The organism is Roseateles sp. L2-2 (genome assembly GCF_050613215.1).
GTDB classification, from domain to species: domain Bacteria; phylum Pseudomonadota; class Gammaproteobacteria; order Burkholderiales; family Burkholderiaceae_C; genus Roseateles; species Roseateles noduli.
This window is the reverse complement of sequence record NZ_CP192509.1, coordinates 890,997-946,256: the sequence shown is the minus strand read 5'-3', so window position 1 is coordinate 946,256 and position 55,260 is coordinate 890,997. Positions and strand designations below refer to the sequence as shown.

At 66.6% G+C, this 55,260-nt stretch carries 53 protein-coding genes (1 of these 53 cut by a window edge); 20 read left to right on the top strand and 33 right to left on the bottom strand.

Annotated elements, in window-relative coordinates; genetic code table 11:
• Positions 1 to 33: 33 nt before the first annotated feature.
• Positions 34 to 858 carry a cysteine hydrolase gene (locus ACQZ13_RS04410; protein ID WP_431050014.1) on the top strand — a complete coding sequence of 275 codons (825 nt, stop codon included), beginning with the start codon at positions 34 to 36 and terminating at the stop codon, positions 856 to 858.
• Positions 859 to 916: 58 nt separating this feature from the next.
• On the opposite strand, the gene mmsB is transcribed toward ACQZ13_RS04410, so the two are convergent.
• From mmsB to ACQZ13_RS04385, 5 genes are all read right to left on the bottom strand, one after another.
• Entirely contained in the window at positions 917 to 1,831 is a 915-nt protein-coding gene (gene mmsB, locus ACQZ13_RS04405; RefSeq protein WP_431050013.1) for a 3-hydroxyisobutyrate dehydrogenase, read from the bottom strand.
• Positions 1,832 to 1,866: 35 nt separating this feature from the next.
• Complete coding sequence (locus ACQZ13_RS04400; protein WP_431050011.1) at positions 1,867 to 3,051, bottom strand: enoyl-CoA hydratase/isomerase family protein; 1,185 nt, start codon at positions 3,049 to 3,051, stop codon at positions 1,867 to 1,869.
• Between the two features lie 9 nt (positions 3,052 to 3,060).
• A complete protein-coding gene (locus ACQZ13_RS04395) occupies positions 3,061 to 3,864 on the bottom strand; it encodes an enoyl-CoA hydratase (RefSeq protein WP_431050010.1) in 804 nt (267 codons plus the stop codon).
• Positions 3,865 to 4,299: 435 nt separating this feature from the next.
• Positions 4,300 to 5,460 carry an acyl-CoA dehydrogenase family protein gene (locus ACQZ13_RS04390; protein ID WP_431050009.1) on the bottom strand — a complete coding sequence of 387 codons (1,161 nt, stop codon included), beginning with the start codon at positions 5,458 to 5,460 and terminating at the stop codon, positions 4,300 to 4,302.
• Between the two features lie 28 nt (positions 5,461 to 5,488).
• Entirely contained in the window at positions 5,489 to 6,997 is a 1,509-nt protein-coding gene (locus tag ACQZ13_RS04385) for a CoA-acylating methylmalonate-semialdehyde dehydrogenase (RefSeq protein ID WP_431050008.1), read from the bottom strand.
• 187 nt (positions 6,998 to 7,184) lie between these two features.
• On the opposite strand from ACQZ13_RS04385, the gene ACQZ13_RS04380 reads away from it, so the two are divergent.
• From ACQZ13_RS04380 to ACQZ13_RS04370, 3 genes are all read left to right on the top strand, one after another.
• The gene (locus ACQZ13_RS04380; protein ID WP_431050007.1) at positions 7,185 to 8,699 is read left to right on the top strand and encodes a helix-turn-helix domain-containing protein; all 1,515 of its coding nucleotides are present in this window, start codon (positions 7,185 to 7,187) and stop codon (positions 8,697 to 8,699) included.
• 5 nt (positions 8,700 to 8,704) lie between these two features.
• Positions 8,705 to 9,337 (top strand): DUF3885 domain-containing protein, encoded by a 633-nt coding sequence (locus tag ACQZ13_RS04375; protein WP_431050006.1) that lies wholly within the window; start codon positions 8,705 to 8,707, stop codon positions 9,335 to 9,337.
• 95 nt (positions 9,338 to 9,432) lie between these two features.
• Positions 9,433 to 10,125, top strand: a complete 693-nt coding sequence (locus ACQZ13_RS04370) for a GNAT family N-acetyltransferase (protein WP_431050005.1) — start codon at positions 9,433 to 9,435, stop codon at positions 10,123 to 10,125.
• Here ACQZ13_RS04370 and ACQZ13_RS04365 read toward each other — a convergent pair.
• Entirely contained in the window at positions 10,085 to 10,348 is a 264-nt protein-coding gene (locus tag ACQZ13_RS04365) for a VF530 family DNA-binding protein (RefSeq protein WP_088404789.1), read from the bottom strand. The genes ACQZ13_RS04370 and ACQZ13_RS04365 overlap by 41 nt on opposite strands.
• 87 nt (positions 10,349 to 10,435) lie before the next feature.
• Here ACQZ13_RS04365 and ACQZ13_RS04360 point away from each other — a divergent pair, with 87 nt between their 5' ends.
• Positions 10,436 to 10,921 (top strand): hypothetical protein, encoded by a 486-nt coding sequence (locus ACQZ13_RS04360; RefSeq protein WP_088404788.1) that lies wholly within the window; start codon positions 10,436 to 10,438, stop codon positions 10,919 to 10,921.
• Positions 10,922 to 10,988: 67 nt separating this feature from the next.
• Here the strand turns inward: ACQZ13_RS04360 and ACQZ13_RS04355 are convergent, their stop codons facing one another.
• Positions 10,989 to 11,432 (bottom strand): hypothetical protein, encoded by a 444-nt coding sequence (locus tag ACQZ13_RS04355; RefSeq protein WP_431050004.1) that lies wholly within the window; start codon positions 11,430 to 11,432, stop codon positions 10,989 to 10,991.
• Positions 11,433 to 11,475: 43 nt separating this feature from the next.
• Between ACQZ13_RS04355 and ACQZ13_RS04350 the strand changes: the two genes are divergently transcribed.
• Entirely contained in the window at positions 11,476 to 11,667 is a 192-nt protein-coding gene (locus tag ACQZ13_RS04350) for a hypothetical protein (protein WP_431050003.1), read from the top strand.
• Positions 11,668 to 11,967: 300 nt separating this feature from the next.
• On the opposite strand, the gene ACQZ13_RS04345 is transcribed toward ACQZ13_RS04350, so the two are convergent.
• The 7 genes from ACQZ13_RS04345 to ACQZ13_RS04315 all read right to left on the bottom strand — a co-directional run bounded on the left by ACQZ13_RS04345 (position 11,968) and on the right by ACQZ13_RS04315 (position 21,532).
• Complete coding sequence (locus ACQZ13_RS04345; RefSeq protein WP_431050002.1) at positions 11,968 to 12,831, bottom strand: isocitrate lyase/PEP mutase family protein; 864 nt, start codon at positions 12,829 to 12,831, stop codon at positions 11,968 to 11,970.
• Between the two features lie 69 nt (positions 12,832 to 12,900).
• Positions 12,901 to 14,112: a 2-methylaconitate cis-trans isomerase PrpF gene (gene prpF, locus ACQZ13_RS04340; RefSeq protein WP_431050001.1), complete on the bottom strand. Its 1,212-nt coding sequence runs from the start codon at positions 14,110 to 14,112 to the stop codon at positions 12,901 to 12,903.
• A gap of 75 nt (positions 14,113 to 14,187) precedes the next feature.
• Positions 14,188 to 16,836 (bottom strand): Fe/S-dependent 2-methylisocitrate dehydratase AcnD, encoded by a 2,649-nt coding sequence (gene acnD / locus ACQZ13_RS04335; protein WP_431050000.1) that lies wholly within the window; start codon positions 16,834 to 16,836, stop codon positions 14,188 to 14,190.
• 42 nt (positions 16,837 to 16,878) lie between these two features.
• Positions 16,879 to 18,051, bottom strand: coding sequence for a bifunctional 2-methylcitrate synthase/citrate synthase (gene prpC, locus ACQZ13_RS04330; RefSeq protein ID WP_431049999.1), 1,173 nt, complete (start codon positions 18,049 to 18,051; stop codon positions 16,879 to 16,881).
• Positions 18,052 to 18,110: 59 nt separating this feature from the next.
• On the bottom strand, positions 18,111 to 18,551 hold the full coding sequence (locus ACQZ13_RS04325; protein ID WP_431049998.1) for an acyl-CoA thioesterase: 441 nt from the start codon (positions 18,549 to 18,551) through the stop codon (positions 18,111 to 18,113).
• Positions 18,552 to 18,687: 136 nt separating this feature from the next.
• Positions 18,688 to 20,847 carry a sensor histidine kinase gene (locus ACQZ13_RS04320; RefSeq protein WP_431049997.1) on the bottom strand — a complete coding sequence of 720 codons (2,160 nt, stop codon included), beginning with the start codon at positions 20,845 to 20,847 and terminating at the stop codon, positions 18,688 to 18,690.
• Positions 20,837 to 21,532 (bottom strand): response regulator transcription factor, encoded by a 696-nt coding sequence (locus tag ACQZ13_RS04315; RefSeq protein WP_431049996.1) that lies wholly within the window; start codon positions 21,530 to 21,532, stop codon positions 20,837 to 20,839. Before ACQZ13_RS04315 ends, ACQZ13_RS04320 begins: the two co-directional genes overlap by 11 nt.
• Before the next feature lie 219 nt (positions 21,533 to 21,751).
• Between ACQZ13_RS04315 and ACQZ13_RS04310 the strand changes: the two genes are divergently transcribed.
• The 5 genes from ACQZ13_RS04310 to ACQZ13_RS04290 all read left to right on the top strand — a co-directional run bounded on the left by ACQZ13_RS04310 (position 21,752) and on the right by ACQZ13_RS04290 (position 25,901).
• The gene (locus ACQZ13_RS04310) at positions 21,752 to 21,916 is read left to right on the top strand and encodes a hypothetical protein (protein ID WP_431049995.1); all 165 of its coding nucleotides are present in this window, start codon (positions 21,752 to 21,754) and stop codon (positions 21,914 to 21,916) included.
• Between the two features lie 21 nt (positions 21,917 to 21,937).
• Entirely contained in the window at positions 21,938 to 22,903 is a 966-nt protein-coding gene (locus tag ACQZ13_RS04305; protein WP_431049994.1) for a CBASS oligonucleotide cyclase, read from the top strand.
• A 5-nt stretch (positions 22,904 to 22,908) separates the two neighbouring features.
• Positions 22,909 to 23,424, top strand: coding sequence for a hypothetical protein (locus ACQZ13_RS04300; RefSeq protein ID WP_431049993.1), 516 nt, complete (start codon positions 22,909 to 22,911; stop codon positions 23,422 to 23,424).
• Positions 23,425 to 23,513: 89 nt separating this feature from the next.
• The gene (locus ACQZ13_RS04295; protein WP_431049992.1) at positions 23,514 to 24,353 is read left to right on the top strand and encodes an AAA family ATPase; all 840 of its coding nucleotides are present in this window, start codon (positions 23,514 to 23,516) and stop codon (positions 24,351 to 24,353) included.
• 15 nt (positions 24,354 to 24,368) lie between these two features.
• Positions 24,369 to 25,901 carry an SAVED domain-containing protein gene (locus tag ACQZ13_RS04290; protein WP_431049991.1) on the top strand — a complete coding sequence of 511 codons (1,533 nt, stop codon included), beginning with the start codon at positions 24,369 to 24,371 and terminating at the stop codon, positions 25,899 to 25,901.
• A 224-nt stretch (positions 25,902 to 26,125) separates the two neighbouring features.
• Here the strand turns inward: ACQZ13_RS04290 and ACQZ13_RS04285 are convergent, their stop codons facing one another.
• From ACQZ13_RS04285 to ACQZ13_RS04255, 7 genes are all read right to left on the bottom strand, one after another.
• A complete protein-coding gene (locus tag ACQZ13_RS04285; RefSeq protein WP_431049990.1) occupies positions 26,126 to 27,487 on the bottom strand; it encodes a TRAP transporter large permease in 1,362 nt (453 codons plus the stop codon).
• Positions 27,484 to 28,059, bottom strand: a complete 576-nt coding sequence (locus ACQZ13_RS04280; protein ID WP_067278420.1) for a TRAP transporter small permease — start codon at positions 28,057 to 28,059, stop codon at positions 27,484 to 27,486. The genes ACQZ13_RS04285 and ACQZ13_RS04280 overlap by 4 nt, the downstream gene beginning before the upstream one ends.
• A 7-nt stretch (positions 28,060 to 28,066) precedes the next feature.
• Positions 28,067 to 29,086 (bottom strand): TRAP transporter substrate-binding protein DctP, encoded by a 1,020-nt coding sequence (gene dctP, locus ACQZ13_RS04275; protein ID WP_431049989.1) that lies wholly within the window; start codon positions 29,084 to 29,086, stop codon positions 28,067 to 28,069.
• Positions 29,087 to 29,325: 239 nt separating this feature from the next.
• Positions 29,326 to 30,126 carry a DNA-binding domain-containing protein gene (locus ACQZ13_RS04270; protein WP_431049988.1) on the bottom strand — a complete coding sequence of 267 codons (801 nt, stop codon included), beginning with the start codon at positions 30,124 to 30,126 and terminating at the stop codon, positions 29,326 to 29,328.
• The gene (bufB, locus tag ACQZ13_RS04265) at positions 30,123 to 30,995 is read right to left on the bottom strand and encodes an MNIO family bufferin maturase (protein WP_431049987.1); all 873 of its coding nucleotides are present in this window, start codon (positions 30,993 to 30,995) and stop codon (positions 30,123 to 30,125) included. Before bufB ends, ACQZ13_RS04270 begins: the two co-directional genes overlap by 4 nt.
• 4 nt (positions 30,996 to 30,999) lie before the next feature.
• Positions 31,000 to 31,287, bottom strand: coding sequence for a BufA2 family periplasmic bufferin-type metallophore (bufA2, locus tag ACQZ13_RS04260; protein WP_431049986.1), 288 nt, complete (start codon positions 31,285 to 31,287; stop codon positions 31,000 to 31,002).
• Positions 31,288 to 31,523: 236 nt separating this feature from the next.
• Entirely contained in the window at positions 31,524 to 33,305 is a 1,782-nt protein-coding gene (locus ACQZ13_RS04255; RefSeq protein WP_431049985.1) for a glycoside hydrolase family 16 protein, read from the bottom strand.
• Between the two features lie 306 nt (positions 33,306 to 33,611).
• On the opposite strand from ACQZ13_RS04255, the gene ACQZ13_RS04250 reads away from it, so the two are divergent.
• Positions 33,612 to 34,127 (top strand): hypothetical protein, encoded by a 516-nt coding sequence (locus ACQZ13_RS04250; protein WP_431049984.1) that lies wholly within the window; start codon positions 33,612 to 33,614, stop codon positions 34,125 to 34,127.
• A 15-nt stretch (positions 34,128 to 34,142) separates the two neighbouring features.
• On the opposite strand, the gene ACQZ13_RS04245 is transcribed toward ACQZ13_RS04250, so the two are convergent.
• The gene (locus ACQZ13_RS04245) at positions 34,143 to 35,075 is read right to left on the bottom strand and encodes a DUF6216 family protein (protein ID WP_431049983.1); all 933 of its coding nucleotides are present in this window, start codon (positions 35,073 to 35,075) and stop codon (positions 34,143 to 34,145) included.
• Positions 35,076 to 35,165: 90 nt separating this feature from the next.
• Complete coding sequence (locus ACQZ13_RS04240) at positions 35,166 to 35,477, bottom strand: ArsR/SmtB family transcription factor (RefSeq protein ID WP_088404765.1); 312 nt, start codon at positions 35,475 to 35,477, stop codon at positions 35,166 to 35,168.
• 191 nt (positions 35,478 to 35,668) lie between these two features.
• Between ACQZ13_RS04240 and ACQZ13_RS04235 the strand changes: the two genes are divergently transcribed.
• Complete coding sequence (locus tag ACQZ13_RS04235; protein ID WP_431049982.1) at positions 35,669 to 36,640, top strand: zinc-dependent alcohol dehydrogenase family protein; 972 nt, start codon at positions 35,669 to 35,671, stop codon at positions 36,638 to 36,640.
• A 42-nt stretch (positions 36,641 to 36,682) separates the two neighbouring features.
• On the opposite strand, the gene glmS is transcribed toward ACQZ13_RS04235, so the two are convergent.
• Positions 36,683 to 38,557: a glutamine--fructose-6-phosphate transaminase (isomerizing) gene (gene glmS / locus ACQZ13_RS04230; RefSeq protein ID WP_431049981.1), complete on the bottom strand. Its 1,875-nt coding sequence runs from the start codon at positions 38,555 to 38,557 to the stop codon at positions 36,683 to 36,685.
• 161 nt (positions 38,558 to 38,718) lie between these two features.
• On the opposite strand from glmS, the gene ACQZ13_RS04225 reads away from it, so the two are divergent.
• On the top strand, positions 38,719 to 39,204 hold the full coding sequence (locus ACQZ13_RS04225) for an Lrp/AsnC family transcriptional regulator (protein ID WP_431049980.1): 486 nt from the start codon (positions 38,719 to 38,721) through the stop codon (positions 39,202 to 39,204).
• Positions 39,205 to 39,385: 181 nt separating this feature from the next.
• Here ACQZ13_RS04225 and ACQZ13_RS04220 read toward each other — a convergent pair whose 3' ends face one another.
• The 7 genes from ACQZ13_RS04220 to ACQZ13_RS04190 all read right to left on the bottom strand — a co-directional run bounded on the left by ACQZ13_RS04220 (position 39,386) and on the right by ACQZ13_RS04190 (position 46,898).
• Positions 39,386 to 40,567, bottom strand: a complete 1,182-nt coding sequence (locus ACQZ13_RS04220) for a class I SAM-dependent rRNA methyltransferase (RefSeq protein WP_431049979.1) — start codon at positions 40,565 to 40,567, stop codon at positions 39,386 to 39,388.
• Between the two features lie 28 nt (positions 40,568 to 40,595).
• The gene (locus ACQZ13_RS04215; RefSeq protein WP_431049978.1) at positions 40,596 to 41,783 is read right to left on the bottom strand and encodes an AAA family ATPase; all 1,188 of its coding nucleotides are present in this window, start codon (positions 41,781 to 41,783) and stop codon (positions 40,596 to 40,598) included.
• A 103-nt stretch (positions 41,784 to 41,886) separates the two neighbouring features.
• Positions 41,887 to 43,470: a hypothetical protein gene (locus tag ACQZ13_RS04210; protein WP_431049977.1), complete on the bottom strand. Its 1,584-nt coding sequence runs from the start codon at positions 43,468 to 43,470 to the stop codon at positions 41,887 to 41,889.
• A 14-nt stretch (positions 43,471 to 43,484) separates the two neighbouring features.
• On the bottom strand, positions 43,485 to 44,414 hold the full coding sequence (locus ACQZ13_RS04205; RefSeq protein ID WP_431049976.1) for a tyrosine recombinase XerC: 930 nt from the start codon (positions 44,412 to 44,414) through the stop codon (positions 43,485 to 43,487).
• Positions 44,392 to 45,126 (bottom strand): DUF484 family protein, encoded by a 735-nt coding sequence (locus tag ACQZ13_RS04200; RefSeq protein ID WP_431049975.1) that lies wholly within the window; start codon positions 45,124 to 45,126, stop codon positions 44,392 to 44,394. The genes ACQZ13_RS04205 and ACQZ13_RS04200 overlap by 23 nt, the downstream gene beginning before the upstream one ends.
• Positions 45,123 to 45,998 carry a diaminopimelate epimerase gene (gene dapF / locus ACQZ13_RS04195; RefSeq protein WP_431049974.1) on the bottom strand — a complete coding sequence of 292 codons (876 nt, stop codon included), beginning with the start codon at positions 45,996 to 45,998 and terminating at the stop codon, positions 45,123 to 45,125. The genes ACQZ13_RS04200 and dapF overlap by 4 nt, the downstream gene beginning before the upstream one ends.
• Before the next feature lie 9 nt (positions 45,999 to 46,007).
• Entirely contained in the window at positions 46,008 to 46,898 is an 891-nt protein-coding gene (locus ACQZ13_RS04190) for a lipid A biosynthesis acyltransferase (RefSeq protein ID WP_431049973.1), read from the bottom strand.
• A 171-nt stretch (positions 46,899 to 47,069) separates the two neighbouring features.
• Here ACQZ13_RS04190 and metK point away from each other — a divergent pair, with 171 nt between their 5' ends.
• The 4 genes from metK (at position 47,070) to ACQZ13_RS04170 (ending at position 51,689) form a co-directional block, all read left to right on the top strand.
• Entirely contained in the window at positions 47,070 to 48,248 is a 1,179-nt protein-coding gene (metK, locus tag ACQZ13_RS04185) for a methionine adenosyltransferase (RefSeq protein WP_431049972.1), read from the top strand.
• Between the two features lie 119 nt (positions 48,249 to 48,367).
• Entirely contained in the window at positions 48,368 to 49,408 is a 1,041-nt protein-coding gene (locus tag ACQZ13_RS04180) for a GGDEF domain-containing response regulator (protein ID WP_431049971.1), read from the top strand.
• 86 nt (positions 49,409 to 49,494) lie between these two features.
• Entirely contained in the window at positions 49,495 to 50,517 is a 1,023-nt protein-coding gene (locus ACQZ13_RS04175; RefSeq protein WP_431049970.1) for a GGDEF domain-containing response regulator, read from the top strand.
• A gap of 71 nt (positions 50,518 to 50,588) precedes the next feature.
• Positions 50,589 to 51,689 (top strand): DNA glycosylase AlkZ-like family protein, encoded by a 1,101-nt coding sequence (locus ACQZ13_RS04170; RefSeq protein WP_431049969.1) that lies wholly within the window; start codon positions 50,589 to 50,591, stop codon positions 51,687 to 51,689.
• Between the two features lie 26 nt (positions 51,690 to 51,715).
• On the opposite strand, the gene ACQZ13_RS04165 is transcribed toward ACQZ13_RS04170, so the two are convergent.
• Positions 51,716 to 52,744 carry an aldo/keto reductase gene (locus ACQZ13_RS04165; protein ID WP_431049968.1) on the bottom strand — a complete coding sequence of 343 codons (1,029 nt, stop codon included), beginning with the start codon at positions 52,742 to 52,744 and terminating at the stop codon, positions 51,716 to 51,718.
• Positions 52,745 to 52,933: 189 nt separating this feature from the next.
• Between ACQZ13_RS04165 and ACQZ13_RS04160 the strand changes: the two genes are divergently transcribed.
• Together ACQZ13_RS04160 and ACQZ13_RS04155 are read left to right on the top strand one after the other, a co-directional pair.
• A complete protein-coding gene (locus ACQZ13_RS04160; RefSeq protein ID WP_431049967.1) occupies positions 52,934 to 53,875 on the top strand; it encodes an AraC family transcriptional regulator N-terminal domain-containing protein in 942 nt (313 codons plus the stop codon).
• A 10-nt stretch (positions 53,876 to 53,885) separates the two neighbouring features.
• Positions 53,886 to 54,818: an AraC family transcriptional regulator N-terminal domain-containing protein gene (locus ACQZ13_RS04155; RefSeq protein WP_431049966.1), complete on the top strand. Its 933-nt coding sequence runs from the start codon at positions 53,886 to 53,888 to the stop codon at positions 54,816 to 54,818.
• 44 nt (positions 54,819 to 54,862) lie between these two features.
• Here the strand turns inward: ACQZ13_RS04155 and ACQZ13_RS04150 are convergent, their stop codons facing one another.
• Positions 54,863 to 55,260 carry the 3' portion of a hypothetical protein gene (locus tag ACQZ13_RS04150; RefSeq protein ID WP_431049965.1) on the bottom strand. It continues 289 nt past the right edge of the window, so the window shows 398 of its 687 coding nt (coding positions 290-687); its start codon lies beyond the right edge, outside the window; it ends in the stop codon at positions 54,863 to 54,865.

Sequence of the window (55,260 nt, the reverse complement as noted above, 5' to 3'; positions counted from 1 at the left end):
TCGTTCATCCACGAGCCGCACAGGAGCCCCCCCATGATCCCCGTTTCCTCCTTCGGTCGCGTCGCGACCTTCCCTGCCGCGCGCGCGTTGGCGCTAGTCGCCACGCTCGCGCTGTCGATGGTCGCGGGCACCGCGATGGCGCAGACCGCGCCGCCGCTTCCGGCGACGTATGCCGATCCCGCAAAGCCTGCGCTGCCGCCCTCCTCGTTCCAATGGGACAACGCGCGCACGGCGCTCGTCATCATCGATCCGCAGATCGACTTCATGAGCCCCAAGGGCAAGGGCTGGTCCATCGTCGGCGAAAGCGTTACCGAGCAGCGCCTGGTCCCGCATCTGCAGCAGCTGATGGCCGGCTTCAAGCGGGCCGGCCTGCCGGTCGCGATCTCGCCGCACTACTACTATCCCCACGACCATCGCTGGTTGCATGAAGCGCCGGCCGAGACGGTGCAGCACAAGCTCGGGATGTTCGACCGCGAAGGCGCGTTGACGCTGGAAGGCTTCCGCGACTCGGGCGCCGACTTCATTCCGGAACTGAAGGCCGCCATCGAGGACGGCAAGACCATCGTCGCGGCGCCGCACAAGCTCTACGGCCCGCAGAGCAACGACGTGATGCTGCAGCTGCGCAAGCAGCGCATCGACAAGATCGTGCTCGCGGGCATGGCGTCCAACCTCTGCGTCGAGTCCCACCTGCGGGAGTTCCTGGAACGCGGCTTCGAGGTCGTCGTGGTCCGCGACGCCGTCGCGGGTCCGAAGCTGCCCGACGGCGACGGCTATCTGAGCGCGCTGGTCAACTTCCGCTACATCGCCAACGCGGTCATGACCACGGATCAGGTCGTGGCGAAGCTCGACGGACGCTGACGTCCGCAGCGCCCGAGCCCTGGCTCAGGGTTCAGGGCCGGGGTGGAGGGCCCAGAGTTCAGGACTTCGTGAGCAGCTGCTGCACGCTCGAGAAGTCCAGGCCGCCACGTCCCGCCCGGCCGTTGAGCGCGTAGAGATTGCGCGCGAGCTCGCCGAGCGGCACGGCCGCGCCGACCTGCAGCGCGGCCTCGACCGCCAGGCCGAGGTCCTTGAGCATCAGGTCGCTGCCGAAGCCGCCGGTGTAGCCGCGCGAAGCGGGCGCTTCCGGCTTCACGCCGGGCCAGGGGTTGCAGACCTCGGTGGCCCAACTGCGGCCGGTGCTGACGGCCATCATCGCGGACAGCGCCTGCGGATCGAGGCCGTGCGACACGCCGAGCGCCAGCGCCTCGCCGGTCACGGCCATGATCACGCCGAGCGCCATGTTGTTGCACAGCTTGGCGACCTGCCCGGCGCCGGACGCGCCCATGTGGAAGATGTTCTTCCCCATCGCGGCGAGCACGGGGCGGGCGCGTTCCAGCGCGGCCGCCTCGCCGCCGACGATGAAGGTCAGCGTTCCCGCGGCTGCGCCCGCCGTGCCGCCGGACACCGGCGCATCGATCATCGCGAGACCGCGCGCCTGCGCCGTTTGGGCGACGCGCTGCGCGCTCGCCGGAGCGATGGTGCTGCAGTCGATCACCAGCGCGCCGGCGGCGATGCGCGCGAGCAGGCCGCCGAGACCGTCTTCGCCGAGGAACAGCGCTTCGACGTGCTTGCTGGCCGGCAGCATGGAGATCACCACCGATGCGCCCTCCACGGCCGCCGCGGCCGACGGCGCCACGGTGACGCCCGCCGCGCGCGCGGCGACGAGCGCCGGTTCGCTCAGATCGAACGCGGCAACGGCGTAGCCGTTCTTCACGAGGTTGGCCGCCATCGGCCCGCCCATGTGGCCGAGGCCGATGAAGGCGATGCGTTCGGCGATCGTCGCGTTGCTCATGGTCTTGTCTCCTTGTCGTTGGATATGCGGTGCGTTCAACGCAGATCGGCGAGCGGATGCTCGCCGGCGAAGCGCGGCGCGAGCAGCGCGTCCAGATGCGCGTCGCCGCCCTCGTCCCGCGCGGCGCCTTGCCAGCGCGGCGTCTTGTCCTTGTCGATCAGCAGCGCGCGCACGCCTTCCGCGAAGTCGGGGAACACGCAGCAGCCGACCGAGGCCTGGTACTCCAAACGAAGCACTTCGGCGAGCGAGGCGTGCCGCAATCGGCGCTGCAAGGCGATGGCCAGCGCGGCGGAAGTCGGCGAGCCCTTCTGGAACGTCGACCCGGCGGCGGCCAGCCAGGCGTCGCCTTCGCAAGCCAGGGAGCGCAATCGCGGCGCGATCGTCGCCAGCGTGTCGTGAGGACCGATCAGCGCGTCGATACGATCGCGATGCGGTGCGAGCTGACTCGGCGCCAGCTCGGCGGCCGGCAGCGCGCGCAGCAGATCGTCGAGGCGCTCGGCGTCCGCGGCTTGCTCGCCGTTCCAACGCGCATGCGCGATGCCTTCGAGCAAGGCACCGTGGTCCTCGGCGCGCGCAGCGCGATCGGCCAGTCCGGCCCACAGCGCGTCGGCGGCGTTCAGCGGCGCACCGGTGAGCGCGAGGAACAGCCCCGTCCGTCCCGGCAGCCGCGAGAGGAACCAGCTGCCGCCCACGTCCGGGTAGAGCCCCAGCGTGATCTCCGGCATCGCCAGCTTGCTACGCGGCGTCACGACGCGATGCGATGCACCCGCCATCAGGCCGATGCCGCCGCCCATGACGATGCCGTGGCCCCAGACGAGCAACGGCTTCGGATAGCGATGGATGGTGTGATCGAGGCGGTACTCGCGCTCGAAGAACTCGGCGGCGTCGCGCGGCACCTTGCCGGAGCCGGCCGCGCGCATCGCGCGGTAGAGGCCGACGACATCGCCGCCGGCGCAGAATGCCTTCTCGCTGTTGCCGTCGAGCACCACGCCCGCGACCTGCGGATCGTCGGCCCACGCGTTCAGCTGCGCCTGGAGCAGATCGACCATCGGCAAGGTCAGCGCGTTGAGGCTGGCCGGCGCGTTCAGCGTGGCACGGCCGAAGCGGTGGCCCGATGCGGTCACGATGGTGCGGAACAGGACCGGGGCCTCGGCATGCTCGCCCTGTCTCGTCCGCGCGTCCCGGCTGGTGTCCCGATCGACGTTCTGAATGACTGTCATCGTTTCTCCTCAAGCGTTGCGCCACTGCGGGCTGCGCTTGCCGAGGAAGGCCTGCACGCCTTCGCGCTGGTCTTCGGTCTCGAAGAGGCCGATGAATGCCTCGCGCTCAGCGGCCAGTTGCGATTGCGGCGGCGCGGTGCGTGCGCCCTGGATGAGGCGCTTGCATGCGGTCACGCTGGTGGGGCTTTGCGCCTGAACGCGTTCGGCCCACTGCAGCGCCTTCGCCAGCGCGCCGCCCTTGGGCACCAGGTCATCGGCGAGTCCGATGCGCAGGGCCGTTTCGGCATCGACGCGCTCGCCGAGCAGCACCATGCGCTTGGCCCAGCTTTCGCCGACGGCCCAGCTCAGCCATTGCGTGCCACCGGCGCAGGGCAGCAGGCCGACGGTCGCCTCGGGCAGCGCCATCACGGCATGCGACTCCGCGATGCGCAGGTCGCAGGCGAGCGCGCATTCGAGTCCGCCGCCCATCGCATAGCCGTTGATCGCCGCGATGCTGACGCCGCGGAATCCCGCGAGCGCTTCGAAGGCCTCGCCGAAGCGGCGCGCCATCGTCGCGGCGACGCCCTTGTCGCCGTCGGCGAAGAGCTTCAGATCGGCGCCGGCGCTGAAGAACTTCTCGCCGTCGCCGGTGATGACCAACGCGTAGATCTCGCGATCGCGGTTGAGGTCGCCGACCAGCCGCGTCAGCGCGGCCAGGCTGTCGGCGGTCCACGTGTGGGCGGGCGGATTCGTCAGCGTGACGATCGCGGTATGGCCACGGCATTCGAGGCGCAGGCCGGCGTAGGCGGCACTCGTATCGGTGATGTCGTTCATGGGGTCACTGAAAGGGAGTTGTGGGTGGGGATGGGTTTCAGGTCAGCTGACTTCGACAGGCCGCTGGCCCTCACCCCTGCCCTCTCCCGCAAGCGGGAGAGGGAGTAAGAGGGGCGCCATTGCCACCTCTTCCGCAAGCGGGAGAGAGCGGGAGAAAGCGGGAGAGAGCGAGAGAGCGAGAGAGAGCGGGAGAGAGCGGGAGAGAGCGGGAGAGAGCGGGAGAGAGCGGGAGAGAGCGAGAGAGAGCGAGAGAGAGCGAGAGAGAGCGAGAGAGAGCGGGAGAGAGCGAGAGAGAGCGAGAGAGAGCGCGCGCGAGAGTGCATCGAGCTGACCGGAGCAGGAGCACTGGGGTGGCTCCCTCTCCCGCATCGCGGGAGAGGGTGGGGGTGAGGGCCAGTGGCCGTCCGGAGTTCTCAGTGCATTCGTCGAAGGACCTCATCGGATCGCCTCCGGCGCCTGGTCCTGCAACATCCGTCTCGCGACGATGACGCGCATGATTTCGTTGGTACCTTCGAGGATCTGATGCACGCGCGCATCGCGCAGGTAGCGCTCCAGCGGGTACTCGCGGATGTAGCCGTAACCGCCGTGGATCTGCAGCGCCTCGTTGCAGACGCTGAAGCCGATGTCGGTCGCCAACCGCTTGGCCATCGCGCAGTACACCTGCGCGTCGGGCGACTTCGCGTCGAGCTTCGAAGCGGCGAGCCGCACCATCTGCCTCGCCGACACCAGCTCCGTCGCCATGTCGGCGAGCTTGAACTGCAGCACCTGCATGTCCGCGAGCGCGCGGCCGAACTGGTGGCGCTCGTGCATGTAGCGCTGCGCCGCCGCCAGCGCGCCCTGCGCCGCGCCGACCGAGCAGGTCGCGATGTTGATGCGCCCGCCGTCCAGCCCCTGCATCGCGATGCGGAAGCCCTGCCCTTCCTCGCCCAGCAGATGCGCGGCCGGCACGCGCACGCCGTCGAAGGCGATGGCGCGGGTGGGCTGGCTGTTCCAGCCCATCTTCTCTTCCTTGCGGCCGTACTCGATGCCGGGCGAATCGCCCGCCACCAGGAACGCGGAGATGCCGTCCGCCCCGGCCCCGCCGGTGCGCGCCATCACCACCAGCACGTCGGTCGCCCCAGCGCCGGAGATGAAGGCCTTGCTGCCGTCGATCACGAAGTCGTCGCCGTCGCGCCGCGCGGTCGTGCGCAGCGAGGCGGCATCCGAGCCCGCGCCGGGTTCGGTCAGGCAGTACGACGCGAGCTTCTCCCCGCTGCACAGGGCCGGTCCGAATCGCCGCGCGATCTCTTCCGTCGCATAGGTGCTCACCATCCACGCCGCCATGTTGTGGATGCTGAGGAAGGCCGTCGTCGACGGGCAGGCCGCCGCGAGTTCCTCCAGCACGATGGTCGCGTCCAGCCGCGGCAAGCCGAGCCCGCCGCGTTCCGCCGGCGCGTACAGCCCGCAGAAGCCGAGTTCGCCCGCATGGCGCAGCGTGTCCCGCGGGAAGAACGACTGCGCGTCCCACCCGGCCGCATGCGGCGCCATCTCGTCGCGGGCGAAGTCGCGCGCCGCCTGCTGGAAGGCGCGTTGCTGCTCGTCGAGCTCGAAGTCCATCAGGTCCTCACCGGGTCAGGGTCGCGGCTCACTTGAGGCTGATCGTCGTGTTGACGCCGCCGGTGGACGCGTCGTCGAACCAGCGCGCGGTCACCGTCTTCGTCTGCGTGTAGAAGAGGACCACCTGCTTGCCGTACGGCCCCAGGTCGCCGAGCTTGGACGCGCGCGAGCCGGTGAACGAGAACAGCGGCACCGGCACCGGGATGGGCACGTTGATGCCGACCTGGCCGATGTCGATCTCGTCCTCGAAGCGGCGCGCGGCCGCGCCGGACTGCGTGAACAGCGCGGTGCCGTTGCCGTTCGGATTCGCGTTGATCATGGCGATCGCCTCATCCAGCGTCGCGGCCTCGGCGACGCAGAGCACCGGGCCGAAGATCTCCTGCTCGTAGATCGTCATGCCGGGCTTCACGCCGCTGAAGACCGTCGGGCCGACGAAGTTGCCTTCCTTCAACTGGCCGCTGAGCGGCGGCAGGCGTCCGTCGAGCGCCAGCGTCGCGCCGTCCTCGATGCCGCGGGCGATGAGGCTCTCGACGCGATCGCGCGCCGCGCAGGAGATCAGCGGACCGACGTCGGTCGTCGCCGAATCGCCGGCGCCCACGCTCAATCCCTTGGCCTTGGCGATCAGGTCCGGCAGCCACTCGCGCGCGGCGCCGACCAGCACCGCGACCGACACCGCCATGCAGCGCTGCCCCGCCGCGCCGAAGGCCGCTCCGGCGAGCGCGTTGAGCGTCTGTTCCTTGTGCGCGTCGGGCAGCACGACGGCGTGGTTCTTCGCGCCCATCATGCATTGCACGCGCTTGCCGGCCTTGGTGGCGCGGTCGTGGACCAGCGTGCCCACGCGCGTCGAGCCGACGAAGGAGATGGCGCGGATGTCGGCGTGGTCGCACAGCGCGTTGACGACGTCCTCGCCACCGTGCACGACGTTGAGCACGCCCTTCGGAATGCCGGCTTCGAGCGCCAGCTCGACGAGCCGCATCGTCACCATCGGGTCCTGCTCGGACGGCTTCAGCACGAAGGTGTTGCCGCAGGCGATGGCCATCGGGAACATCCACAGCGGGATCATCGCGGGGAAGTTGAACGGCGTGATGCCGGCGCACACGCCCAGCGGCTGCAGCAGGGTGTAGGTGTCGACGCCGCCGGCGACGTTGTGGGCGCGCTCGCCCATCTGCAGCGAGCCGATGTTGGCCGCGTGCTCGACGACCTCCAGACCGCGGAACACGTCGCCTTCGGCGTCCGCGAGGGTCTTGCCCTGCTCGGCGGTCAGCGTCGCGGCCAGCGACTTGATGTTGTCGCGGATCAGCTGCTGGTACTTCAGGAAGATGCGCGCGCGCTGCCCGATGGGCACCTTGCGCCAGGTCTTGAACGCGTCCTGCGCGGCGGCGATGGCGGCCTCGACCTCGTCGGGCGTGGCCATGGGCACGCGGGCCAGGCGTTGCTGGGTCGCCGGGTTGATCACTTCGCGCCATTCGGTGCTGCGCGACTGGACGAATTCGCCGTTGATCAACAACGGAATGCGGGGCAGATCTTCGCGGCTCATGCGCTGTCTCCAGGGGGTCGATGCCATCGTTGCGGGCCGTTCGCGATGTCTTCGGCGGTGCACTCGACGGTGGGTTGAATTTCACAGAGAATCTATCCACACACTTTGCAAGAAGCCAGTTCTTCCTCTTGTGAAGCGGTGCGGCGGCAAAACACTCCACACCCAATCTGTGAAATCAGCGAATCCTGTGAAACGCACCGACAGCCCTCACGGCAGCCCGACGAGCTCCTCGCGCAAGCTGTTCATCGGTCCGCGGATCCGCCGCCTGCGCGAGCAGCTGCAGTGGAATCAGGCGGAGCTGGCGAGCCGGCTGGCGCTGTCGCTCAGCTACGTGTCGCAGATCGAGACCAACCAGCGGCCGGTCACGGCGAGCGTGCTGATCAAGCTGGCCGAGGTCTTCGGCGGCGGCATCGGGCAGTTCTCGGAGGAGCAGGACCAGCAGCTGCTGGCGGACTTGGACGCGGCGCTGCGCGACCGCTCGCTGACGACGACGGTGATGGCGCCGGCGCAGGTCGCGCGGCTGGTGGAGCAGGCGCCGGAGCTGGCGGAGTCCTACGTCGCGCTGCATCAGCGCTACCTGCGGCTGCAGGACGAGCACTCGCAGATGATCGACCGCTTCTACGGCGAGCAGGGCCGCGAGGCGGCGGGCGCGCCGCCCTCGTTCCGCGGCGAGCCGCTGCCGCACGAGGCGGTGCGCGATCACCTGAACCGCAGGAACAACCATCTGGACGAACTGGACCTGCGCGGCGAGCAGTTGGCCGAGACGCTCGGCCTGGTGCCCGGCCATCGCGCGCAGCCGCTGCGCGATCTGCTGTCGCAGCGCTACGGGATCAGGACCGAGGTGGGCGACGAGGCGGAGACGCGGGAGGAGTCTTCAGACGCGTTCCTGCGTCACTACGACGCGCGTCGGAAGCTGCTGCGCATGCCGCGTTTCCTGAGCGATGCGCAGCAGGCGTTCCAGCTGGCGACGCAGTACGCGTTGATCGCCGAGTCCGATGCCATCGAGGCCGAGCTCGGCGCCGGAGCGTTCGTCGATGAGGCGACGCGCGCGTTGGCGCGGCAAGGCTTCGCCCACTACTTCGCCGGTGCCGCGCTGCTGCCGTACGGCGAGTTCCTCACTTCGGCGCGCAACGCGCGCTACGACATCGAGCTGCTGCAGCAGCGCTTCCAGGTGAGCGTGGAGACGGTGTGCCATCGTCTCTCGACCCTGCAGCGCAACGGCAACCGCGGCGTGCCGTTCTACTTCGTGCGCGTGGACCAGGCGGGCAACATCTCCAAGCGGCAGAGCGCGACGAGTTTCCACTTCGCGCGACACGGCGGCGCGTGTCCGCTGTGGCACGTGCACGAGGCCTTCGCGCAGCCGGGGCGTTTCCTCACGCAGATCGCGGAGATGCCCGACGGCAGCCGGTTCTTCGGCATCGCCCGGACGATCGAGCGCCACGGCGGCGGTGGCTACCTGGCGCGACGCAAGCTGTTCGCGATCGGGCTGGGCTGCGACATCTCGCATGCGCGGGAGTTGGTGTACGCCGAGGGCCTGGCCTTCGACGAGAGCACGGTGTCCAAGCAGGCGATCCCCATCGGGCCCGGCTGCCGCGTGTGCCCGCGCGAGCACTGCGTCCAGCGCGCGTTCCCGCCCGCGGGCAAGGCGCTGGTGACGGACAGCGACAGCGAGTCGCTGGTGTCGTATCGGTTCACGGGGTGAAGTCGATGCCCCTGTTCCGCACCAGCCTGCATCCGTCGCGCGGCCCGGCCGGCAGGCGTCCGCTGCATCCCGCCGCTCAGGCCTGGATCGGCCGCTTCGGCGACGCACTGCCTGCGGGTCACCTCTGCCGCGAGTCGTCGCTCAAGGATCGCTGGCTGCGCATCCACAGCCTTCCTGAATCCAAGCGCTATCCCGAGGACAAAACGGAACTCGCCGAGGTGCTTCGGCGCCAGAACGTGGTCGCCAGCGAGTTGCTGGGTGAAGGTGCGCCGTGCCTGCTGTTCGTTGCGGGATTTTCGAGCGGGCCGGAGGCCGTGCAATGGGCTTGCAAGGCGTCGTGGCTCAAGGCGCTGAATGGGACGCCCGAACTGGTCCTCACCGTGGAAGAAGATGCTGAGCGGGACCAGATGGCGTTCTGCGCGCTGCCCGTGATCTGGCAACGCGGAAGATTCGATCGATTGATTGCGGATCGGGCGCACGATCGCGCCGGACATCTCCTCTTCGCCAACTTCGATCGCGGCAGCATCTACGCGCCGTATGACGGCGGCGCCGATCTGTTCTATCCGTCCGCGGAGGAAGTCGGGCCCGCACGATCCAGGCATCGGGACTGGCTCTCGATCTACCCGTCTGGGATGTGAACCGGCCGTGACTTCCCGGCCGATGAGCCCAAGCATCGGGACGCTCGGGCCATGACCTTCTACGCGCCCGCCCTGTGCGGCAGAAGATGTCCCGGATGAACGCCCTCACCTCGACTTCAACCGCCGTGCCCGCGTCCGGTCCGCTCGACCCATCGATCGTCGCCCGCGCCTGGGCGCATGGCTGGGCGATCTCGCGGAGCACTGCGGCGCCGATCGAACGTGCGGGCTGTTTCGAGATCCATGTCGGCAAGCCGGATCAGGTCGCACGCTACGTTTTTCCTCGATTCGATCGGGACGTGCTTCGAACGCTGGTCGCCACCGAGGCTGGCCCCGGGACTTGGCTGAAGATCTGCGCGCGCCGGGAGCACGTGACCGGCCTGCTGTCCGGCGACTGGACCATCCATGAGCCGGAGTTCTTGATGAGCATTCCCCTCGCAGGCGGGGCCGATCCGGTCATCGCGGGATATCGCGCCCAGACCGAGCGACGAGGCGCCCTGGCCATGGTGACGATCGTTGCCGAGTCAGGAGAGCTGGCGGCCAGCGGACAGGCCGCCATCGACGGCGGGTTCGCCACCTTCGATCAGATCGTCACGGTGGAAGCCCACCGGCGTAAGGGGCTGGGTCGGCTCGTCATGAGCGCGCTGTCGAATGCGGCCCGCGACGCCGGCGCGCGTCAGGGCGTGCTCGTGGCCACCGAGGCCGGCGCCGCGCTGTACCAGGCGCTCGGCTGGTCCATGGTCTCGCCGGTCACGGCCGCGTCGTGTTCCTCCGCCGCTCCCGCAGCATGAAGAGGTAGAGACCCTCGACCTTCTCGCGCGCCCACGGCGTCTTGCGCAGGAATTTCAGGCTGGACTTGACGCTCGGCTCGAACGCGAAGCAGCGCAGCGGGATTCGGTCGTCGAGGCCCTCCCACCCGTATTCGTCGACCAGCGCGGTCACGATGGCTTCCAGCGTCATGCCGTGCAACGGGTTGCGCGGTTGCTCTTGCGGCGGCGGGGCGGACTCGGTCATGAACGGATTGTCGCCGGTCGGCGCAAGGGTCGCGAAGGCCGCCCCGCGTCGCTTCGACGCCCTCGCCCGCGTGGTACCTTCATCGCCATGAGCACGAATTTCCCCGACGAAGAACGCCCCATCATCCAGGAGCCGCGCACGTGGCAGGACGAGCGCTGGACCGCGCAGGTCATCAAGAACGAAGACGATGAGGGCTGGGCCGTCGCCATGACCCTCATTGGCGAAGCCGAGCCGGCTCTGGTTGGTCCGTGGACCATGGGCCGCGACAAGAAGAATCCGAAGCCGCTGGACGCAGCGGCGTTCCACACACTGGTGAAGACGGCCTCGGAAGTGCTGCGCCGGCATGAACAGCAGCTGCACGCGCGGCTGCACAAGAGTGTCAAGCTGGATACGGCGAATGGCCGCATCCAGGTCCTGCTCGACATCGTTCCGGATGAAGACAACCCGTATGCGACGCTGACTGCGTTGAACGACGACGGCGAGCAGCTCGCGCAGGTGCGCGTGGCTGCGGGCTTCAAGTTCAACGAGGCAAGTGCGGCCGCGTGGGTCGAGAACGACTTCCTGAAGCCCTGAGAAAGCAAGCTCCGCGCCAACGGCCACAGGTGCCGCGGCAGCGATACATGGTCCCAAGCCTCCCTGATCAGGGAGGATCTATTTCGCTGATCTGCCCCTCGGGCGAGATCTTGAACAGCCGACTCACGGGCGTCAACGATCCGCCCGGAGCCGCCGCGCGGGCGCCCTCATAGCGTGCGTAGACCCCGTCACCGCAAGCGAAGCCCAGTTCTCCGAACCCGCCACGATCTGCCATCAACCTCCCCAGGTCACTCTGACTCAGGTCGAAGGACCGGGCAGATCGATCCACCTTGACCGACAGCGAATCGGACCGTCGATCCACAGGCGACATGGCCGAGGCAAAGGTATAGGTATGGCCCTGGCAGACCACCTCGTAAGTCATCGCGACGCTTTTCGCCCGTTGCAGATCAAGCGCGCGAATGGTGACCGTGGTCGGCAAGTCGGCCGCCTTCAACGGACACGTCGCGACGGCTGTCATCAGCAGAAGGGCGATACCAGGCAAGTTTTTCATCTCTTGACGCTATCAACGTCGACCTCATAAAGCAGCCCCACCGATGGGGGAAGAAGCTCTTTGCGATGATGCTCGGCGCTATGACACGCAGCACGACTGGGCTGGTGCGCTGCGGCAGGGACTGGCGGTCGCGAACCTCGCAGGCATCGATCGCGCCCGCGCCGATATCGGGTTGATGCCGCTGAAGGACTACGGCTGCATGATGCACGAGCTCAGGAAGTCCACGGCCCGGTGACTCTCTGTTGGGAGGGGGCTGTCGTTGACTGCCGAGGCCGCTGGCCCTCACCCCCACCCTCTCCCGCGATGCGGGAGAGGGGGCCACCCCAGTGCTCCTGCCCCGAATGGCCCACTTCTCTTCCGGCTCCGAATGGCCCACTCCTCTTCCGGCTCCGAATGGCTCGGTGCATTCTCACTCCCTCTCCCGCACTGCGGGAGAGGGCGGGGGTGAGGGTCGTCGCACGGCCACCACCCTCACCTCAACCCCTCTCCCGCAGTGCGGGAGAGGGGAACACGAACTGCGCGGTCGTCGAGGGGCTCAGGTGTACTTCTTCTCCAGCGCATCCCACTCCGGCTTGTTCACCAGGCGCTGGCGCTCGGCGAACGGGATCACCAGGTTGGGATCCTCGTCGATGCGGCGCTGCGTCTTGAGCACGCCCAGCGCCTTCTGCATCCCGGCCACCGCGCCTTGCAACGCCGCGTTGGCGTACAGCACGACGCCGTAACCCATCTGCTGCAGCTCGCCCGCATCGGTGATGGGCGTCTTGCCGCCGATCACCATGTTCATCAGCTGCGGCGTCGCCAGGCGCTGCGGCAGCGCGCGGATCTCTTCCGCCTTGGTCACCGCCTCGACGAACAGGATGTCCGCGCCGGCTTCGGCGAAGCGCTGCGCGCGCTCGATCGCGGCCTCGAAGCCCTGCGTCGCGCAGGCGTCCGTGCGGGCCATGATCAGGAAGTCCGGATCACGCCGCGCATCCACCGCCGCCTTGATCTTGCTCACCGCTTCCTCGGTGGAGATGACCTCCTTGCCGGTGAAGTGGCCGCAGCGCTTGGGCGCCACCTGGTCTTCGAGCTGGATGCAGTCCGCGCCGGCGCGTTCCAGCACGCGCACCGTGTGGCGCACGTTCAGCGCGTTGCCGAAGCCGGTGTCGGCGTCGACGATCAGCGGCAGGTTCACCGCGTCGCGGATGCGCGCGGTGTGGTCGGCGATCTCGGACAGGCCCATGAAGCCCTGGTCCGGCAGACCGAACCACATGTTGGTCACGCCGGCGCCGGTCACGTAGATCGCCTCGAAGCCGAGGTCCTCGATCACCTTGGCCGACAACGCGTTGAACGCGCCCGGCACCAGCACGCCACGGCGTTCGTTCACCAGCGCGCGCAGCGTCTTGCGGGTCGATGTCATGTCAGTTCTCTTTGATTGTCTGAAGTCGAATTCGATACGGATGTCGATGGCGGGATCAGCGACCGCCGATCACAGCGACTCGGCGGGCACGCGCACAGTGCCTTCCATCAGGATGCGCGCGCTGCGGCTCATCACCGCCTGGGTCACGCGCCAGGCGCCACCTTCCTGGACCGCTTCCGCGCCGACGCGCAGCGTGCCCGACGGATGGCCGAAGCGCACCGCCGGCAGCGCCTTGCCGCCCGCGGCCTCGCACACCAGCGTGCCGGGGATCGCGGCCGCGGTGCCGATGGCCACCGCCGCCGTGCCCATCATCGCGTGGTGCAGCTTGCCCATGGACATCGCGCGCACCAGCACGTCGATGTCGCCGGCCTCGACGGTCTTGCCGGCCGACGAGCAATAGCTCGACGGTGGCGCGACGAAGGCCAGCTTCGGCGTGTGCTGACGGGTCTTCGCCTCGTCCAGCGTCTTGATCAGGCCCATGTGCAGCGCGGCGTGCGCGCGGATCGCTTCGAGCCGCTTCAGCGCCGCGGCGTCGCCGTTGATCGCGTCCTGCAGTTCGGTGCCCGAGTAGCCCAGATCCTTCGCATCGACGAAGACCGCCGGGATGCCCGCGTTGATCAGCGTCGCGCGCAGTTGGCCGCCGGGGACGAGGTCCTCCGGCATCGTCAGCACGTCCACGACGTTCCCGGTCGGGAACAGCGCGCCGCCGGCGTCGTCGCCGTCCGCGTCGTCATTGCCCGGATCGAGGAAGGCCAGCTCGACCTCCGCCGCCGGGAAGGTCACGCCATCGAGCTCGAAGTCGCCGCTCTCCTGCACCTGGCCATCGCGCATGGGCACCTTCGCGACGATGGTCTTGCCGATGTTGGCCTGCCAGATGCGCACGGTGGCGATGCCGTCGCGCGGCAGCTTCGAGGCGTCGATGAAGCCCGCCTGGATCGCGAACGGTCCGACCGCCGCGGACAGGTTGCCGCAGTTGCCGGACCAGTCCACCAGCGCGGTGTCGATCGCCACCTGACCGAACAGGTAGTCGACGTCGTGACCGGGCTGCGTGCTGCGCGAAATGATCACCGTCTTGCTGGTGCTCGACGTGGCGCCGCCCATGCCGTCGATCTGCTTGCCGTAGGGATCGGGGCTGCCGATGACGCGCATCAGCAGCCGGTCGCGCGCGGCGCCGGGCACGCGCGCGGCCTCGGGCAGATCGTCCAGGCGGAAGAACACGCCCTTGCTGGTACCGCCCCGCAGGTAGGTCGCGGGGATCTTCACTTGAGGGAGAAAACTCATGACTGCTTCCGTCGTTGTTCCCGATGTTCACGAGGTTCGCGGTGCTCGCGAGGTTCCGTCGAGCACCGCGCGACCTCAGGCCGCTTCGGCCGCGGCCAGGAAGTCCTGCGCGAATCGCTGCAGCACGCCGCCGGCCTGGTAGACCTCGACCTCCTCGGCGGTGTCGAGGCGGCAACGCACCGGCACTTCGATGCGCTCGCCGTTGCGGCGGTTGACGATGACCGTCAGCGTCGCGCGCGGCGACAGCGCGCCCGACACGTCGTAGGTTTCCGAGCCGTCCAGGCCGAGCGTCAGACGCGTCGTTCCCGCGAGGAACTCCAGCGGCAGCACGCCCATGCCGATCAGGTTGGTGCGGTGGATGCGTTCGAAGCCTTCGGCGACGATGGCCTCGACGCCGGCGAGGCGCACGCCCTTCGCCGCCCAGTCGCGCGACGAGCCCTGCCCGTAGTCCGCGCCGGCGATGATGATCAGCGGCTGGCGGCGTTCCATGTAGGTCTCGATGGCTTCCCACATGCGCATGACCTGGCCCTCGGGCTCCAGGCGCGCGAGCGAGCCGGCGACCACGGTGCCGTCGGCCTCGCGGACCATCTCGTTCTTCAGCGTCGGATTGGCAAAGGTGGCGCGCTGCGCGGTGAGGTGGTCGCCGCGGTGGGTGGCGTAGGAGTTGAAGTCCTCCTCCGGCAGGCCCATCCTGGCGAGGTACTCGCCGGCGGCCGAGTCCATCATGATCGCGTTGGACGGCGACAGGTGGTCGGTGGTGATGTTGTCCGGCAGCACGGCCAGCGCGCGCATGCCGCGCAGCGTGCGTTCGCCGGCCAGCGCGCCTTCCCAATACGGCGGACGGCGGATGTAGGTCGACTGCGCGCGCCAGTCATACAGCGGCTCGGTCTGGGTGGCCGAGGCCGCGGTGATCGCGAACATCGGCTCGTAGACCTTGCGGAACTGCTCCGGCTTCACGCTCGCGCGCACCAGCGCGTCGATCTCGTCGTCCTCGGGCCAGAGGTCCTTCAGGCGGATCTCGCGGCCCTCGACGACGCCGAGCACGTCGCGTTCGATGTCGAAGCGGATGGTGCCCGCGATCGCGTAGGCGACCACCAGCGGCGGCGAGGCCAGGAAGGCCTGCTTGGCGCGCGGGTGGATGCGGCCGTCGAAGTTGCGGTTGCCCGAGAGCACGGCGGTGGCGTAGAGGTCGCGCTCGACGATCTCGCGATCGATGGCGGGATCCAGCGCGCCGGACATGCCGTTGCACGAGGTGCAGGCATAGGCGACGACGCCGAAGCCCAGCGCCTCCAGGTCGCCGAGCAGGCCGGCTTCCTCGAGGTACAGCGTGACCGCGCGCGAGCCGGGCGCCAGCGAGGTCTTCACCCACGGCTTGCGCGTCAGGCCCAGGCGACGCGCGTTGCGCGCGAGAAGCGCGGCGGCGATGACGTTGCGCGGGTTGCTCGTGTTCGTGCAGCTGGTGATGGCCGCGATGATCACGGCGCCGTCGGGCATGCGGCCGGGTTCTTCGGTCCACGGGCCGGCGATGCCGCGCTCGGTCAGCGCGGAGGTCGGCAGACGGCGATGCGGGTTGGACGGACCGGCCATGTTGCGCACGACGCTGGCCAGGTCGAACTTCAGCACGCGCGGGTAGACGACACCCGACAGCGTGTTGCCTTCGCCGGACCAGAGTCCTGCGGCCTTCGCATAGGTCTCGACGAGCTGGACCTGCGCTTCCTCGCGCCCGGTGAGGCGCAGGTAGGTCAGGGTCTGCTCGTCGATGGCGAAGAGCGCGGCGGTGGCGCCGTATTCGGGCGCCATGTTGGAGATGGTGGCGCGGTCGCCGAGGGTGAGTCCGGAGACGCCGTCGCCGTAGAACTCCAGGTAGGCGCCGACGACCTTTTCCTTGCGCAGGAACTCGGTGAGCGCGAGCACCAGGTCGGTGGCGGTAATGCCGGGTTGGCGGCGGCCGGTGAGCTCGACGCCGACGATGTCGGGCAGGCGCATCCACGAGGCCCGGCCGAGCATCACGTTCTCCGCTTCGAGTCCGCCGACGCCGACGGCGATCACGCCGAGCGCGTCGACGTGGGGCGTGTGGCTGTCGGTGCCGACGCAGGTATCGGGATAGGCGACGCCGCGGTCCACGTGCACGACGGGCGACATCCGCTCCAGATTGATCTGATGCATGATCCCGTTCCCCGGCGGGATCACGTCGACGTTGCGGAACGCTGTGCGGCACCACTCGATGAAGTGGAAGCGGTCCTCGTTGCGGCGGTCCTCGATCGCGCGGTTCTTCTCGAAGGCTTGAGGATCGAAGCCGCCGCACTCGACGGCCAGCGAGTGGTCGACGATCAGCTGCACCGGCACGACCGGGTTCACCTTCGCGGGGTCACCGCCCTGGTCGGCGATCGCATCGCGCAGGCCGGCCAGGTCCACGAGCGCGGTCTGGCCCAGGATGTCGTGGCAGACCACGCGCGCCGGGTACCAGGGGAAGTCGCGATCGGCCTTGCCGTCGGCGAGCTGCAGCAGGCAGTCGTCGAGCGCGGCGGGCTCGCAGCGGCGCACCAGGTTCTCGGCGTGGACGCGGGCGGTGTAGGACATGCGTTCCCACGCGCCGGGGCGCAGCGCCTCGACGGCGGCGCGCGCGTCGAACCAGTCGAGCGCGGTGCCGGCCAGCGGCTTGCGCCATTGCTCGTTGAGCGGGATCGCCGAGGCGATGGTGGGTGCGGGCGTCGTGGCTGGCATTGCTGAAACTTCTCTCATGCGGTCATCGCGGTCGTCGTGTCCTCAGGGGCGCTGGGCCAGGGGGACGAAGACCTGGTCTTCCGGGCCGGTGTAGACGGCGCTGGGTCGGATGATCTTGTTGTCCTGGCGCTGTTCGACCACGTGGGCGGCCCAGCCGCTGGTGCGGGCGATGACGAACAGCGGGGTGAACATGGCGGTGGGGACGCCCATCATGTGATAGCTGACGGCGCTGAACCAGTCCAGGTTGGGGAACATCTTCTTGGCGTCCCACATGGTCTTTTCGAGGCGTTCGGCGATGTCGTACATCTTGGTCGAGCCGGCGTCCTGGGACAGGTGGTGGGCGACCTTCTTGATGACCTCGTTGCGGGGGTCGGAGACGGTGTAGACGGGGTGGCCGAAGCCGATGACGACTTCCTTGGCCTCGACGCGGCGGCGGATGTCGGCCTCGGCTTCGTCGGGGGTGTCGTAGCGCTTCTGGATCTCGAAGGCGACCTCGTTGGCGCCGCCGTGCTTGGGGCCGCGCAGGGCGCCGATGGCGCCGGCGATGGCCGAGTGCATGTCGGAGCCGGTGCCGGCGATGACGCGGGCAGTGAAGGTGGAGGCGTTGAACTCGTGCTCCGCGTAGAGGATCAGCGAGGTATGCATCGCGCGTTCCCAGCTCTTGGTGGGCGGCTTGCCGTGGAGCAGGTGCAGGAAGTGGGCGCCGATGGAGTCGTCGTCGGTTTCGACCTCGATGGAGCGGCCGTTGTGGCTGTAGTGGTACCAGTACAGCAGCATGGAGCCGAGGCAGGCCATGAGCTTGTCGGCGATGTCGCGGGCGCCGGGGAGGTTGTGGTCGTCCTTCTCGGGGAGCGAGCAGCCGAGGGCGGAGACGCCGGTGCGCATCACGTCCATGGGGTGGGCGGCGGCGGGGAGGGTTTCGAGCGCGTCCATGACGGCGGCGGGCAGGCCGCGCAGGGCCTTGAGCTTGTCCTTGTAGGCGCGCAGCTCGGCGACGTTGGGGAGCTTGCCGTGGACGAGCAGGTGGGCGATTTCTTCGAACTCGCAGCGTTCGGCGAGTTCGAGGATGTCGTAGCCGCGGTAGTGCAGGTCGTTGCCGGTGCGGCCGACGGTGCACAGGGCGGTGGTACCGGCGGCGACGCCGGACAGGGCGACGGACTTCTTGGGCTTGAAGGCGGGTGCGGCTGCCGCGTTCGCGGTCGTGGTGTCGCTCATGGGGATGTCTCCTGGAGATGGAATTCGGAAGGGGGAATGGCTCGGAGGCCCGATGCAGCCTAGGGTAGCGGCTGAGGCTCGGACGGCGTGCGAGGGGTGATTCGGCAGGGTTTTCCGCCGTCGACGGCGACCATCTCGAAGGTGGCGCGGAGGACGTCGGAAGGGGCCGCATTGTCGATGCGGGCGTGGACCTCGACGGTCATCGAGGTGCCGCCGACGCGGGTCACGCCGGAGTGAATGTGGAGGACGGAGCCCACAGGGACCGGGGCGAGGAACTGCACGTCCTTCACGGCCACCATGACGATGTCCTGGTGGCAGAAGCGGGCCGCGACCATGTGGGCGTTCTGGCCGAGCCAGGAGAGCGCCTCAGGGCCGAAAAGCGTCCCGTAGTGGTTCGCGTGCCGCGGGAGCACCAGCTCGCTGCGAAGCATCTCCGTCGAAGAAGCGCTCGACAGCGCTGAAGGCCAGTCCATTGCAAGTTGTGAAATGGGGAAGTTCACAATGTTCGCAGCGGATGGGCTGGGGGGCAACGATGAAGTTGCGATGGGTTGCGAAGTGATAGAGCTTAGTTTGCGAAACTTGTGAAATCCCAGAAGGCTAGGTCATAACGCCAAAACGTTAGGTAGCGACCTACTTCTAGATATACATCGGGACAGCGATTATGAAAGATACACCCTTATCTCGATTTGCAGCGACAATTGTCGCATTCATGCCAATCAGGTAGGACTTCGCTGCAAACAAGCCAATTCCCTTATTCTGCGGATCGAAACTTTCGCTGGTCTTGTAGAGGAATATTGATTTCAAGTTATCCGCAGGAATTGCTTGACCTTCGTTATACACCTCGACAGTAGCTTCGCTGGCGTCAACCGGGCAATTTAGGCGGATCGAAATTTCGCTGCCGGCAGTTCGGTAGCGAACCGCGTTGTTGAGCAAATGGTTCAACACCGTTTCCAAGTAAATGTCGTCGATCAGGCAGACGACACCTGCTGTTGGCCCAACATAAACCAACCCACGGAACCGCTCTTTTGAATTTTCAACGAGGCGCGCAAGATAGTCCGCGAGATCCACCGGCATGCATACGATCTTCTGATTCTGTATCCCATCTTCAACTGTCGCCGCATCGAAAATCGCTTCAATGGCGTTGTGGATTCGCCGAAGATAGTTTTGCTGAACCTCGTCACCTTCAGAGCGGACCATCAAGCTGGCGAGTGGCGATCTGATTTCGTGTCCGATGGCAGTCAACCGTTCCTGCCGCAACTCAAGCCGCGCTTTAAGCATGCGCACTTGCTGAGCCTTTTCAGCCGCAGCTTGTTGCATTTGCCGAATCCAGAAGTTGTGATTCGACCGACTTCGGCGGTAAAACTGCCTCAAAACTCGCCATAGGGTGGTGAATTCATCCCGCCGTTTGTCGACATCGTTGAATTCATCCAGATCAATTTCACCCGACTTCATTTTCCATGCGCGGTGAGTCAAGATCCGAAGGCGAACGACGGCGAAAGCCAAGAAACCCGTCAAAATGAGCGTTAACAACAATGCCGCCGTCAACCAACCGAACGCGCGGGTTGCAAAACCAGGGAGGGTGACGGGAGGCGCAGTTAAATCTGCCTTTAGTTCCCCTGCCGGCGCCGGAAGTAAGAATGGCACCGAATAAACAGACGGATCCGGCCTATAGCGCGCCATAGCCATCAGCTTGGGCGCCCACCAATCAAAGACGCGCTGCTGTAAATCCGATCGTCGTGGCGCGGCGGGCAAAGACAGATTGGCTGACGACCACACAACCGTGCTGACCGCCCCTACCTTGCGAGAAATAACCAGTTTCGATCGTGAAGGTACGGTCGCCAGATACGCATTTTGCAGCGACACCAACGAACGTCCCTTAAATCCAATCGGAACGTTGAGGTGCTCTTCGCTTCCGTCTGAGGCGCGGCGATAGACATCCAGGCCGATTCTAGTAGCGGCGATTGATGGCGTCGGCCAAACCTGAGAAGCCTCAGCCTGAGCGTCAAGAAGGCCCGCATCAATCCGACCAACAACGGTGACGTAGTTTCGAGAGTCGTCTCCATCCCCGCGGCGTTCAAATGCCTGAGCATTCACCTGATGGAGTGGCCTATCTGGACTCGCAACGGCAAATGCAGTCAACTCATGAATGCCAGCAAAGCGATCAATTTGGGACGGATATCGCGACATCGCCAATGTCGGCGCTCGGTAGACCAGGACGATAGACGTCTCGCGCGCGGAGCCAAACCTTAGGATGATCCTATCCTTACCCTTCAGTCCCGCACCCCACTTGTGGCGTTGGATTTGTTCTGAAGGGTAGCGCAAGGCGAAGTAAGCGTATCGTCCAGATTGATCACCCTGAATAGTGGCGAAGCAAGCCTGAACGCTGAAATTACTTGTCTGATCGATCCCATCAGAGCCTTGAACAAGCTCCGTGACGCATGGACGGGGGACCTCAAACAGAATCTTTTCTGCCGCTATATTTCTTGCATTCTGCCTATTCAGAAGATAGCTGTAGAAACTCTTCCTCAACTGAACGAACCGCAATTCCCTCTTTGACTCGGAGAAGTCGGAGGGATTCTCAAGCAAGGATGAGCCGTCTGGTTCGCGAGTGGCAAGCAAGAAGTTTGACAACTCAGCGGCCTGTGTATTTTCGCGAACCTGCTGCTCACTGACCTTTGCCGATGTTACTGAGTCATAGAGGGCAAAGAGTATCAATCCGATAATCCCAACCGCACCAAGTAGCGCACCGATGGTGTAGCGCCACGGGGCAATCCGGCGAAATGGTTTAGTTCGCATCAGCCTTCCAGAAGTATCCCTTCATCGGATTCGTCATGATGCGGTCAAAACCAGGATCAACCTCGACAAAAGCTTTTCTGAGATTTGAGATGTGTTGCTGGACAACTCTCTCAGATTGGCCCGTCTTCAACGCGTCAAAGAACTTTTCGTACTCAACCGTCTTCCCAACCGTTTCAGCCAGCAGATACACGATACAGAGTTCAGTATTGCTCAAATAGATTTGCTTTCCTCGCCAGATAAGCTGCGGCTTTCGACTTGGATCGACTTCTAGGTAAGTGGGCCAAGAATCATCGCTACGTTTGGACTTGTAGATGTCGCGAAACGCCAGCGCATGCCGAACCTTGTTTAAAAAGTCGACGCGGCTGACGGGCTTGCGCACAAACTCAAAAGCCTTGAGGTCGAGTGCGATCTCGTGAAGATTCTCTTCGGGCATCCCGGTAACGATGATGACCGGTGTTGTAGAACCATATTCGCTCAATAGCGAGATGCCACCCTTTGGGGACGGACCGCCAGGTTCGAGTTCGATGTCAAGAACGAGTAAATCGAACTCGGTCGATGCGAGCAATGCCCTCGCCTCGGCGGTGTTGAAGGCTTGATGCAATTCAACGTCTTCGATCTGCGCCAGCATTTCGTAGTGCAGCTGGTTCATAGCACGATCGTCCTCGATGACGGCGATTCTTGGCATTTTTGGGGCTCCGGCTAATTGGGCCGGAGGATCTCACATGCAAGAGGCCGCGCCTGTGCAGGAATCTTGACAGGCCTGTGCGTTTGCTGCGGAGTGAGCTTTCCCATGTCAAGGGACCTGCTGCAACGCGTGACACATTTCACGCGGCGAACCCTACAGTGGCTGTGCGGCGGAGCAATTCCAGCTCCTGCCCTCAACGAGCTACCAAGGAGCATTCGCATGAGCAAGATCTTGAAGCCCGGCACACCTGTGCCGCAATCCGGTCAATACCAGAACCCCAAAACGGGCACGGAGGTGACCGGCGTGGCAGGCAAACCCTTGCCGCCGACCCCGCGGCCTGGACAGGGCTATGTCCTCGTTGACCCTACCAAGCACAAACGCTGATACGCCAGATCAGAGGGGCCCATGACACGCGCTCACATCAATCACCGCGACATCGTCCGGTTCGCAGAAGAGAAGGTGAATCTTCCCAAGGACAAGGCAGACGAGTTTCGCGCACAAGCGCGTCGTCTCCGCGAGAAGCTGGAGGGCTATATCGCCGAGCACCCAGATTTCGCGTTGAAGAAGATTCAGCTGTCGGGAAGCTTAGCGAAGGGGACCGCCCTACGTTCCTTGAACGACATTGACATGGCGGTCTACATCAGTGGGTCAGACGCACCTCACGACACAGCTGCACTTCTGCGTTATCTCGCGGAGAGGCTTCGGAAGGCCTTCCCGAACTTCAGTCCGGACCAGGTCAAGCCCCAAACCTATTCGGTAACGGTCTCGTTCCGCGGGACTGGATTGGATGTGGATGTGGTGCCCGTTCTTTATGCTGGCTTGCCAGACTGGCGAGGAGATCTAATTAGCCAGGATGACGGGTCATTCCTTGAAACCAGCATTCCTTTGCACGTCGAGTTCGCGCGCAAGCGCAAGCGTAAGCAAGAGGTTCACTTCGCCCAAGTGGTTCGCCTCGCCAAATTCTGGGCCAGGCGCATGAAACAGGAACGCGATGGCTTCCGTTTCAAGTCCTTCATGATTGAGTTGATCATGGCCAGACTTTGCGACGAGGGTCTGGACATGTCGGATTACCCCGAGGCATTGCAGGCGTTCTTTACATATGTCGCCCGCTCGGGACTGCGCGAGCGGATCGTCTTCACCGATCACTACGAAGTATCCGCGGTTCCTGAGTCCACCGATCCGATTCAAATCATTGATCCGATCAACGCGTCCAACAACGTGACGCGTCTATATACCGAATCTCAAGCCGACGCGATCGTAGAAGCAGCGCTCGACGCTGGAGACGCTATCGACGCCGCACTCGCGGCCCAGACCAAAGAGTTGACCGTCTACTACTGGCAGAAGGTCTTCGGTTCATCATTCCAGGGTTGATCGCGATGAGTTCCAGTTTCACCACGAGCGCTTCAAGCACGTTCACGGTCACACACGCGAGACATCTCGCGGCCAAAGTTGCGACCGATCTCAAGCGGATGCAGCGCCTGTACGGCCAGCCTTCCGATCTCGATATCGCCAGCTACGAGACGGAGGTCATTGAGCTACTGCGCAACGGATATCTTGCCACTGTCGCATATGGCTTCCGCCGCGATGGTCAGTGGATCGAACCTACCTTGCGCTACACGGCCCACGATATGCAGGCCGACTCGGGCGACGACGACCCCGGAAAGATCTTGCCAGGCAAGAACATCGATGGAGCAAGTTTCTACAGCTATCTGACGTATAGCAGTAGTTACGACGCCTTGTCGTCAACTCAGAAGGATACGTTCAAACAAAACCTGCCAGTTCAGCGGACTGGAGCAGCGCAGCCGACAGTCGCAAATGGCTATTTCGCGGATGACCGGTCGTACTCCTCTGGTAACCGTTCCCTTGCTCGTGCCAGTGTCAGGACCTATTGATGTCTCAATCTCAAACGACCGCGCTCTTCGAGCGCACGATCACCCTCCCAGATCCAGACGCTCGTGACCGCTTGGCCAGGCTTGTTGGCATGGATGACAAGGTGCGCAGGCTCACCAACATTCTGAGCATCCTGATCAACCCGAGCGGGTTGCGGACGTGGCAGAAGAAACATCATCCGGACGCTCCGCGTCTCATCGACGCGGTCCTCCGGCGGCCACCGTTGGTGGTTCTTGCCGGTGACGTCGGGTCCGGGAAGACCGAGCTCGCGGAGACAATCGGTGATCAGGTGGCCCGACAAGAGGACATCGACATCACGCTGATGCCTTTGAGCCTCGCATCGCGGGGCCAAGGTCGCGTCGGTGAGATGACCCAACTGGTCACCGCTGCGTTCGACCAAGCCTATGCCCAAGCGAGCAAGTTGAAGTCGCAAACGGGTCCGGCCCGCGGCGGAGTCATTCTGCTGGTCGATGAAGCTGATGCTCTAGCTCAGTCTCGGGAGACCGAGCAGATGCACCACGAAGATCGGGCTGGCGTCAACGCTTTCATTCGCGGCATCGATCGAATCGCCAATGGCCAATTGCCGGCTGCGGTCATCATGTGCACCAATCGCCTAAACGCCCTCGACCCCGCCGTGCGCCGTCGTGCCGCTGACATTTTGACTTTCTCCAGACCTACGGACGAGCAACGGCGAGAAGTGCTTGGACGCTGGTTCGGCGGCGTGGGATTCACAGCAGCAGACATCGCCGCTTTGGCCGTAGCCACAGGTGCGGGCAAGTCACGCGGCTACGGTTTAACGTACTCCGATCTGACGCAACGTCTCCTGCCTGCAATCATCCTCAATGCCTATCCCGCAGGCCCGATGACGGCCGCAGAAGCGATCACATTGGCGAAATCCATTGAACCCACTCCGCCATTCAATGATGCGTGATCCAAAGGAGCTCATGTGACGCAAGCGGTCGCGGTCATTAGAGATGGCCATGCCTATCAAGCTCGACAATTCTGGCTCAAGGCCCTCCGGCTACTTGATCCTCACAGCGGGATTGCAAAAGTCGGCTTCGAGAGTGGTCCCAAGGGCTTCGACGATATCTGGGTCGAGTACGAGAATGCATGCGGCCGTCAGGATCATCGCGGTGCGAGCCTTAAGCGTGAGCACTATCAGTGCAAGTGGCACGTCGGCATAGGCGACTTCTCGTATGAGGATCTCATTGAGCCAGACTTCATCAACGCAAGCTCGTACTCGTTGCTTGAGCGAGCGCTCAATGCACAACGCGTTCACGCGCCCGCTGGCATTGGATCGAGTTTTCGATTGGTCACCAACTGGCAGATTCGCTACGGCGACCCGCTGCGCCGAATGATCTCCTCCCGTAACGGATTCCTGCGTGTCGATCGCCTTTTTGATGGCACTACTGATGCCAGCATTGCAGGCAAGGTACGGAAGTCTTGGCGCGACCACCTGGGGGTCAGCGATACCGAGTTGCAGCTGCTGACCCAGACACTGGGGCTAGGTGTCGATTCGAGATCTCTGCTGGACCTTCGCGATAGTCTCGACCCGCTGCTCGAATTGCGCGGCATGCGGAGAGTTCCGGATGCCGAGAGCACTTGCTGGTACGACGATCTGACGTTTCAGTGGCTGGCGATGGGGCGGATCGAGTTTGATCGCAACTCCTTCCGCGATGCTTGTCATCAGCAAAAGCTCTTCGAAGCCCCTCCCAAATCGCACATCGTCTTCGGAGTCAAGTCTTTCGAGCATCCCATCGATGCTCTCCAGGATCGGTGTGTCGAAGTGCTGGATCTTGTGCAGCACTTCGACGATCGGCAGATTCGCGACGATGCAGATTGGGAAATGGAGATCTACCCGAGGCTGCAAAAGTTCTTGATCGATGCGGCGGCCGCCAACGAGCATCTGCGGCTCATTCTCGACACACACGCCACGTTGGCTTTTGCTGCGGGGGCAGTCCTAAACATCAAGGCGGGAAGGCGTGTAGAACTTGAGCAGCGCGTCTTGAACCGTGTCGTCTGGGCTGCGGGCGACACCGAGGTGAATCCAGCGTGGCCGAAGTGGGAGGTTGCGCGAGAATGTCTCCGAGGTGCACCGGGAGATTTGGCGGTCGCGGTCAGCCTCACCCACGACATATCGAAGGACGTCAAGTCCTACATTGACGCAACGGGATTGCCCGTATCCGAACTTCTGGTGGCTACCCCGAGGGGCGGGCCAAGTGCAAAAGCTGTGGCAAGCGGCACTCATGCGTTCGCGCTCGCAGAAGGTCTCACCCAGGAGATCCGAGTGGCCAGAACGAAGGGAAGCAGGCTCCATTTGTTTATTGCCGCGCCGAATTCCTTCACATTCATGCTTGGACAGAGGCAACTCGCGCTTGGGGATCTTGTGATCTACGAGTTCGATTTCGAAGGAACTAATGGAGGCTCTTATGCGCCTTCGCTTTCGCTGCCAATGAAGTCGAGGCCCGCCGGAGGGTAAGCGTCTCTCCAGTGAGCGCTCCGGAGACGGATACTTTTCGCTCGACAGCTCGGGGTCGAGTCTTGCGCCGCGTTCGTGCACAAGAGCGCAATCGGTAGTCGGCAATCAGCGTCTGTACTAACACCAAATGCCCTCGCCCTTTCGCGGCTTCTTGAAAGCAGCGTCATCTCAGTGAAAACCGGGGGAGACTCAGATGTCGGTCGTGCGCGTTCACCTACAACGTCTCAGTGCCCCGCCACCACCTTCCCCATCACCAAATCCGGCAACCCCGTCGCGATGCTCGGGAAGATGCAGATCAACAGCACTGCCAGCAGCATGAGGACAACAAACGGCAGCACGCCCCAGATGATGTCCCTCAGGTCGATATCCGGCGCGATGTTCTTGATCACGAAGATGTTCAACCCCACCGGTGGGTGAATCAGCCCCGTCTCCATCACGATCGTCATCAGGATCCCGAACCAGATCAGGTCGAACCCCGCCGCCTTCAGCGGCGGCAGGATGATCGGCGCGGTCATCAGGATGATGCTCACCGGCGGCAGGAAGAACCCCAGCAGGATGACCATCAGCAGCACGGCCGCCAGCAGCACCCACTTGGACAGGTGCATGCCGACGATCCACTCCGCCACCGCCTGGCTGATGTGCAGATAGCTCATCACGTACGAGAACAGCAGCGACATGCCGATGATGAACATCAGCATGGTCGACTCCTTCAAGGTCGACGTGAGGATGGGCGCCACATCCCGCGGCCGCCACACCCCGTAGATCACCGCGATCAAGCCCAGCGCCAGCAGCGCGCCCAGACCCGCCGTCTCCGACGGCGTCGCGAAGCCGCCGTACAGCGCCACCATCACGCCAATCAGCAGCAGCACGAAGGGCACCACCCGCGGCAGCATCTCGAACTTCTGACGCGTGGTGAAGGTCTCCTTGGACAGCAGCGCTGAGGCCGCGCCCGTGCGCTTGTATTCGGCCTCGGCCAGCGCGTACTCCTTGCGGTAGCGCAGCGCCGCGTAGACCGCGAACAGCACCACCAGCAGCACGCCCGGCGCGATGCCCGCCAGGAACAAGCGCCCCAGCGACTGCTCCGCCGCCACCGCGTACAGGATCATCGTGATCGACGGCGGCAGCAGGATGCCCAAGGTCCCGCCGGCCGCGATGATGCCGGCCGCGAATCCGGGCGAGTAGCCCCGCTTGCGCATCTCCGGAATGCCCGCGCTGCCGATCGCCGAGCACGTCGCCGGGCTGGAGCCGGCCATGGCCGCGAACAGCGCGCAGGCGAAGACGTTGGCGATCCCCAGCCCGCCGGGGATGCGCCCCATCCAGACGTGCATCGCTGCGTACAGGTCCTGCCCGGCTCTCGACTTCCCGATCGCCGCCCCCTTCAGGATGAACAGCGGAATGGAGAGCAGCGTGATGCTGGCCATCTCCTCGTAGACGTTCTGCGTGACCGTGTCCAGCGCGGACGCCGGCATGAAGAGGGCCATGAACAGCACCGCCACGCTGCCGAGCGCGAACGCGATCGGCGCGCCCGAGAACATGAACAACAGCGTGACGCTGCCGAACAGCGAGCCGAGGACGAGCATGCTCATGCTGCGACTCCCGAGTTGTTTTTCTTGAAGAGCCCGTTGATCCGGGCAGTCAGTTGCACGAGCAGCTGCAGACTCAGCAGCGTCATGCCCATCGCCATCAGCCCGTACGGAATCCACAGCGGCGGCGCCCAGGACGACGAGGTCGTCTGACCCTCGACCCAGGCCTCGTGGAACAGCGTCCACGACTTCCACGCGAAGAAGGCGCAGAACGCCGTGCACATCAGGTCCACCAGCGCCAGCCGCAGCCGGTTGACCGACCGCGGCAGCAGCCCCGCCATCGCCTCGATGCCCACGTGCCCGCGCAAGGACTGCACGAAGGCGCCGCAGAGGAAGGTCGCGCCGACCAGGCAGAAGACCGCCGCCTCGTCCTGCCAGTCCGTGGACGCCTTCATCACGTAGCGCGAGACCACGCTGTACGTCAGCACGCACGAGGCCACCAGCAGCGCCAGCATGCCCAGCACCACCACGCCCTGGTTGATGAGGTGCAGCAGCCGCGCGAGCGGCAGCAGCACCGCCGGCGTGTCGGGGTCGATGCCGGCGACCGCCGGCTTCAGTTCAAAGCCGTGGCTCATCCGCGCCTCACAGCAGCTTCTGGGCGGCCTTGAGGATGGCCGCGCAGGACTCGTTCTTCTCGCCGAAGTCCTTCCACGCGGTGTCGCGCGCAATGGCCTGCCACTTCTTCAGCGTCGCGTCGTCCATGTCGTAGACCTTGGCGCCGGCCTTCGCATAGATCGCCGCAGCCGCCTTGTCATCCGCCTTCGCCGCGTCGCGCGCGAAGACCTCCATCTCCGCCCCCACCCCCATGACGATGTCCTGCTGCGCCTTCGGCAGCTTGTTGAAGACCTCCTTGGAGATCATCAGCGGCTCCAGCATGAACCAGTAGGTGCGCTCGCGACCCGAGGTCAGGTGCTTGGCGATCTCCTCCAGCTTGAAGGAGATGAAGCTGGTCGACGAGGTCATCGCCGCGTCCATCGCGCCGGTCTGCATCGCCGCGTAGATCTCGTTGGAGGGCAGCGTGATCACCGACGCGCCGGCCTGCTTCAGCATCATGTCCATCTCGCGGCTGCCGCCGCGCACCTTCAGCCCCTTGGCATCGTCCGGCGTCACCAGCGGCCGCGCGCGGCTGGCCACGCCGCCCGCCTGCCAGACCCAGCTGACGATCATCACGCCCTTGTCGTCCAGCACCTTGGACAGCAGCTTGCCGACCTCCGCCGTCTTCCACGCCGCGCCCTGCTCGTAGCTGGGCACCAGCGCCGGCATCAGACCCGCATTGGTCTCGGCCACCTCGCCGCCCGCATACGACAGCGGCACCAGGCTCATGTCCAGCGCGCCCTTGCGCATCGCCGAGAACTGCGCGTTGGTCTTCATCAGCGACGAGCCCGGATACACCGCCGCCTTGAGCGCTCCGCCCGAGCGCTTCTCCACCTCCGCGGCGAAGCGACGGCACAGCCGGTCGCGGAAGTCGCCTTCGGTCAGCGTGCCGCTGGGGAACTGGTGGGAGATCTTCAGCGCGCTCGCTTGCGCGTGCGCGGTGGGCAGCCAGACGGCTGCGGCGGTGCCGGCGGCGGCACCCATCAACTGGCGTCGAGTCAGGGTCATGCTTGTCTCCAGGTCCGCCATGGGTGGCGGTATGCGGGCGGAGTGTCAAAGCGGCACCCGACCCGATCAATCAACCTGGCGTTGCGACCTTTACCTCTGACGGAAGGATCGGGGGCTAACCCTGAGACCCACCCGAAGCGCGCCAACGAAGCGCACAAAAAAACGGCGTCGCATCCCGCGAGGCCTCGCTTCTTTCACGCCGTCTTAACGTCAGCGTGCTGATCGACTTTGGTCGCTGCTCAACGAACGAGCAGTTCCTCGTCCACCCAGCGACGCAGCAGCATGCCCATCTCCGCAGCGACGCTCAGCTCGGGCTGCGCTTCGGCCAGGACCGCACACGTCTCGGCGAACGTGCGACCCGAAGCCAGCGCGTCCAACGCCTGAGCCTCCAGCGGGCTCAGGCTTCTGAAATGCGGCGAATGGCCGCGCCGCCAGATCAGCAGGTCCAGCGACTTCGCCAACGGCTGCGCTGCGGGTGGCGTCTCGTCGCCATCGAGCGCCTGCCACAGCGCCAGCGTGTTGAAGGACTGCTTCAGGCGCGCATAGCTGGGCGGCAGCTGGAGGCGCAGTTCGGCCCAGTCATCGGGCGCCAGCGACGCCAGATCGGCCATCGTGAGCGTCGTCGCATCGGCGGTATCGAAGGCGCTCCGCAGCGCCCAGTCCAGCGCGGCCAGTTCGGCGATCTCGCCATCGTCCGGCCACCGCTGCGACAGCCACTCGGCGAAGTCCGCGCCATACCAGCGCAGGCTGAAATGCTGCGAGCCGTGGAGCTCGACAAACGCCAGCGCATCGCGCTCGAACCAGTCGTCGCCGAGGTATCGCCGCGTGTGCCCGTAACTGTCCGCCAGCGTCTCATGCAGCCGTGCGCGATAGGCATGGTGGTAGATGGACAGGCGCCGCTCCGCGGCGATGCCGGGCCCGCGACGCAGTTGGGTGTCGATCAGACTGGGTTGCCCGATCAGATGAGCCTGCAACGACTGCTGCAGGTCCAGGAGCTGAAGGGGCTGAAGAGGCAGAAGGGGTGGATCGATGGCGTTCATGCGGCCTTCCTTGCGACGTTGCCGGGCCAGGTGCTCGCGGTGATCGCGCGGGCCTGATCGAGTTCCACCAGCAGTTCCGCCAGCGGCGGAATATGGTCGTCCCGTTCGATCATCGTCGCCACCGGGCCGAATCGTCGGAGGGCCTCGGCGTACAGCTGCCAGACCGGCTCGGCGACCGGCTGGTCGTGCGTGTCGATCAGATGATCGCCGTGGTCGCTGTGACCGGCGACGTGGATCTGCTGCACTCGCTCTGCAGGCAAGGCATCGAGGTAGGCGAGCGCATCGAATCCGTGATTCACGGCGCTCACATGGATGTTGTTCACATCGACCAGCAGCAGGCAGTCGGCGCGTCGAGCGACCTCGGCGACGAACTGCGCCTCGGTCAGGCTGGAGTCCGCGTAGTCGAGATAGCTGGAGACGTTCTCGACGACCAGTCGGCGGCCGAGCGCGTCCTGCGCCTGGCCGATGTTGCGCACCACCACCCGCAGGGCCTCGTCCGTGTAGGGCAAGGGCAGCAGGTCGTGCAGGTTGCGTCCGTGGACGCCCGTCCAGCACAGGTGATCGGAGATCCAGAGCGGCTCGACGCGACGGGCCAGCGCCGCCAGCTGCCGCAGATAGTCCGCATCCAGACCGGCCACCGCGCCGAGGTTCATCGAGACGCCGTGCATCACCATGGGGTACTTGGCGCGGATGCCGTCCAGCATGGCCAAGGGCTTGCCGCCGGGCACGAGGTAGTTCTCCGAGATCACCTCCAGCCAGTCGACCCGCTGGGGCGTTTCGAGGAAGTCCCGATAGTGCGTGCTGCGCAGCCCCAGGCCGAAGCCCGGGCTCGGCTGCGCGACGCGCGAGACAGGTCCGGCGGGCCTCACGGGTTCACTTCTTCGCGGACAGGTCGCCGATCGTGCCGCCGGCGCTCAGGCACGACGCCGCGCTCATGCCCTTGAAGCTGTGGCCCTTGCACTCGTTCTGGCCCTTGCAGGCGTTCTCCGTGGTCTTGCAGTCCGCGTTGCCCTTGCACTCGTGCACGCCGTAGCAATGCACCTTGTCGCTGGCGGCCACGGCCAGGCCGCTGCTGCCCTGGGGCGCGGGCGCCGCCTGGACGGACAGGGCGAACATGGCGGCGGCAGCGGCCAGGGCGGCGGATTGGGTCTTGCTGATCATGGGGGCACTCCGTAAGAAGGTTCAGGTTGATGAAGCGGAGCGCTCCTGCGCGTTCCGCACCCTTCTATTCGTGGCCGTCGCCGCTGAAGTTACAGCGCCTCGAAAATTTTCTTCGACACGCCGTTGCCCGGCATCGCAAGCCCAACGACAAAGCCGCCCGAAGGCGGCCTTGTGACAAGCATGTCGTCCGTCGAAGGAGCGCCTCGGAGAGATCCGCGGCGCTCCTGCTCAGGCGCTCACTTCAGCGTGTAGCTCTGTTGAGCCGTGTCGTACGCGCCGTTGCGCGCCGGGTCCCAGTACGTGAAGCTGTAGCGCACGACGTCGCCCTTCTTCAGACCTGACACCGTGAACGCATTGCCGCTGCCTTCCTTGAGCATACGCACGTTCAACTGGCCGCCGCCGTTGACCGTGTAGTGCACGTCGGCCCAGGTGCCCGTCGCCTGCGAGAACTTCACCGAGGTCGCCGTCGGCTGCGAGATGCCGTCGGGCGTGGTGGGGTTGGTCGGCGTCGTCGGATCCGTCGGCGTCGTCGTGCCCGTGTCCCAGTACACGTCGTCGATGGCGAACTGGAAGGTCTGCGTCGGCAGCTTGGTGTTGTCGCCCGAGAACATGAAGATGTCCGCGATCGACTGCAGCGCGACCTTCGGTCCGATCAGCGTCGAGATGGGCACCGTCGCCGTCGCCCACTCGCCGTTGCGCACCAGGCCGAAGGCCGTCGTGTTCGCCGGGAAGTTGACCCAGTTCTGGTTGGTGTACGTATCGCCGATGCCGATGTTGAACGACACGTTCGCCGGGATCTTGATGCGGAACTTCAGGTTGCCGTTGCGGTAGTTGGTCAGGTCACGCAGCTGACGCGCCTGGATGCCGCCGCCGAACCACTGCCCCGGCGTGTTGTAGCTCCACGCGATGACGTTGGTGCCCTCGGCCGGCTGGATGTTGCCCGCGCCGGTGGACGCACCGTTCCACAGGAAGATGTCCGACGTGCTGCCGGCCTGCAGCTTGTTGGTGATCGCCGCGTTGTCCGTGAACACGCCGAACTTGCCGGCCGCTTCCGGCACGGTCTGGTTGCCCAGCTTCACTTCGCCCTTGCCGTCGAGCTCGTACACGCGGACGTAGTCCACGTACATCGTGCCCGGCAGCGGCGCCGTCACCTGCGAGGGATTCGCCGCGTCGGTGAAGTTGCCGCCGACCGCCAGGTTCAGCAGGAAGTAGTACGGCGCGCGCAGGGCCTCGGTGTTCACCGGCAGCGGCTGGTCGTACATGTCGTGTTCGCCGTCGTCATCGACAACGGTGAAACGCATCTGGCTGTCGGTCCAGTAGAAGCGGTACTTGACGAAGCGGTTCGCGAACGACTTCGTCGGCTTGTACCAATTCTTGGTCTGCCACGCGGTCGAGGCCGCGCAGGATTCATTGCCCGGCACGCAGGCGGCTTCCGCCCAGGTGATCACGTTGGCGCCGACGAAGTAGTCCGGTCCCGGTGCGCCCGCGGCGGCCCAGGCCGACGACTTGTGGCCCAGCTCGGCGATGTCGATCTCGCCCTTGCGCGGCCAGACCTGCGGGCTGGTGCCCAGCAGCCAGGCGGCCGGCCACAGGCCGGTCTGCAGCTGCGGCGTCGCCATGCGGATCTCGATCATTCCGTACTTGACCTGCACCTTGTTGAAGGTGTCGATCTTTCCCGAGGTGAACTCGTTGCTGCCGATGGTCTGGCGTCGTGCCTGGATGGCCAGGGCGCGCGTGTTCGGCTCGAACGGCACGTTGGCGATCGAGAGGTTGTTCGGGCTGTAGTACTCCAGCTCGGCGTTGCCGTAGCCGCACAGGTTGATCTGGCAGCCGTTGCCGTCGTACGGCGTCCAGAGGGAGGTGTTCAACGACGTCCCGTTGAATTCCTCCGACCACAGCAGGCGGCCGATGGTCGGGTTGGTCACGCTGGCGTTGGCCTGCGCGGCGGCAGTGACCAGCAAGCCCAGCGCGGTGGCGCGCAGGAGTCCCTGCGCGTCGAGGCGGTTCTGCAATCCCATTCAGATCTCCAAGAGGTTTCGATGGTGTGTGCAGGGCACCGATGGGCGCGGTCCGGCCAGCGCTCTGTCGTCGCTCGTCCGGTCCGTACTTGTCTCCTGCGCCAACCATCCTAGGCAAGAAACCCGGATTCTGAAAGCGCTTTCATAAAAATGGGGTTTTGGATTGCAACGGCTTGAAAGCGAACGCCGCCGTGGCGCCTCAGGATTCGGGAGTACGTGGATTCAGCGGAGCGCCGATGGGCGGCGGTCCGGCGCCCCACGACCATGGCCGCGCCGGCAAGTGCCGGCGAGAAAGGACTTCACACCATGGCACAGCGTCACGTCTCCGTCGCCCTCCTCCCTCTGCTGCTGTCGGCCTTCGCGGCCCAGGCGGCCGGCGATCCGCCGAGCACGCCCAAGGAAGGCACGACCACCACCGAGATCCGGTCGATCACCGGTCTGCAGAAGAACGGATCAGCGGATCCGTCGAAGGACGCGGCCTGCCGCGACAAGTTCGGCAAGCTGCTCGGCAAGAAGGCGGTGAGCCGATACACCATCAACCCCGCCACGCAGATCATGAAGGCGCAGACGACCTTCGAGAACCAGGTGTACGAACAGTCGCCGCTGGGGATCTACGGCAAGTGGGTCTTCGGCGCCTATTTCAATCCGTCGCGTGCGCCGCTCGGCGTGTACGGCGCGATCTACTCGCTCAGCTACCAGTTCGACAACCCGATCAACAACTTCGTGCTGACGCTGGATGACTCGACCAACTGCCTGGCCAGCAGCGCGCCCAAGCCGCTGGAAGAGCCGGAGCGTGTGCGCTTCGGGGGATCGGCGAGCTGAGATCGGGAGCCCGCGTCAATCCTGTCGGGCCAGACGCTTTGCATCCATGGCGAGCGTGCCAAGCGATGGGGCGTCGGGCTCGGCTTCTTCGCCCTCGATGGGCTTAGCTTCGATTTTTCCCGCATGCCTCAGGAGATGTTTTGCCAGTTGACGTGCCGCGAGGCTGCGGCGTAGTTCACCCCAGATTACAAGGGCCAAGAAGAGGCTCATCGCCCCCACCGCACCGAAGGCGGCCCTGTTCTGTTGAACGTTCCGCTCCACATACTCGGCAGGTGGCTCGTCCTTGCCGGAGAAGAAGGAGCACAGCACCTCTACCTCGCCTTCGGCAAATCCAGTGCGTTGACTCAACTCGCCTCGCGGCTCTTTGCAGTCGCGCTGTTCAAGTCTCTTCTTCCCGCGCGCTGGGAAACGCAGCGCCGACGTCTCAGACAGCCAGAGTGAGTTGCGGGATTCGTTGAACGTCACCAAGGCGGCGTCCGGCACCATGAACGCAGCGCTGGCGATTCCGGCGCCCGTCATGAGAGTAGAGACCAAGAACAGGAACACGAGCGCCCAACGCTTGGGTCCCTTGCCGTTCCTGAGCCCGGGCAGCGTCAGATCGAAGTTGTCGCCGCACGCGTGCACGAGCGAGGGCGCCACGTTCCATTGCTGGCACCAGTCCAGCACGCCATGGGCGTCACGCAAGGTCTGGGAACGGATCCGCGTGAAGAAGGTGAAGCGGGAAAGACTGTTCAGCTCGTCCACATGCTTCTGGACCTTCGCATCGTCGATGGTCAGTTTGCCGAAGAAGCGCATCCACAGCAGCGCAAGCACCGGGTGGGCCGACGACGTCCGGCTGTAAAGCAAAGCGCAGACCGCGACGATGGCCGTGCCACCTGCGGTCAGGCCAAATGCGGAGAGCGCGGAGAACAGGTCTTTCAGAGCACCGGCAAAGGATACGAAGTCCATCAATGGTTCCTCCCACGGAATGTTTGTGGGAGGGAGCCTCGCATCCGGCTGGCTCACCAGGCGAGCCAGCCAGACAATTTTTTCGGTCGACTACAGCTCCCGCGCCAGCCGCTTCGCGAGCGCCGCAATCGCGCGCTCGTCGCGCTTGTAGTAGGACCACTTGCCCATCCGCTTGGTGGTCACCAGGCCGATGCCTGCCAGGTCGGCGAGGTACTTGGAGGTCGTCGAGAACGCCAGGCCCTGCCCCGCCTGGATCGACGACACGCAGACGCCGTCGGTGTCCGGGTCGCCCTCGTCCTGCGGCGGGAACAGCGCCGGCGTCTTCAGCTTGCGCAGGATGTCCAGCCGCTGGGTGTTGGACAACACCACGAGCACGCGAACCAGCGGCACTTCTTCGGACATAGGCGGCATCGATGAAAGGACCGCCGAGTTTAGGCGGTCAAGCGAAGACGGCGTCGCGCGGATAGCAGATGAGCCTGCGCGCCGCATCCGTCCCGCAATTGCCAGGAACGACGAGAGGGGGAAATTCTTCGACTCGACGTATCGCAAAACGTCGATATGACAATGATCGTGTCCCAACTTCGAGACCTCTGATGAAAGCCATTGTCCTGACCGCCTTCGGCGGCGTCGAACACCTGCAACTGCAAGACATCCCCGTGCCGTCGGTCGAGGCCGGCGAACTGCTGGTGCGCGTGGTCGCCACCTCCGTCAACCCGCTCGACTATCAGATCCGCCGCGGCGACTATCCCGCCTACGTGCCGCTGCCTGCAGTCATCGGACACGACGTGTCGGGTGTGGTGGAACGCGTGGGGCCAGGAGTCCACGACTTCAAGCCGGGCGACGAGGTCTTCTACACGCCCAAGATCTTCGGGCCCAAGGGCGGCAGCTATGCGGAGTTCAACGTCGTGCCGCAGGAGCTCGTGACGCACAAGCCGCGCAACCTCAGCCACGCGGAGGCAGCGTCCATCACGTTGGTCGGTGGAACGGCGTGGGAATCGCTGGTATCGCGCGCACGTCTGCAAGCGGCGGAGACGGTCCTGATCCACGGCGGGGCGGGCGGCGTCGGATCCATCGCCATCCAGCTGGCGAAGACGATGGGCGCTCGCGTGATCACCACCTGCCGCGCTTCGCAAGCCGATTTCGTGCGTTCGCTCGGCGCGGACGAAGCCATCGACTACGAGGCGGCCGACTACGTCGATCAGGTGAGCGAGCTGACCGGCGCGCGCGGCGTCAACGTGGTGTTCGACACCATCGGCGGTCCGACGCTGGAGCGCTCACCGCTCGTGCTGGCGGACGGGGGTCGGGTCGTGTCCATCGTGGACATCGCCACACCGCAGAACCTGGTGAACGCCTGGGGCGTGAACGCGGAGTACCACTTCGTCTTCACGCGTCAGAACCGCGGGAAGCTGCAGGCGTTGAAGGAGCTGCTCGAACGCGAGCGCATCCGGCCTGTGATCGGCGCGACCTTCCCGCTGGCGGAGATGGGCGCGGCGCATACCGCGCTGGAGAAGGGCAGCCACCTCGGGCAGCCCATTCGCGGCAAGGTCGTTGTGAACGTGGCTTGATCAGCCTGATCAGGGGCGACGTCATCGTCGCCCCTAGCCCGATCACTCCACCGTCACACTCTTCGCCAGATTCCGCGGCTTGTCCACGTCCGTCCCGCGGGCGCAGGCCGTGTGATACGCCAGCAGCTGCAGCGGCACCGTATGCAGGATCGGGCTCAGCGCGCCGTAGTGCTCCGGCATGCGGATGACATGCAGCCCCGGCTCGCTGTCGATCTTCGTATCGCCGTCGGCGAACACGAACAGCTCGCCGCCGCGCGCGCGCACTTCCTGCATGTTGCTCTTGAGCTTCTCCAGCAGCGTGTCGTTCGGCGCCACCGTCACGACCGGCATCTGCGCCGTCACCAGCGCCAGCGGGCCGTGCTTCAGCTCACCCGCCGGATACGCCTCCGCGTGGATGTAGCTGATCTCCTTGAGCTTCAGCGCGCCTTCCAGCGCGATCGGGTAATGCAGCCCGCGGCCCAGGAACAGCGCGTTCTCCTTGCGCGCGAATTCCTCGCTCCACGCGATCACCTGCGGCTCCAGCGCCAGCACCGCCTGCACCGCCACCGGCAGATGGCGCAGCGCCTTCAGGTGCTCCTGCTCCTGGGCTTCGCTCAGGTGCCCGCGCGTCTGCGCCAGCGCCAGCGTCAGCAGGAACAAGCCCACCAGCTGCGTCGTGAACGCCTTCGTCGAGGCCACGCCGATCTCAGCACCGGCGCGCGTGATGTAGGCCAGCGCGCATTCCCGCACCATCGCGCTCGTCGACACGTTGCACACCGTCAGCGTGTGCAGCATCCCCAGCGAGCGCGCATGCTTCAACGCCGCCAGCGTGTCCGCCGTCTCGCCGCTCTGGCTGATGGTCACCACCAGCGTGCGCGGGTTCGGCACGCTGTCGCGGTAGCGGTACTCGCTGGCGATCTCCACGCTGGTCGGGATCTTGGCGATGCTCTCCAGCCAGTACTTCGCCGTCGAGCCCGCGTAGTAGCTGGTCCCGCACGCCAGGATCAGCACCGAGTCGATCTCCTTGAACACCCGGAACGCGCCGTCGCCGAACAGCTCCGGGCTGATGCCCTGCACCGCGTCCAGCGTGTTGGCGATCGCCACCGGCTGCTCGAAGATCTCCTTCTGCATGTAGTGCCGGTACGGGCCCAGCTCGGCCGCGCCGCTGTGCGCGTGCACGGTCTTCACCTCGCGCTCGACGTTGACGAAACGCCCCGTCGTCGCATCCTTGTTGCTGATCCAGTAGCGGCCCAGCTGCAGGTCGACGACGTCGCCCTCCTCCAAGTACACGATCTGGTCGGTCACGCCGGCCAGCGCCATCGCGTCGGAGGCGACGAAGTTCGCGCCGGCGTACTCGTCCTTGCCGACGCCCAGCACCATCGGCGAGCCCTCGCGGGCACCGATCACGCGGTGCGGTTCGTCCTTGTGGAAGACCGCGATGCCGTAGGCGCCGCGCAGCTGCGCCACCGCCGTCTGCACCGCCTCCAGCAGGTCGCCGTGGTAGTGGAAGTCGACCAGGTGCGCGATGACCTCGGTGTCGGTCTGGCTGTGGAAGACGTAACCGCGCGACTTCAGTTCGGCGCGCAGTTCATCGTGGTTCTCGATGATGCCGTTGTGGACCAGCGCCACGCGGCCCGGCTGCTGGTGCGCGTCGGCGCCCGGGCCGTGCGAGAAATGCGGATGCGCGTTGTGCACCGCCGGCGCGCCGTGCGTCGCCCAGCGCGTGTGCGCAATACCTGTCCCCGCCGCCACGCCGTCCTGCGCGGCCAAGGCCTGCAGCTCGGCGACACGCGAGGTGCTGCGCGCCCGGCGCAGTTGACCGTCCTGGTGGACCGCCACGCCGCACGAGTCGTAGCCGCGGTACTCGAGGCGCTTCAGGCCCTCGATCAGGATGGGAACGATGTCTTTCTGGCTGACCGCGCCGACGATGCCGCACATGTTGGTTCTCCCCGTGTGTCTGTCCGGAGACCCGGACGAATTTGCGAATGGCGGAATGCTAGGCAGGTCGGCGAGGAGAATGCTTTCAACATTCGCCGATTGATGAAAGAATTCATCACATCATTCATGATCTGGTGAATTCTTTCATCCGAATATCAACGATGGAATCTTCTATCAACTTGGACGCCATCGACTTGCGGGTGCTGGACCTGCTCCAGCAGGACGCCTCGCTGTCCAACCAGGCGCTGGCCGAGCGCGCCCATGTGTCGTCCGCCACCTGTCTGCGTCGGGTTCGGCGGCTCGTCGAGACCGGCGTGATCGAGAAACAGGTCGCCATCCTGTCGCCGGAGAAGCTGGGCGCCGGGTTGTCGGCGCTGGTCGAGATCACGCTCGACCGGCAAGGCGCGGAGCACCTCGATGCGTTCGAGGCCATCGCCGTCGCGGCGCCCGAAGTCCAGCAATGCTGGCGCGTCGCGCCGGGGCCGGACTTCGTGCTGGTGCTGCAGGTGCCGGACATGCCGGCGTATCACGCGCTGGTGCAGCGGCTGTTCACGCAGCAGGCCAACGTCCGCAACGTGAAGGCCTTCTTCAGCGTCAAGCGCGCGAAGTTCGAGCCGCGCCTGGCCCTCCCGGCGGCGCGTGGGTGACGCGCGCGTAACGTCTTCAGTACTGCCCAGACCCCGGCCCTCACCCCCGCCCTCTCCCGCGGTGCGGGAGAGGGGGCCCACCCAGTGTTCCTGCTCCGACTGGCTCGGTGCATTCTCACTCCCTCTCCCGCTTGCGGGAGAGGGCGGGGGTGAGGGCCAGCGGCCTGGGCAGTCCTGCGGATCAGCGCTTGAGGATCAGCAGGCCCTTGAGGTACTCGCCCTCGGGGAAGTAGATGGTCTGCGGATGATCCGGCGTCGCGCCGACGCGATCGAGGATCAGGCCGTCCGCGCCCGCATCGATGCCGGCGCCGGCCACGATCTTGTGGAAGAGCTCGGGGCCCACGCCGCCCGAGCACGAGAACGTGAACAGCAGGCCGCCCGGCTTCAGCAGCCTCAGGCCGAGGCGGTTGATGTCCTTGTAGGCCCGCGCGGCGCGCTCCGCGTGCGCGGCGGTCGGCGCGAACTTCGGCGGGTCCAGCACGATTGCGTCGAAGCTGCGTCCCTGCTTGAGCATGTCGCGCAGCGTGTGGTTGACGTCGGCATCCAGCGCCGTGTGATGCGCCGGGTCGAAGCCGTTGAGCGCGACGTGCGCCGTCGCGCGTGCCAGCGCCGGGCCAGACGAATCGACGCTGATGACCTCCGTCGCGCCGCCCGCAAGCGCGGCGACCGAAAAGCCGCCCGTGTAGCTGAAGCAGTTCAGCACCGACTGGCAGCCGTAGTGCTTCACGACCTCGGCGAACTTCCTGCGGTTGTCGCGCTGGTCGAGGTAGTAGCCGGTCTTGTGACCCTCGGCCACGTCCAGGCTCAGTTTCCAGCTGTTCTCGGAGATGACGAGCTCGGTGCCGCCCTCGCCGCGCAGCCAGCCGGTGACCGGCTCCATGCCTTCGAGCGTGCGCACATTCGCGTCGGAGCGCTCGTAGATGCGCGTCAGGCCGGTCTGCGCCAGCAGCAGGTCCGCGATGGTCTGCTTCCAGCGTTCGGTGCCCGCGGACAGGAACTGCGCGCTCAGGGTGTCGCCGTAGCGGTCGACGATCAGGCCCGGCAGGCCGTCGGCCTCGCCGTGGATCAGGCGCACCGCGTCGGAATCGATCGGCATGCGCGCGCGCAGCGCCAGCGCCGCGGCGATGCGGCGCTCGAAGAAGGCCGCGTCGATGCGCTCCTGTTCGTCGAAGCTCCACGCACGCACGCGGATCAACGACTCCGGACTGAAGGAGGCCCAGCAGAGGAAGCTGCCGTCGAAGGCCTCGACACGCACGGTCTCGCCGGCGTCGGCCTTGCCCCTCGCGATCGAGCCCTCGAAGACCCAGGGATGGCGGCGGAGGAGCGAGCGCTCCTTGCCGTCGCGGAGACGGATGGATTTCATGGGGAGGATTGTCCGCGATGGCGGAGGGTCAGTCGTCGTCCCCGCCCCGCCGCACTTGCGGCGGCACGGGCGGCCAGTCCCCGGCCTTGCGACGCTGGTCGAACCAGTTGTGCATGGCCGAATCCTGCACCGCGTACTCGCCCCGCGCGGACTTCCACACCAGCACGGGCGAATGCTGCCGCAGCGAATCGAGGGCTCTCTGCACCATGGGCACGCTGATCGGCTGCGCGAGCAACTCGCTGTAGAAGCGCAGGGCTTCGGAGTCGAACGCACGGAACCTGCCGGCCTGTTCCAGCATCCGCCACAGCACGACCTGCTCGATCGGCTTGAGCCCGAGGAAGTCCGCCTCCATCTGCGATTCGTCCTTGCGCTGATGCTCGGCGGACGCGTTCAGGAGCGCTTCCTCAAAACGACCCCGGATGCCGGACAACGGACTCAGCACCTCACCGAGCGCCGCCATGAAGAGCTGCGGCCGGTGGCCGATCGCCTCGAAGGCCCGCTGAAGCGCGTCCTGATCGACGGGTGCCAGCGACGGCCGCTGCGCCTCGATCAGAGAGGCAACGTAAGCGATGAAGTCCGCTCCCAGCGGCGGCATCGCCTGCACATGCGAGCCGAAGAACGGCGCAGCATTGGAGTTGACCAGGCGCATCAGCTTGTCGCGGTCCGAGCCCGACATCACCAGCATCAGATTCACCGCATCGCGACTATTCAGCTGATCGCGCGCGGATTTCAGGGAAGTCATTGCCGCCTCGCCCCGCTCGCTGGTGAGCGCGTGCTGGGCCTCATCGATGATCAATGCGACCGGCTTGCCCGCGGTCTCATGCAACGCGCGCAAGGCGTCGACCAGGGTGAGCCCCTCCAGCGTTCCGATCTTGCTGGTGTCGATCTGCAGCCATCCCGCCATGCTGAGCTTGTCCAGGCCGGCCTTTTTCGCGGTACGGGCGACCAGTCCCAGTTGCGGTTGGAGTGCGCGCCCGATCGCCTCCGCGATCACGACCGCCGGATCGCGCACCGTGTCGGTCCAGAGGTCGGTGTAGACCACCACCACGCCGGCCGCCTCCAGCGCGGGCTTCAGATCGCTCTGCAGGAACGTGGACTTGCCGGTGCGACGAGGCGCCGACAGGAACAAGCCGTTGTGCGCATCTCCGAACAGCGATTTTCCCATCAGCGCGGGCACCAACTGTTCGGCCAGATCGGTCCGCGGGAAGGAGATCATCGTTTTATCGGTCAATTATCAGGAAACCGATAATTTATCGGTTGGACCGATAAAACTCAATAATTCGTTCGAGTCAGGCGGGCGTCGCCTGCTCGACAGGCGCTCAGCGCTGCGCCGCCGGCCCCAGCGTGCCGAACGCCCAGCCGATGTTCAGGCTGACCATCGGGGTGCTCTGCTTCTCGCCGCCCAGGGCCTTCCACTGGCCCACGCCGACCTTCACGCGCAGGCGGTCGCGGCCCGTGCCTTCCCACTGCGCCCACAGCTCGCCCTGCGTCACCGCACCGCCGCCGACCGCGACATTGCCGCCGCCCGCCGCGCCGACCATCGCTTCCGCACCGACGCGCACGCCGCTCCACTTCGGCGAATGCGCGCCCAGGCCGAACATGCCGTACGAGAACGCGCCCGCCTTGCCCAGCGCCGCGCTGCCCGCCTGCGCCACGCCGTACCACGGCCCGCCGAAGTCGCGCGTCATGCCGATGCCCAGGCCGGTCACGTTGTCCTTGGAGCCGTCCTTGAACTTGAACTCCTTGAAGTAAGGCATGCTCAGGTACAGCGCCTGCGCGCGCACCGTGCCGGACTCCAGCGGCGGCGTGTTCAGGATGCGCGTGACCTTCTCCAGCGGCAGCGCCAGCGACCCGCGCACCTGCACGGAGTCGTAATGGCCCCACGGCGCCTTCATATAGCCGGCGTCCAGACGCAGGGTCGGACCCCACGGCGTGATCCAGCGCAGCGTCGGACCGACCCGCACCAGCCAGCCGTTGCCCGTGTCCATGTCGCCGCCGCCACCCAGGCCGAACGAGAACTGGCCGCCGATGCGCAGCCGCTCGCTCCCGATGCCCCAGTCCTGGCCGGCGTTGGCGAGGATCTCCATGTAGCCGTCGTGTCCGCCGGACGCCGCGCCCGAGGCCTCCAGGCCCCACCACGACGAACCGTCGCCGAAGTACTGGCGCAGGTCGCCGCCGGCCTTGCCCTTGCGGCCCGTCAGCGGCACGCCGCCGCGCGTGCGGCTGCCGCTGCGCGGCTTCTCGACGCCCGCGCTCAACGCGATCTCGTCGAAGCCCATGCCCGTGCGGTCGCCCGCGCGTCCCGGCGATCCCGAGTCGCTCGGGTTGAAGCTCAGGAAACGATCCATCCGGCCGATCGTGAAGGCGATGCCGGTGTCCTTGATGTTGCCGTTGCCGTTCGGGAAGGTGATGTGCGAGACGCCGATCCCGGTGTACCAGTTGCCGAACTCGCCGCGCAGCGACAGCTCCGGGCGCAGCATCAGGCCGCCGCCGGCACGGACCTTGTCCGAACTCACGCCGCCGCCCGCGCCGGCGTACAGGCTGGCCGCCAGGTGCACCTCCGGCGTGATGCGGAAGCGCCGCTGCACGTTGAAGCCGACCGTGAACAGGCCGCCGAATTCGCCCTTCGCCGCGCCGTACGCGGCCGGGCCCAGGCCCCAGTCCTCGTTCACCGCCACCATGTAGTGCGCGCCCAGGAAGGCCGTCTTCTGCCCCGTGGGCATCTTGACCGGCGACCAGTTCAGCTCGAAGGCAGCGGGACGGCTGTCGGTGGCCGTGATGACCCGCGGCGCCGACGCCTCGCTCGACTCGGCGTTCGCATGCATCTGCGCCGCCATCAGGGCGGAGCACAGCAGCAGCGGGCGGGAAGGGAAACGCGAGGAGGTCAGGTCAAGGCGGCGCATCGAGGGACAGTCGGTTATTTCTTTCGGGCGCGAGGGTGCGCCGCGTCGTAGACCTTGGCCAGGTGCTGGAAGTCCAGCCGGGTGTAGATCTGCGTGGTGCTGATGTTGGCGTGGCCCAGCAGTTCCTGGACCGCGCGCAGGTCGCCGCTGCTCTGCAGCAGGTGCGACGCGAACGAATGGCGCAGCATGTGCGGATGGACGTGCGTGGGCATGCCCGCCGCCAGCGCGCGCTGCTTGAGGCGCTTGCGGATCTGGTCGGCATTGAGCCGGCGGCCGCGCGGTCCGACCAGCAGCGCCGGTTCGTCCGCCGCCGCCCACTGGCCGCGCACCGACATCCAGGCCCGCAGCGCCTTCATCGACGGACCGCCCAGCGGCACCGCACGGCGCTTGGCGCCCTTGCCGAGCACCTGCGCCTCGGCGTCCTCGGGCACGATCCAGCCGGCCGACGACGCCTGATGGCGCTGGTCCAGGCCCACGAGTTCGGAGACCCGCAGGCCGCTGCCGTAGAGCAGCTCGACCAGGCAGCGCTCCAGCGCCTCGGCGACCGGATCGGCCGCGTCCTGCCGATGCTCGGCCAGCCGCACCGCGTCATCGACGCCCAGCGCCTTCGGCAGCGGCCGCCCCTGCTTGGGCGCATGCAGATCGGCGATCGGGTTCGCATCGACCAGACCGTTCTGGCCCAGCCAGCGGTACCAGCCGCGCCACGCGGACAGGATCAGCGCCAGCGTGCGCGGCTTGAGCTTCTCCCCGTGCAGCTTCGCAAGGAAGCGCCGCGCCTGATGCGCCGACAGGCGCAGCAGGTTCAGGTCCTCGACCGAAGCCAGCCCGGTCAGCCGCTGCAGCGCGTCCGTGTAGAGCGTCAGCGTGCGCTCCGCCAGGCGGCGCTGCACGCGCAGATGTTCCAGGTAGCGCTGCTGTTCGTCAGTCAGGCTGAGCGGCGGCATGGGGGGCAACCGGGGGCGCAACCGGAGGAACGGCGTGCGGATCGGCGTCCAGCAGGCGCGAGAGCGCGGCGCTGGCGATCTCGCCGACGCGGGCCAGGAACTCGGTGCCCATCTCGGCCGTGTAGCGCGTCGGATCCGGCGAGCCCAGCACCAGCAGCCCGAACGGCTGCGCCGGCGCGCCCGTCGTCAGCGGCACCAGCGCGAGCGAGGCCACGTCGTCCTCCAGCCAGCGCGCCGCCTCGAAGCCCGAATTGATGCCGCAGTACGGCTGGTTCAGGCTGCCCACGAAGGCTTTCACGTCGGGGCTGACCTCGGCCGCGAACGGCGCCAGCGCGTGACCGGCGTCGACGTTCCACAGCCGCAGGCCCGCCTGCGGGATCAGGAACTGGTGGCGCAGCTCGCGCAGCAGCACTTCCGGCAGCTGGCTGTCGTCGCGCGTCAGCATCAGCGCCAGCGTCCAGCGGTGCAGCCGGTCGGCGATGGCGACGTTCTCCTGCCCGTTGCGGATCATCTCGATGATCTTGTGCTCCAGGCCGCGGATCTTGTCGCGCAGCAGCTCCGCCTGGCGCTCCTGCAGCGAGACCGCGCGCTGGCCGTGCGGATGCGAGATCCGGACGTTGGCCAGCAGTTCGGCGTGACGTTCGAAGAACGCCGGGTCATTCGCCAGGTAGTCGGCGATGTCTTGTTCGGTGATGCCTTCGATGCCGCTCACAGTTCGATTTCTCCTTCAAAGACCGTCTGTGCCGGCCCCGTCATGTAGACCGGGGCGGACAGCCCCGGGCCTCCCGGCGTCATGCCGGCCCATTCGATGCGCAGGTCGCCGCCGCGCGTGTGCACCTCGACCGCGGCGTCCAGCCAGCCCAGCCGGATGCCCGCCACCACCGCCGCGCACGCGCCGGTGCCGCAGGCCAGCGTCTCGCCGGCGCCGCGTTCGAAGACGCGCAGCTTCACTTCGCCGCGGCTCACGATCTGCAGGAAGCCGACGTTGACGCGCCGGGGGAACGATGCATGGTGCTCGACCAGCGGCCCCACGATGCCCACCGGCGCGTGGTCGACGTCGTCGACCCGCTGCACCGCGTGCGGATTGCCCATGGACACCACCGCGACGTCCGCCGTCATGCCGTCGCCCAGCGCGAGCGGCCAGCGCTCGAAGCCGTTCTCCAGGCGCGGCGTCGTGTCCTTCGGATCGAACGGGATCCGCGGCAGGTCGAAGACCGGCGCGCCCATGTCGACCGTGACGCGGCCGTCGTCCTGCAGGCGCAGCTCCAGCAACGCGTTGATCGTCTGCACGCGGATCGTCCGCTTGTCGGTCAGGCCCTTGTCGACCACGTAGCGCACGAAGCAGCGCGCGCCGTTGCCGCACTGCTCCACCTCGGAGCCGTCCGAGTTGAAGATGCGGTAGCCGAAGTCGACGTCGGGCGTCTTCGACGCCTCGATTACCAGGATCTGGTCGCAGCCCACGCCGAAACGGCGGTCGCCCACGCGCCGCAGCTGATCGGCGGTCAGCGGCATCGGATGGCGCGTGGCGTCCAGCACGACGAAGTCGTTGCCGGCGCCCTGCATCTTGGTGAAGCGCAGTTTCATGGGAGCGGATTATCGGGAATACAGCGACGCCTCGCCGGGCGGTCTCGTCTTGAATCGCTTGTGGACCCAGAAATACTGGGCCGGGTGCTCGCGGATCCGGTCTTCGAGCCAGCGGTGGAAGTGGTTGGCGTCGGCTTCCAGGTCGCCGCTCGGGTAGTTCTCCAGCGGCTCGTGCGCATGGATGACGATGCCCTCGCCCTTGGGCAGCATCGTCACGATCACCGGCTGCACCACCATCTTCATGGTCTGCGCGATCTTGGCCGGCGCCAGCAGCGTGTTGGCCGGCACGCCGAAGAACGGGATGAAGGCCGAGTCCTTCGGACCGAAGTCCATGTCGGGCAGGTTCAGGAACGAGTAGCCGTCGCGGATCGCCCGCAGCACGCTGCGCACGCCTTCATGGCGGTCCACCAGCTTGGTCGTGCCGAAGCGCGAACGCGCCTTGCGCAGGGCCTCGTCGAAGAGCGCGTTGCTCTGGCGCTGGTAGATGCTGGCGCCAGGTCTTGCCTGATTGAGCATCAGCGCCGGGCCGATCCAGTCCAGGCCCACGAAGTGCGGCATCAGCCACATCACCGGGCGGTCGACCTGTTCCGAGAGCTTGATGTTGCCCTCGATGCGCATCAGCTTGAGCAGCCGCCGGTCCGACGCGTACCAGAGGAGTCCGCGCTCCAGCAGGCTGCGCCCCAGCCAGCCGAAGTGCTCGCGCACCAGGGCCTGGCGCTCGGCCAGCGGCTTCTCGGGGAAGCAGAGCTCGACGTTGCGCAAGGCCACGCGCCGCCGCGACCCCGCCACGCGGTGCAGCAGGGCGCCCAGCCCCCATCCGAGGGCGGCCAGCCAGCGCAGCGGCAGCCAGTGCAGCAGCCACAACAGGCTGATCAGCGCATATGTACCCAGTTTTCCCATCGACCGTCCGGCGCCCTGTTCGGGCTCTTTCCTATAATGCCGCCCCAGTCGCCGAGTTAATCTGGACAACTTGCGGGGCGACTCATAAATCCCGCTAAAGCGTTCGCCGCCTGACTCCCGTCTCGGCAACGCCAGAAGGCAGTGCACGAAGACTGAATACAGGAGTTTAAATTGGCGAGCGATTTCCTCTTCACCTCGGAATCCGTATCTGAAGGCCACCCCGACAAGGTGGCGGACCAGATTTCCGACGCCATCCTCGACGCCATCCTGGCGCAGGACCCGCGCTCCCGCGTCGCGGCCGAGACCCTCTGCAACACCGGGCTGGTGGTGCTGGCGGGCGAGATCACGACCAACGCGCACGTCGACTACATCCAGGTCGCCCGCGACACGATCAAGCGCATCGGCTACGACAACACCGAGTACGGCATCGACTACAAGGGTTGCGCCGTGCTCGTCGCCTACGACAAGCAGAGCAACGACATCGCCCAGGGCGTGGACCAGGCTTCGGACGACCATCTGAACACCGGCGCCGGCGACCAGGGCCTGATGTTCGGCTACGCCTGCGACGAGACGCCGGAGCTGATGCCCGCGCCGATCTACTACGCGCACCGTCTGGTGGAACGCCAGGCCCAGCTGCGCAAGGACGGCCGCCTGCCCTTCCTCCGTCCTGACGCGAAGAGCCAGGTCACCATGCGCTACGTCGACGGCAAGCCGCACAGCATCGACACCGTCGTGCTGTCGACGCAGCATGCGCCCGAGATGTCGCTGGGCGACAAGATGAAGCCCGAGTTCTACGAGGCCGTCATCGAGGAGATCATCAAGCCGGTGCTGCCCAAGGAATGGCTGCAGGACACGAAGTACCTGGTCAACCCGACCGGCCGCTTCGTCATCGGCGGCCCGCAGGGCGACTGCGGCCTGACCGGCCGCAAGATCATCGTCGACACCTACGGCGGCGCCTGCCCGCACGGCGGCGGCGCGTTCTCGGGCAAGGATCCGACCAAGGTGGACCGCTCGGCCGCCTACGCCGCCCGGTATGTGGCGAAGAACATCGTCGCCGCCGGCCTGGCCAAGCAGTGCCAGATCCAGGTCGCGTACGCGATCGGCGTCGCGCGTCCCATGAACGTCACGGTCTACACCGAAGGCACCGGCGTCCTGCCCGACGAGCAGATCGCCGCGCTGGTCAACGAGCACTTCGACCTGCGCCCCAAGGGCATCATCCAGATGCTGGACCTGCTGCGCCCGATCTACGGCAAGACGGCGGCCTACGGCCACTTCGGCCGCGAAGAGCCGGAGTTCACCTGGGAGCGTACCGACAAGGCGAAGGAACTGCGGGCGGCCGCAGGTCTGTAATTCCCCTCACCCCGAACCGGTCATTTGCCGCACACGCGGAAACTTGATCCCCCGACTCAGGGCCGCCTCGCGCGGCCCTTGTCGTTTCCGGATCCCGGCCGTCGCGGCAGAATGACCGCATGCACGCCATGCCCACCGCGCCGTCCCCGCTGACCATCCTGATCGTCGACGACCAGAACGCCACCCGCGTGGCGCTGACGGCTGAACTGGATCGCGCCGGTCACCGCGTGCTGGAAGCCGACAGCGCCGAGTGGGCGCTGGAGCTGTTCCGCCGCTACCGGCCCGACCTGGTGCTGCTGGACGTGGAGATGCCCGGTCACGACGGCTACTGGACCTGCCGCGAGATGCGCGCGGCCGAGCCCGGCGGCTGGACGCCCATCATCTTCCTGTCGCAGTTCAACCAGGACGAGGACGTCTGGAAGGGCATCGAGTCCGGCGGCGACGACTACCTCGTCAAGCCGGCCTCCGCGATGATCCTGCACGCCAAGCTGCGCGCGATGCAGCGCCTGGCGCAGATGCGATCGCGCCTGGTGCAGATGTCCGAGGAGCTGCGCGCGGCCAACGCGCAGCTGGAAGAACTCTCCAGCGTGGACGCACTGACCGGCCTGATGAACCGCCGCGCGCTGGACGCCCGGCTGCAGCAGGAACTGGACCTCGCCCGCCGCGACGGCAAGCCGCTGACGCTGATGCTGTGCGACGTCGACCACTTCAAGCGCTACAACGACGCGGCCGGCCACGTCGCCGGCGACGACTGCCTGCGCCGCATCGGCCGGCTGCTCAAGGAAACCTGCCGCCGCCCGAGCGATTGCGCCGGGCGCTACGGCGGCGAGGAGTTCGCGCTGGTCCTGCCCAACACGCCGCGTTCCGGCGCGATGACCTACGCCCGCGCGCTGATGCGCACGGTGGAGCTGGCGGCGATCCCGCATCCGGACTCGCCGACCGGCGCCACGATCACGCTCTCGGGCGGCATCACCACCTGCCTGCCCGACGAGAGCACCAGCGCCGAAGGCCTGATCATCCGCGCCGACGACGCCCTCTACAACGCCAAGTCCACCGGCCGGAACCGCTTCTTCAGCTACGAGATGCAGATGGACACGGCGGAACAGCGTCGCGCGGTCACCCCACCGCCCCCCGCCGCGCCGCGCTCGTCCCCGACTTGAGGCATACCCGAACTGCGTTCGAGGGGACCGGCCCCGCATAATCGGCTCCGGCACATCTTGTTGCCGCCTGTCGACGATGCCCGGCCATGGACGCTTCCGCCTCGCTGCCGCCTGCCTCGCTCCCTCCGCTGCGCATCCTGGTCGTGGACGACCAGGCGAGCACGCGCGGATTCCTGTGCAGCCAGTTGCAGGCGATCGGTCACCACACGCTGGAGGCGGACGGCGGCGACAGCGCCCTGGCCTGCTTCGACGGCGAACATCCCGATCTGGTGCTGCTCGACGTCGAGATGCCCGACCACGACGGCTACTGGGTCGCCAGCCAGATGCGCGCCCATGAGAACGGCGGCTGGACGCCGATCATCTTCCTCTCCAGCCGCGACCGCGACCAGGACCTCTGGCAGGGCATCGAGTCCGGCGGCGACGACTATCTGGTCAAGCCCGTTTCCAACACCGTGCTGCAGGCCAAGCTGCGGGCGATGCAGCGGCTGCGGCGCATGCAGACCCGGCTGCAGGAGGTCTCCGACGACCTGCGCCACAGCAACGCGCGGCTGGAGAAGCTCTCCGGCGAGGACCCGCTGACGCGCTTGATGAACCGGCGCGCCTTCGACGCCCGGCTGGCGCAGGAGATCGCCTGCGCGCGGCGCGACCAGACGCCGCTGACGCTGGTGCTGTGCGACATCGACCACTTCAAGCGCTACAACGACAACTACGGCCACCTGGCCGGCGACGCCTGCCTGCAGCGCGTCGCGCTGCTGCTGCAGGAAACCTGCCGGCGACCGCGCGACTGTGCCGCCCGCTACGGCGGCGAGGAATTCGCGCTCATCCTGCCCGGCACGCCGCGGTCGGGCGCGATGACCTTCGCGCGGGCGGTGATGCGCACGCTGCGCAACTGCAACATGCGTCATCCGGATTCGGTCGAGTCCCACGTCACGCTGTCCGGCGGCATCACCACCTGCGTGCCGGATGCGGACACCACTGTCGAAGGATTGCTGCGGCGCTCCGACGACGCGCTCTACACGGCCAAGTCGCGCGGCCGCAACCGCTTCTTCAGCTTCGAGATGCAGATGGACACCGTCGAGCAGGCGCCGAGCGGCTTCGCGCCGCTCTGAGTTGCTTGCTCCTGACACATCCGGTGCTGTGCCGGGGTACCGTCACGGTTTTCGACGACCACCGCTCCCGAATGCCCGTGATCGACCATGACGCGCTGCGGCGTCACGCCATCGCCCGCACCTTCTTCAAGCCGACGACGCTGCTGCGGGCGATCCAGCGCCTGGGCTTCGTGCAGGCCGACCCGATCCGCGCCCCGGCGCGGGCGCAGGACCTGATCCTGATGCATCGGGTGAAGGACTACCGCGCCGGCCAGCTCGAAGCGCGATACACGAAGCTCGCGGTCGAGGAGGACGCCCTCGTCAACTACGGCTTCCTGCCGCGCGAGGCGCTGGCGCTGCTGCACCCGCGCACCGCCAAGCGCCCCTGGGACGAGGCGATGAACGCGCGCGCCGCCGAGGTGCTCGACTTCGTCCGCTCACGCGGCCGCACCCATCCGCAGCACGTGCAGCAGGCCTTCAGCCACGGGCGCGTCGAGGGCTACTGGGGCGGCGAGCTCAATGCGAGCACGCAGCTGCTCGACGGCATGCACTACCGCGGCCTGCTGCGCGTGGCGCGGCGCGACTCCGGCACTCGCGTCTACGAGGCCATCGCCCACGCGCTCGACGACGACAGCCCCGAGGCCCGCCACGCACGCGCCGGCGCGCTGCTGGACATGATCGTCGCGCTCTACGCCCCGCTGCCGTCGGCGAGCCTGGGTTATCTGACCTCGCTGCTGAGCGGCTACGGCGCGCCGCATCTGCAGGTCGAGGCGCGCAACGTGCTCAAGGAGGCCAAGACCCGCTGGGGCCATGCCAAGGTCGACGGCGAGGTCTGGTACTGGCCCGCCGACGAGAACCCCGCATCGCGCGCCCACAGGGTCGAGCCGGAACGGCTGCGCTTCCTTGCCCCCTTCGATCCGCTGGTGTGGGATCGCCGCCGCTTCGAACGCCTGTGGGGCTGGGCCTACCGCTTCGAGGCCTACACGCCCGCCGTGAAGCGGACGATGGGCCACTACGCGCTGCCCATGCTCTGGGGCGACCGGATGATCGGCTGGGCCAACCTGAAGGTCGAGGGCGGGACGCTGGTCCCGGACCTCGGCTTCATCGACAAGCGGCCGCGCGACGCGGCCTTCCGCGCCGCGCTCGACGAGGCGTACTACGGAATGGCCGTGTTCCTCGGACTCGAGGAATGACTGCGGACTGACGGCGATCAGACTGATCAGGCGTTCACCAGCGCCATCGACACCTCGGGGTAGCGTTCCCCGGCGACCGGGAACTCGTCGAGCAGGTCGCGCAGGTCCTCGCGCAGCACGTCGTTGAGCCGCAGGCGGGCGGCCATCGCGTTCTCCTCCAGCCGCGCGATCGAGCGGGTGCCCGGGATCGGCACGACATCCGGACCGCGGTCCAGCAGCCAGGCCAGCGCGAGCTGCGCCGGCGTCAGGCCGTGGTCGCGGGCCAGCGCGACGATCGCATCGGCCAGCGCGAGGTTCTGCGCGAGGTGACCGTCCTGGAAGCGCGGATTGACGCGCCGCCAGTCGTTGGCGGCCAGCTGATCGGCGCTGCGGATCGCACCGGTCAGGAAGCCGCGCCCCAGCGGGCTGTACGGCACGAGCGCGATGCCGAGCTCGCGGCAGGTCGGCAGCACCTCGGCCTCGACGTCGCGGGTCCACAGCGAGTACTCGGACTGCACCGCCGCGATCGGATGCACCTGGTGGGCGCGGCGGATCGTCTCGGCCGACGCCTCGGACAGGCCGATGTGCCGCACCTTGCCGGCGCGCACCAGCGCGGCCATCGCGCCGACGGTCTCCTCGATCGGCACCGACCTGTCGACGCGGTGCAGGTAGTACAGGTCGATGTGGTTGACGCCGAGGCGGCGCAGGCTCGCGTCGCAGGACGCGTGCACGTGCAGCGGCCGGCCGTCGACGCCGGCCGAGAGCCCGTCGGCATTGCGGACGATGCCGAACTTGGTCGCCAGCACCACCTCGCGGCGGCGGTTGGCGAGCAACCCCGACAGCAGCTTCTCGTTGGCGCCGTTGCCGTAGATATCGGACGTGTCGAGGAAGTTCATTCCGAGGTCCAGCGCCCGGTGCAGGACGGCCATCGACGTGGCCTCGTCGGCGGGACCGTAGAAATCGGACATCCCCATGCAGCCGAGCCCGAGCGCGGAGACCTCCGGGCCGTGCGCGCCCAGCCGACGGCGCGGCAGTTGGGGCAGGTTGTTGAGCGGTTCCCTGGACATGATGGTCATGGCGGCACTCCTTCGAAAGCGGTGAAAGCGCGACGACCGGACGGCCGCCGCGATGACCGAGAGCTTAGGAATCCGCCCCCCTGCGGAACCAGCGCAATGCTCGCCCATCCTTGCCCGATCCTCCGGAACCCGGTCCGCCGCGCTCGCGGGCGCTGGCGGCGCGCGCGACGGACTTGCACAATCCGATGCATGGTCGCACCCACACCGATTCCCCTCGCCGACGGCTTCCCCGACGCGCTGCAGGCCCTGCGCGCGCAGATGGTGGATCTGACGCTCCGGCACATCGACGGCGAAGGCTCCCGCCCGACCGCCATGCCCTGCCTGCACCTGATCAAGGCCAGCTGCAGCATGCCCAAGACCGCGCCCGCGTTCTACGAGCCCGGCCTGGCCATCGTGCTGCAGGGGCGCAAGAAGGTGGAGCTCGGCACCGAGACGCTGTACTACGACCCGCTGCACTTCCTGCTGGTGTCCATGCCGATGCTGCCCAAGGGTGGCGTCATCGAAGCCACGCCTGACAAGCCCTACCTGTGCGTGCGCATCGACTGCTCGACCGCGACGCTGGCGGAGCTGATGCTGGAGGTCGGCCCGGCCAGCACCGACGCCTCGCCGTCGGCGCAGTCGGGCATGAACGTGGCGCCGGTGTCGGAGTCGCTGCTGAGCGCGGCGCTGCGGCTGATGCAGCTCCTGGACAACCCCTCGGACCAGCGCGTGATGGCGCCGCTGCTGCAGCGGGAGATCTTCTATCGCGTGCTGACGGGGCCGCTGGGTCCGCGGCTGCGCGCGCTGGCACAGCAGGACAGCGCGACGCGCCGCCTGTCGCGCGCCATCGACGAGCTGAACCGCCGCTTCAGCGAAGCCATCAGCATCGACGAGCTGGCCGCGGTCGCGCACATGAGCGCCTCCACGCTGCACCAGCGCTTCAAGCAGTTGACGAGCATGTCGCCGATGCAGTACCAGAAGCAGCTGCGGCTGCAGCACGCGCGCCGGCTGATGCTGGGCGAAGGGCTGGATGCGGCGGCCGCGGCGCATCAGGTCGGCTACGAGAGCGCCTCGCAGTTCAGCCGCGAATACCGCCGCCTCTTCGGCACGCCGCCCCGCGCGGACATCGAGCAGCTGCTGCGCGCGGGATGAGAACGCGCGCATGAATCCGCTGTCGACCGAGACCGCCTCGCTCGCCACGCTGCTGGCGCGGCACGCGCCGGGCGATGGCCTCTGGGAAACCGCCTTCCCCCGGTTGTGGGCCATCCGCTTCAGCGCGCCGGGCGGGGAGTTCGCGCATGCCGTGCAACCGGCCGCGTTGTGCCTGATCCTGCAGGGGGCCAAGGAGGTCATGCTCGGCGAGGAGCGCTACGTCTACGACGCGGCCCGCTTCATGGTCTTCACGACCGACCTGCCCATCAGCGCCCGCGTCATCGACGCGACGCCGGAGCGGCCCTACCTCTGCCTGCGTTTCGATTTCGATCCGGAGGAGGTGGCCGAGCTGGTCGCGCGCAGCGGCGTGCCGAAGGCCGTCGCGCCGGCGACGGGCGGCGAGGACACCGGTCGAGGCGTCTTCGTCAGCGCGGTGACGCCCGACATGCTGGACGCGGCCGGCCGGTTGCTGCGGCTGCTCGACCACCCGCAGGACCATGCGGCGCTGGCCCCGATGGCGATGCGCGAGCTCGTCTACCGCGTGCTGCGCAGCGAGCAGGGCGAGCGCCTGGCGCAGGTGGCGCGCGCCGACAGCCAGACGCAGCGCGTGCACCGCGCGATCCGCTGGTTGAAAGCCCACTACGCGCAGCCGCTGCGCATCGAATCGCTGGCGAAGGAGGCGCACATGAGCGCGTCGTCGCTGCACCACCATTTCCGCGCGCTGACGGCGATGAGTCCGCTGCAGTATCAGAAGCAGCTGCGCTTGCAGGAGGCGCGCCGGCTGCTGATCGCCGAAGGCCTGGAAGTCGCGCGCGCCGGCCACGCGGTCGGCTACGAGAGCCCGTCGCAGTTCAGCCGCGAGTACAGCCGCCTCTACGGCGCGCCACCGTCGCGGGATGCGGCCAAGCGACGCGACACGCCGGCGGCGCGGTTCACCGCCTGAGCCGCGGCGGCCCGATCAAGGGGCCATCAGCGGCGCGACTTCCGTCATTTGCTGAAGCAGTTCCCCACCATCGCCGGCGCGTCCTTGAGACGGTCGTCCGTGGGGTTGAGCGCGGCGACGCGGTTCTCGTAGACCCGCGTGCACTTGCTCCCCTGACGTATCACCTTGGAGCCGGAGCCGCTCGTCGAGACGGCGGTCACGATGGGCAGGGTGCCGGCGGCATCGGCGATCGCGGACTCCACGGTGCGCGGCGCGCTGTGCGAGCGGTCGTCGTTGCGGATCTGGTCGGCCATGCGCACGCGCGCGTCGCTCGCGGGGACGGGCTTCGGTAGCGCGAGGTTGAGCGTCGTGCGACCGTTGCCGAGCGGCGCCGAAGCGCCCGAGGCCGGCTGCGCAGGCGCCGCGACCGTCTGGAGGGAGGTCGACGGCGGCGCGGCGGTGA

Coding starts and splice junctions, on each gene's coding strand:
- ACQZ13_RS04160 (WP_431049967.1), top strand. CDS start 52,934: ATGGTCGCACCCACACCGATTCCCCTCGCCGACGGCTTCCCCGACGCG.
- acnD (WP_431050000.1), bottom strand. CDS start 16,836: ATGCCAGCCACGACGCCCGCACCCACCATCGCCTCGGCGATCCCGCTC.
- ACQZ13_RS04165 (WP_431049968.1), bottom strand. CDS start 52,744: ATGACCATCATGTCCAGGGAACCGCTCAACAACCTGCCCCAACTGCCG.
- mmsB (WP_431050013.1), bottom strand. CDS start 1,831: ATGAGCAACGCGACGATCGCCGAACGCATCGCCTTCATCGGCCTCGGC.
- ACQZ13_RS04370 (WP_431050005.1), top strand. CDS start 9,433: ATGAACGCCCTCACCTCGACTTCAACCGCCGTGCCCGCGTCCGGTCCG.
- ACQZ13_RS04345 (WP_431050002.1), bottom strand. CDS start 12,831: ATGACATCGACCCGCAAGACGCTGCGCGCGCTGGTGAACGAACGCCGT.
- prpC (WP_431049999.1), bottom strand. CDS start 18,051: ATGAGCGACACCACGACCGCGAACGCGGCAGCCGCACCCGCCTTCAAG.
- ACQZ13_RS04320 (WP_431049997.1), bottom strand. CDS start 20,847: ATGCGAACTAAACCATTTCGCCGGATTGCCCCGTGGCGCTACACCATC.
- ACQZ13_RS04205 (WP_431049976.1), bottom strand. CDS start 44,414: ATGCCGCCGCTCAGCCTGACTGACGAACAGCAGCGCTACCTGGAACAT.
- ACQZ13_RS04240 (WP_088404765.1), bottom strand. CDS start 35,477: ATGTCCGAAGAAGTGCCGCTGGTTCGCGTGCTCGTGGTGTTGTCCAAC.
- ACQZ13_RS04385 (WP_431050008.1), bottom strand. CDS start 6,997: ATGAGCCGCGAAGATCTGCCCCGCATTCCGTTGTTGATCAACGGCGAA.
- ACQZ13_RS04180 (WP_431049971.1), top strand. CDS start 48,368: ATGCACGCCATGCCCACCGCGCCGTCCCCGCTGACCATCCTGATCGTC.
- ACQZ13_RS04220 (WP_431049979.1), bottom strand. CDS start 40,567: ATGAAATCCATCCGTCTCCGCGACGGCAAGGAGCGCTCGCTCCTCCGC.
- ACQZ13_RS04295 (WP_431049992.1), top strand. CDS start 23,514: ATGGATGACAAGGTGCGCAGGCTCACCAACATTCTGAGCATCCTGATC.
- ACQZ13_RS04300 (WP_431049993.1), top strand. CDS start 22,909: ATGAGTTCCAGTTTCACCACGAGCGCTTCAAGCACGTTCACGGTCACA.
- ACQZ13_RS04400 (WP_431050011.1), bottom strand. CDS start 3,051: ATGACAGTCATTCAGAACGTCGATCGGGACACCAGCCGGGACGCGCGG.
- ACQZ13_RS04315 (WP_431049996.1), bottom strand. CDS start 21,532: ATGCCAAGAATCGCCGTCATCGAGGACGATCGTGCTATGAACCAGCTG.
- ACQZ13_RS04365 (WP_088404789.1), bottom strand. CDS start 10,348: ATGACCGAGTCCGCCCCGCCGCCGCAAGAGCAACCGCGCAACCCGTTG.
- ACQZ13_RS04285 (WP_431049990.1), bottom strand. CDS start 27,487: ATGAGCATGCTCGTCCTCGGCTCGCTGTTCGGCAGCGTCACGCTGTTG.
- prpF (WP_431050001.1), bottom strand. CDS start 14,112: ATGAGTTTTCTCCCTCAAGTGAAGATCCCCGCGACCTACCTGCGGGGC.
- ACQZ13_RS04155 (WP_431049966.1), top strand. CDS start 53,886: ATGAATCCGCTGTCGACCGAGACCGCCTCGCTCGCCACGCTGCTGGCG.
- dapF (WP_431049974.1), bottom strand. CDS start 45,998: ATGAAACTGCGCTTCACCAAGATGCAGGGCGCCGGCAACGACTTCGTC.
- ACQZ13_RS04245 (WP_431049983.1), bottom strand. CDS start 35,075: ATGGACTTCGTATCCTTTGCCGGTGCTCTGAAAGACCTGTTCTCCGCG.
- ACQZ13_RS04305 (WP_431049994.1), top strand. CDS start 21,938: ATGACACGCGCTCACATCAATCACCGCGACATCGTCCGGTTCGCAGAA.
- ACQZ13_RS04310 (WP_431049995.1), top strand. CDS start 21,752: ATGAGCAAGATCTTGAAGCCCGGCACACCTGTGCCGCAATCCGGTCAA.
- ACQZ13_RS04170 (WP_431049969.1), top strand. CDS start 50,589: ATGCCCGTGATCGACCATGACGCGCTGCGGCGTCACGCCATCGCCCGC.
- ACQZ13_RS04250 (WP_431049984.1), top strand. CDS start 33,612: ATGGCACAGCGTCACGTCTCCGTCGCCCTCCTCCCTCTGCTGCTGTCG.
- ACQZ13_RS04395 (WP_431050010.1), bottom strand. CDS start 3,864: ATGAACGACATCACCGATACGAGTGCCGCCTACGCCGGCCTGCGCCTC.
- ACQZ13_RS04225 (WP_431049980.1), top strand. CDS start 38,719: ATGGAATCTTCTATCAACTTGGACGCCATCGACTTGCGGGTGCTGGAC.
- bufA2 (WP_431049986.1), bottom strand. CDS start 31,287: ATGATCAGCAAGACCCAATCCGCCGCCCTGGCCGCTGCCGCCGCCATG.
- ACQZ13_RS04255 (WP_431049985.1), bottom strand. CDS start 33,305: ATGGGATTGCAGAACCGCCTCGACGCGCAGGGACTCCTGCGCGCCACC.
- ACQZ13_RS04390 (WP_431050009.1), bottom strand. CDS start 5,460: ATGGACTTCGAGCTCGACGAGCAGCAACGCGCCTTCCAGCAGGCGGCG.
- ACQZ13_RS04360 (WP_088404788.1), top strand. CDS start 10,436: ATGAGCACGAATTTCCCCGACGAAGAACGCCCCATCATCCAGGAGCCG.
- ACQZ13_RS04215 (WP_431049978.1), bottom strand. CDS start 41,783: ATGATCTCCTTCCCGCGGACCGATCTGGCCGAACAGTTGGTGCCCGCG.
- ACQZ13_RS04235 (WP_431049982.1), top strand. CDS start 35,669: ATGAAAGCCATTGTCCTGACCGCCTTCGGCGGCGTCGAACACCTGCAA.
- dctP (WP_431049989.1), bottom strand. CDS start 29,086: ATGACCCTGACTCGACGCCAGTTGATGGGTGCCGCCGCCGGCACCGCC.
- ACQZ13_RS04375 (WP_431050006.1), top strand. CDS start 8,705: ATGCCCCTGTTCCGCACCAGCCTGCATCCGTCGCGCGGCCCGGCCGGC.
- glmS (WP_431049981.1), bottom strand. CDS start 38,557: ATGTGCGGCATCGTCGGCGCGGTCAGCCAGAAAGACATCGTTCCCATC.
- ACQZ13_RS04280 (WP_067278420.1), bottom strand. CDS start 28,059: ATGAGCCACGGCTTTGAACTGAAGCCGGCGGTCGCCGGCATCGACCCC.
- ACQZ13_RS04175 (WP_431049970.1), top strand. CDS start 49,495: ATGGACGCTTCCGCCTCGCTGCCGCCTGCCTCGCTCCCTCCGCTGCGC.
- ACQZ13_RS04410 (WP_431050014.1), top strand. CDS start 34: ATGATCCCCGTTTCCTCCTTCGGTCGCGTCGCGACCTTCCCTGCCGCG.
- ACQZ13_RS04270 (WP_431049988.1), bottom strand. CDS start 30,126: ATGAACGCCATCGATCCACCCCTTCTGCCTCTTCAGCCCCTTCAGCTC.
- ACQZ13_RS04190 (WP_431049973.1), bottom strand. CDS start 46,898: ATGGGAAAACTGGGTACATATGCGCTGATCAGCCTGTTGTGGCTGCTG.
- ACQZ13_RS04355 (WP_431050004.1), bottom strand. CDS start 11,432: ATGAAAAACTTGCCTGGTATCGCCCTTCTGCTGATGACAGCCGTCGCG.
- ACQZ13_RS04350 (WP_431050003.1), top strand. CDS start 11,476: ATGGGGGAAGAAGCTCTTTGCGATGATGCTCGGCGCTATGACACGCAG.
- ACQZ13_RS04210 (WP_431049977.1), bottom strand. CDS start 43,470: ATGCGCCGCCTTGACCTGACCTCCTCGCGTTTCCCTTCCCGCCCGCTG.